50 protein-coding genes, 3 tRNA genes and 2 pseudogenes (1 of these 55 running past the window's edge) are annotated in these 57,671 nt (G+C 63.1%); 35 read left to right on the top strand and 20 right to left on the bottom strand.

All coding sequences use genetic code 11. The annotated features are described in order from the left end of the window. Positions 1–37, bottom strand: partial view of an FAD/NAD(P)-binding protein gene (locus tag BANT918_RS13120; RefSeq protein WP_101620677.1) — the start only. It extends 2,285 nt beyond the left edge of the window; 37 of the gene's 2,322 nt are visible here — the first part of the coding sequence; it begins with the start codon at positions 35–37; its stop codon lies off the left edge, out of view. Next, positions 34–1,881, bottom strand: a complete 1,848-nt coding sequence (locus BANT918_RS13115; protein WP_101620676.1) for an LCP family protein — start codon at positions 1,879–1,881, stop codon at positions 34–36. Before BANT918_RS13115 ends, BANT918_RS13120 begins: the two co-directional genes overlap by 4 nt. A 735-nt stretch (positions 1,882–2,616) precedes the next feature. Here BANT918_RS13115 and BANT918_RS13110 point away from each other — a divergent pair. The 6 genes and pseudogenes from BANT918_RS13110 (at position 2,617) to BANT918_RS13085 (ending at position 7,791) form a co-directional block, all read left to right on the top strand. Beyond that, positions 2,617–2,705: transfer RNA gene (locus BANT918_RS13110), tRNA-Ser, on the top strand. 163 nt (positions 2,706–2,868) lie between these two features. After that, positions 2,869–3,462, top strand: a complete 594-nt coding sequence (locus tag BANT918_RS13105) for a short chain dehydrogenase (protein ID WP_101620675.1) — start codon at positions 2,869–2,871, stop codon at positions 3,460–3,462. Between the two features lie 65 nt (positions 3,463–3,527). Further along, on the top strand, positions 3,528–4,274 hold the full coding sequence (locus BANT918_RS13100; RefSeq protein WP_101620750.1) for a GntR family transcriptional regulator: 747 nt from the start codon (positions 3,528–3,530) through the stop codon (positions 4,272–4,274). 167 nt (positions 4,275–4,441) lie between these two features. Further along, a pseudogene (locus BANT918_RS13095) lies at positions 4,442–5,713 on the top strand (NAD(P)/FAD-dependent oxidoreductase); the annotation flags it as partial. Positions 5,714–5,771: 58 nt separating this feature from the next. After that, positions 5,772–6,671, top strand: a complete 900-nt coding sequence (locus BANT918_RS13090; protein ID WP_101620673.1) for a dihydrodipicolinate synthase family protein — start codon at positions 5,772–5,774, stop codon at positions 6,669–6,671. A 34-nt stretch (positions 6,672–6,705) separates the two neighbouring features. Beyond that, positions 6,706–7,791: a proline racemase family protein gene (locus tag BANT918_RS13085; protein WP_101620672.1), complete on the top strand. Its 1,086-nt coding sequence runs from the start codon at positions 6,706–6,708 to the stop codon at positions 7,789–7,791. A 116-nt stretch (positions 7,792–7,907) separates the two neighbouring features. Here the strand turns inward: BANT918_RS13085 and BANT918_RS17465 are convergent, their stop codons facing one another. Continuing rightward, a complete protein-coding gene (locus BANT918_RS17465) occupies positions 7,908–8,084 on the bottom strand; it encodes a hypothetical protein (RefSeq protein WP_167389472.1) in 177 nt (58 codons plus the stop codon). Positions 8,085–8,110: 26 nt separating this feature from the next. Next, the gene (locus BANT918_RS13080) at positions 8,111–9,718 is read right to left on the bottom strand and encodes a PucR family transcriptional regulator (RefSeq protein ID WP_101620671.1); all 1,608 of its coding nucleotides are present in this window, start codon (positions 9,716–9,718) and stop codon (positions 8,111–8,113) included. Between the two features lie 203 nt (positions 9,719–9,921). On the opposite strand from BANT918_RS13080, the gene BANT918_RS13075 reads away from it, so the two are divergent. The 3 genes from BANT918_RS13075 to BANT918_RS13065 all read left to right on the top strand — a co-directional run bounded on the left by BANT918_RS13075 (position 9,922) and on the right by BANT918_RS13065 (position 13,236). Further along, the gene (locus BANT918_RS13075; RefSeq protein WP_101620670.1) at positions 9,922–11,367 is read left to right on the top strand and encodes an aspartate aminotransferase family protein; all 1,446 of its coding nucleotides are present in this window, start codon (positions 9,922–9,924) and stop codon (positions 11,365–11,367) included. A gap of 226 nt (positions 11,368–11,593) precedes the next feature. Then, complete coding sequence (locus tag BANT918_RS13070) at positions 11,594–13,006, top strand: inorganic phosphate transporter (protein ID WP_101620669.1); 1,413 nt, start codon at positions 11,594–11,596, stop codon at positions 13,004–13,006. Further along, positions 13,003–13,236: a hypothetical protein gene (locus BANT918_RS13065; protein ID WP_101620668.1), complete on the top strand. Its 234-nt coding sequence runs from the start codon at positions 13,003–13,005 to the stop codon at positions 13,234–13,236. The genes BANT918_RS13070 and BANT918_RS13065 overlap by 4 nt, the downstream gene beginning before the upstream one ends. A 465-nt stretch (positions 13,237–13,701) precedes the next feature. Here the strand turns inward: BANT918_RS13065 and BANT918_RS13060 are convergent, their stop codons facing one another. Continuing rightward, on the bottom strand, positions 13,702–15,534 hold the full coding sequence (locus BANT918_RS13060; RefSeq protein ID WP_101620667.1) for a phosphoenolpyruvate carboxykinase (GTP): 1,833 nt from the start codon (positions 15,532–15,534) through the stop codon (positions 13,702–13,704). 393 nt (positions 15,535–15,927) lie between these two features. Between BANT918_RS13060 and BANT918_RS13055 the strand changes: the two genes are divergently transcribed. Both BANT918_RS13055 and BANT918_RS13050 read left to right on the top strand, forming a co-directional pair. Next, positions 15,928–16,000, top strand: a tRNA-Arg gene (locus tag BANT918_RS13055). Positions 16,001–16,132: 132 nt separating this feature from the next. Further along, positions 16,133–16,936: an alpha/beta fold hydrolase gene (locus BANT918_RS13050; RefSeq protein WP_101620666.1), complete on the top strand. Its 804-nt coding sequence runs from the start codon at positions 16,133–16,135 to the stop codon at positions 16,934–16,936. On the opposite strand, the gene BANT918_RS13045 is transcribed toward BANT918_RS13050, so the two are convergent. From BANT918_RS13045 to BANT918_RS17790, 4 genes are all read right to left on the bottom strand, one after another. After that, positions 16,899–17,690: a DNA alkylation repair protein gene (locus BANT918_RS13045; RefSeq protein ID WP_101620665.1), complete on the bottom strand. Its 792-nt coding sequence runs from the start codon at positions 17,688–17,690 to the stop codon at positions 16,899–16,901. The genes BANT918_RS13050 and BANT918_RS13045 overlap by 38 nt on opposite strands. A gap of 172 nt (positions 17,691–17,862) precedes the next feature. Continuing rightward, positions 17,863–19,284, bottom strand: a complete 1,422-nt coding sequence (argG, locus tag BANT918_RS13040; protein ID WP_101620664.1) for an argininosuccinate synthase — start codon at positions 19,282–19,284, stop codon at positions 17,863–17,865. Positions 19,285–19,511: 227 nt separating this feature from the next. Beyond that, positions 19,512–20,687 (bottom strand): APC family permease, encoded by a 1,176-nt coding sequence (locus BANT918_RS13035; protein WP_233429531.1) that lies wholly within the window; start codon positions 20,685–20,687, stop codon positions 19,512–19,514. A 12-nt stretch (positions 20,688–20,699) separates the two neighbouring features. Continuing rightward, positions 20,700–20,927: an amino acid permease gene (locus tag BANT918_RS17790; RefSeq protein ID WP_233429532.1), complete on the bottom strand. Its 228-nt coding sequence runs from the start codon at positions 20,925–20,927 to the stop codon at positions 20,700–20,702. Positions 20,928–21,318: 391 nt separating this feature from the next. On the opposite strand from BANT918_RS17790, the gene BANT918_RS13030 reads away from it, so the two are divergent. The 8 genes from BANT918_RS13030 (at position 21,319) to BANT918_RS12995 (ending at position 30,904) form a co-directional block, all read left to right on the top strand. Beyond that, positions 21,319–22,407 (top strand): CPBP family intramembrane glutamic endopeptidase, encoded by a 1,089-nt coding sequence (locus BANT918_RS13030; RefSeq protein ID WP_101620663.1) that lies wholly within the window; start codon positions 21,319–21,321, stop codon positions 22,405–22,407. A 54-nt stretch (positions 22,408–22,461) separates the two neighbouring features. Beyond that, positions 22,462–22,926, top strand: coding sequence for a DoxX family protein (locus BANT918_RS13025; protein WP_101620662.1), 465 nt, complete (start codon positions 22,462–22,464; stop codon positions 22,924–22,926). A gap of 30 nt (positions 22,927–22,956) precedes the next feature. Continuing rightward, the gene (locus BANT918_RS13020; protein ID WP_101620661.1) at positions 22,957–23,523 is read left to right on the top strand and encodes an isochorismatase family protein; all 567 of its coding nucleotides are present in this window, start codon (positions 22,957–22,959) and stop codon (positions 23,521–23,523) included. A gap of 164 nt (positions 23,524–23,687) precedes the next feature. Continuing rightward, a complete protein-coding gene (locus BANT918_RS13015; RefSeq protein WP_101620660.1) occupies positions 23,688–25,970 on the top strand; it encodes an MMPL family transporter in 2,283 nt (760 codons plus the stop codon). Between the two features lie 131 nt (positions 25,971–26,101). Further along, positions 26,102–27,382, top strand: coding sequence for a sensor histidine kinase (locus BANT918_RS13010; RefSeq protein WP_233430483.1), 1,281 nt, complete (start codon positions 26,102–26,104; stop codon positions 27,380–27,382). Next, a complete protein-coding gene (locus tag BANT918_RS13005) occupies positions 27,379–27,999 on the top strand; it encodes a response regulator (RefSeq protein ID WP_101620659.1) in 621 nt (206 codons plus the stop codon). Before BANT918_RS13010 ends, BANT918_RS13005 begins: the two co-directional genes overlap by 4 nt. Positions 28,000–28,090: 91 nt before the next feature. Next, positions 28,091–29,359 carry a chromate efflux transporter gene (gene chrA / locus BANT918_RS13000; RefSeq protein WP_101620658.1) on the top strand — a complete coding sequence of 423 codons (1,269 nt, stop codon included), beginning with the start codon at positions 28,091–28,093 and terminating at the stop codon, positions 29,357–29,359. Positions 29,360–29,425: 66 nt separating this feature from the next. Further along, the gene (locus BANT918_RS12995) at positions 29,426–30,904 is read left to right on the top strand and encodes a PQQ-binding-like beta-propeller repeat protein (RefSeq protein WP_101620657.1); all 1,479 of its coding nucleotides are present in this window, start codon (positions 29,426–29,428) and stop codon (positions 30,902–30,904) included. On the opposite strand, the gene BANT918_RS12990 is transcribed toward BANT918_RS12995, so the two are convergent. Then, positions 30,887–31,471, bottom strand: a complete 585-nt coding sequence (locus BANT918_RS12990) for a hypothetical protein (RefSeq protein WP_101620656.1) — start codon at positions 31,469–31,471, stop codon at positions 30,887–30,889. The two genes, BANT918_RS12995 and BANT918_RS12990, sit on opposite strands and share 18 nt — an antisense overlap. A gap of 313 nt (positions 31,472–31,784) precedes the next feature. On the opposite strand from BANT918_RS12990, the gene BANT918_RS12985 reads away from it, so the two are divergent. From BANT918_RS12985 to gap, 4 genes are all read left to right on the top strand, one after another. After that, positions 31,785–33,482, top strand: a complete 1,698-nt coding sequence (locus BANT918_RS12985; RefSeq protein ID WP_101620655.1) for a serine hydrolase domain-containing protein — start codon at positions 31,785–31,787, stop codon at positions 33,480–33,482. A 113-nt stretch (positions 33,483–33,595) separates the two neighbouring features. Beyond that, positions 33,596–33,940 (top strand): carboxymuconolactone decarboxylase family protein, encoded by a 345-nt coding sequence (locus BANT918_RS12980; RefSeq protein WP_009882529.1) that lies wholly within the window; start codon positions 33,596–33,598, stop codon positions 33,938–33,940. Between the two features lie 105 nt (positions 33,941–34,045). Then, complete coding sequence (locus BANT918_RS12975) at positions 34,046–35,083, top strand: GlxA family transcriptional regulator (RefSeq protein ID WP_101620654.1); 1,038 nt, start codon at positions 34,046–34,048, stop codon at positions 35,081–35,083. A 194-nt stretch (positions 35,084–35,277) separates the two neighbouring features. Next, positions 35,278–36,273, top strand: a complete 996-nt coding sequence (gene gap / locus BANT918_RS12970; RefSeq protein ID WP_101620653.1) for a type I glyceraldehyde-3-phosphate dehydrogenase — start codon at positions 35,278–35,280, stop codon at positions 36,271–36,273. Between the two features lie 76 nt (positions 36,274–36,349). Here the strand turns inward: gap and BANT918_RS12965 are convergent, their stop codons facing one another. Beyond that, positions 36,350–36,664 (bottom strand): transcriptional regulator, encoded by a 315-nt coding sequence (locus BANT918_RS12965; RefSeq protein WP_101620652.1) that lies wholly within the window; start codon positions 36,662–36,664, stop codon positions 36,350–36,352. A 918-nt stretch (positions 36,665–37,582) separates the two neighbouring features. Here BANT918_RS12965 and BANT918_RS12955 point away from each other — a divergent pair. Further along, positions 37,583–38,635, top strand: a complete 1,053-nt coding sequence (locus BANT918_RS12955) for a zinc-dependent alcohol dehydrogenase family protein (protein ID WP_101620650.1) — start codon at positions 37,583–37,585, stop codon at positions 38,633–38,635. 285 nt (positions 38,636–38,920) lie between these two features. Here the strand turns inward: BANT918_RS12955 and BANT918_RS12950 are convergent, their stop codons facing one another. Then, entirely contained in the window at positions 38,921–39,940 is a 1,020-nt protein-coding gene (locus tag BANT918_RS12950; protein WP_101620649.1) for an alpha/beta fold hydrolase, read from the bottom strand. A 204-nt stretch (positions 39,941–40,144) separates the two neighbouring features. Here BANT918_RS12950 and BANT918_RS18140 point away from each other — a divergent pair. Next, positions 40,145–40,228 (top strand): annotated as a pseudogene (locus tag BANT918_RS18140) (hypothetical protein); the annotation flags it as partial. A gap of 62 nt (positions 40,229–40,290) precedes the next feature. Here the strand turns inward: BANT918_RS18140 and BANT918_RS12940 are convergent. Next, the gene (locus BANT918_RS12940; protein WP_101620648.1) at positions 40,291–41,100 is read right to left on the bottom strand and encodes a DedA family protein; all 810 of its coding nucleotides are present in this window, start codon (positions 41,098–41,100) and stop codon (positions 40,291–40,293) included. 87 nt (positions 41,101–41,187) lie between these two features. Further along, positions 41,188–42,228 (bottom strand): L-glyceraldehyde 3-phosphate reductase, encoded by a 1,041-nt coding sequence (gene mgrA, locus BANT918_RS12935; protein WP_101620647.1) that lies wholly within the window; start codon positions 42,226–42,228, stop codon positions 41,188–41,190. A 158-nt stretch (positions 42,229–42,386) separates the two neighbouring features. Between mgrA and BANT918_RS12930 the strand changes: the two genes are divergently transcribed. The 5 genes from BANT918_RS12930 to BANT918_RS12910 all read left to right on the top strand — a co-directional run bounded on the left by BANT918_RS12930 (position 42,387) and on the right by BANT918_RS12910 (position 47,906). Further along, complete coding sequence (locus tag BANT918_RS12930) at positions 42,387–43,160, top strand: GntR family transcriptional regulator (RefSeq protein ID WP_101620646.1); 774 nt, start codon at positions 42,387–42,389, stop codon at positions 43,158–43,160. After that, a complete protein-coding gene (locus BANT918_RS12925; RefSeq protein WP_101620645.1) occupies positions 43,157–44,374 on the top strand; it encodes an anhydro-N-acetylmuramic acid kinase in 1,218 nt (405 codons plus the stop codon). Before BANT918_RS12930 ends, BANT918_RS12925 begins: the two co-directional genes overlap by 4 nt. Before the next feature lie 66 nt (positions 44,375–44,440). Continuing rightward, on the top strand, positions 44,441–45,946 hold the full coding sequence (locus tag BANT918_RS12920) for a sodium:solute symporter (protein WP_101620644.1): 1,506 nt from the start codon (positions 44,441–44,443) through the stop codon (positions 45,944–45,946). Then, positions 45,946–46,893, top strand: coding sequence for an N-acetylmuramic acid 6-phosphate etherase (murQ, locus tag BANT918_RS12915; protein WP_101620643.1), 948 nt, complete (start codon positions 45,946–45,948; stop codon positions 46,891–46,893). Before BANT918_RS12920 ends, murQ begins: the two co-directional genes overlap by 1 nt. Continuing rightward, positions 46,890–47,906, top strand: coding sequence for an N-acetylglucosamine kinase (locus tag BANT918_RS12910; RefSeq protein WP_101620642.1), 1,017 nt, complete (start codon positions 46,890–46,892; stop codon positions 47,904–47,906). The genes murQ and BANT918_RS12910 overlap by 4 nt, the downstream gene beginning before the upstream one ends. A gap of 32 nt (positions 47,907–47,938) precedes the next feature. Here the strand turns inward: BANT918_RS12910 and BANT918_RS12905 are convergent, their stop codons facing one another. Further along, positions 47,939–48,454, bottom strand: coding sequence for a GNAT family N-acetyltransferase (locus BANT918_RS12905; RefSeq protein WP_101620641.1), 516 nt, complete (start codon positions 48,452–48,454; stop codon positions 47,939–47,941). A gap of 113 nt (positions 48,455–48,567) precedes the next feature. Here BANT918_RS12905 and BANT918_RS12900 point away from each other — a divergent pair, with 113 nt between their 5' ends. Beyond that, entirely contained in the window at positions 48,568–49,821 is a 1,254-nt protein-coding gene (locus tag BANT918_RS12900; protein ID WP_101620640.1) for an FAD-dependent oxidoreductase, read from the top strand. Between the two features lie 330 nt (positions 49,822–50,151). Beyond that, on the top strand, positions 50,152–50,403 hold the full coding sequence (locus BANT918_RS12895; protein ID WP_101620639.1) for a PspC domain-containing protein: 252 nt from the start codon (positions 50,152–50,154) through the stop codon (positions 50,401–50,403). An 82-nt stretch (positions 50,404–50,485) separates the two neighbouring features. Here BANT918_RS12895 and BANT918_RS12890 read toward each other — a convergent pair. Next, positions 50,486–50,558 (bottom strand) — tRNA-Lys (locus tag BANT918_RS12890). A 160-nt stretch (positions 50,559–50,718) separates the two neighbouring features. Continuing rightward, positions 50,719–51,657, bottom strand: coding sequence for a hypothetical protein (locus BANT918_RS12885; RefSeq protein WP_101620638.1), 939 nt, complete (start codon positions 51,655–51,657; stop codon positions 50,719–50,721). A gap of 168 nt (positions 51,658–51,825) precedes the next feature. On the opposite strand from BANT918_RS12885, the gene BANT918_RS12880 reads away from it, so the two are divergent. The 3 genes from BANT918_RS12880 to BANT918_RS12870 all read left to right on the top strand — a co-directional run bounded on the left by BANT918_RS12880 (position 51,826) and on the right by BANT918_RS12870 (position 54,352). Next, on the top strand, positions 51,826–52,413 hold the full coding sequence (locus BANT918_RS12880; RefSeq protein ID WP_233429535.1) for a hypothetical protein: 588 nt from the start codon (positions 51,826–51,828) through the stop codon (positions 52,411–52,413). Positions 52,414–52,672: 259 nt separating this feature from the next. Beyond that, the gene (locus BANT918_RS12875) at positions 52,673–53,338 is read left to right on the top strand and encodes a DUF47 domain-containing protein (RefSeq protein ID WP_233430482.1); all 666 of its coding nucleotides are present in this window, start codon (positions 52,673–52,675) and stop codon (positions 53,336–53,338) included. A gap of 3 nt (positions 53,339–53,341) precedes the next feature. Then, positions 53,342–54,352, top strand: a complete 1,011-nt coding sequence (locus tag BANT918_RS12870) for an inorganic phosphate transporter (RefSeq protein ID WP_101620637.1) — start codon at positions 53,342–53,344, stop codon at positions 54,350–54,352. Positions 54,353–54,371: 19 nt separating this feature from the next. Here BANT918_RS12870 and BANT918_RS12865 read toward each other — a convergent pair whose 3' ends face one another. The 3 genes from BANT918_RS12865 to BANT918_RS12855 form a co-directional block, all read right to left on the bottom strand. Beyond that, a complete protein-coding gene (locus BANT918_RS12865; RefSeq protein WP_101620636.1) occupies positions 54,372–54,833 on the bottom strand; it encodes a DUF4383 domain-containing protein in 462 nt (153 codons plus the stop codon). Positions 54,834–55,116: 283 nt separating this feature from the next. After that, positions 55,117–56,850, bottom strand: a complete 1,734-nt coding sequence (locus tag BANT918_RS12860) for an ABC1 kinase family protein (protein ID WP_101620746.1) — start codon at positions 56,848–56,850, stop codon at positions 55,117–55,119. A gap of 90 nt (positions 56,851–56,940) precedes the next feature. Beyond that, positions 56,941–57,498, bottom strand: coding sequence for a PadR family transcriptional regulator (locus BANT918_RS12855; protein ID WP_101620635.1), 558 nt, complete (start codon positions 57,496–57,498; stop codon positions 56,941–56,943). Positions 57,499–57,671 lie beyond the last annotated feature (173 nt).

Below are 57,671 nucleotides of genomic sequence, written 5' to 3'. Positions count from 1 at the left end.
AGCTGCTGGTTCCCGAATGTGGTGAGGAAGTCGTCACTCTTCATCTCCGGCTCCCGGGCCTGGATAGCCGGGGAAGTCGTCGCCGGGCTTGAACCCCTTCGGGTAGCACTTGCCCTGGGCATTGGGCTCACCCGGCTGGGTTTCCTCGGCGCCGTCCTGGCTGCCTTCGCCGGTAGGCCCCTCCGTGGAAGCTTCGTCCTTGGGCTGGTCCTTGGCGGACTCGTCCTTCTTGTCCGTGCCTGCAGTATTGGTGGGTTTGGGCGTCGCTTCACCCTTCGACGCGCCCTTGACCTCACCGAGGATCCACTTGTGGAGGACGTCGAAGTCGGGGTTGTAGGTGGGGGTGACATCATTGTTGATCTGCACCGTCGTGACGTCGCCCTTCTGCATGGCGATCGCGAGTTCGATGAAGGCCGGGACCTCGTTCTGCGGAATCGAGGTGGCGATGTTCTTGGTCGCCGAGTTCGCGAGCTTGGGGTACGCCGTGGCGAGTTCGCGTGGGTTGATCTGATCGAGGGTGGTCTTGATCATGCGCTGCTGACGGCACATGCGGTCGTAGTTGTCACTGCCTTCACGCGACCGCACGTACCAGAGAGCGTCCTTGCCCTTCAGCGTCTGCGGGCCCGGATCGACCCAGCCGTAGACCTCGTTGGCGACTCCGGACATGGACTTGCCGCCACCCATGGGGATGGGACGTTCGACGTCGATCTTCACGCCGCCGATGGCATCGACGACGTCTTCGAATCCGGCCATATCGACCGCCGCCCAGTAGTCGAGGTTGAGACCGAGTGAGCCCTCAACTGCCTGCATCGTGGTGAACATGCCCGGTTCCAGGCCGTGCGTGTCGCCGATGTTGTCTTTGTTCTCCTCGCCCCACTGCCAGACGGAGTTGATGAGGTCGACCGACGATTGGCCCGTGGGCCGGAATCCGTCGGGCCAGGTCTTCGCCAATTCGCTGCCTTCGGGGAAGATCGGGAACGCGAGGTTGCGCGGCACAGAGATCAGTGCGGTATTGCCCGTCTTCGTGTCGATCGAGGCGACGAGCATGGTGTCGGGACGTGTGCCCTCGCGGTCATCACCGTTGTCGCGACCGATGAGGAAGACGTTGATGTAGGGTTTGTCGGCCCAGAGGTCTTCGGCGCTCTTGGCATCTCCTGTGCTGTCGCCGAACAGGTTCGAGACCGTATCGCCCTGGACCCGGGCGTAGACAGACCCGACGCCGAAGGGAATGCCGATGATGAGGGCGAGAGAGACGACGAGCACGCCGGCCATCTTGTTCTGCCACGGGGCATAGCGGTGCCCCTTGCGCAGCCCGAAATGGGAGACCACGATCACGAGGACCCAGATCACACCGATGATGGCGAGGGCGATTGCGAGGAAGGTCAGCAGCGTCGGACTTGAGACGACGGTGCCGAATGCGCGGATCGGTCCCTTGATGAGGACGTAGAGGAGGGCGATGACGAAGGTGAGGACGAATCCGCCGAGCAGGATGAAGCCCAGAGGCCGGAATCGTGTGCGCAGCAGCCCGATGCCAGGGATCAGGGTACTCAGCGAGGTCCAGCCGACGAGGCTGGGGAAGGCTTCTCCGACCCGCGAGGAATGGCGACGTGCGCGCGAGCTTTCCGCCGCGTCTGCAGTTTCGTCCGCTCGGCGGTCTCTGCGCCTCGGTGCTGCGCCTTCTTCGTCAGCGGTTCCATCCGCTGATTCCCTCGCCGAGGCGGGGCCGCGGTTGCGTGTATCGGTGGGCTGGGCAGCGTTGTCGGGGGTTGATTCTGGTGTGGCGGCGGTCTGTTCCGGTGTGCCGGCGTTGTGTTCCCGGGCCTCGGCGGCCGATGCCACACCTGCGGCGGAGGCTCCGCTGGCTCCTGCGGCTCGAAGCATCCGTGCTTCGCGGCGAGTGCGTGGTGCTACTGGACGAGGTGTCGGTGCCTTCGACTGACTGTTCGAGGAACTCGGCTGCTGTGAGGTGGAGGAGGCGGGACGACTCGCATCGGCGGGGTTGTGCGACCTGGCTGAACTCTGAGACTGCGCGGGTGGGTTCTGAGACGGGGGAGAGGCCTGTTGCGACTTCGACTGCGAGTTCGACGATGGACGAAGTGAAGTCGACTTATCCTCACTGGCTGTGGCATCGCCGCGGAATCGAGGACGAGAAGAAGCGCGGAGACGGTGACCAGCCGGGCGAGAATCGGGGTCGTTCCCATTCGGCCCTTGCTTGTCAGGGGGAATCTCTGGCAAGTTCTTAACTCCTCGTAGGTGACATCTCGTGCAGTGTGCGTTGCTCACGATGCTGACCTTCGGCTCGCATCATGATCGATGCCAGCGCAGGGCGCACCTCCGCAGCATCGTTTCCAAACCAGTCAGAGAGCAGACCGCAGAGCACTTCAGAACGATTTTACGCCTGTAGATTGATGAATGCTGGAACTCGCGTGTATGCGGGCAGGGGATCCTGGTCGCCGTCCCCATTTATCCAGCGATCCGACTCTAACCGGTTTATGATCAAGGCCACACTTTGTGTGCGCGCTTTGCTCTTCGCCGTTGGTTTCGCATAGGCTGTTCCCCGTAGTGCGAACTGCAGATTCGAGACTCTCTTCACTGAGAGGCATCGAATCAATATTTGGAGTCGTGGCTGAGCGGCCGAAAGCGTCACCCTGCTAAGGTGAAGTCCCTTGAACTGGGGACCGAGGGTTCAAATCCCTCCGACTCCGCGTTTGTGAATGACCCCCGTCTGGCCAGTGAAACACTGGGCTGGCGGGGGTTTTTCGTCTGGTGGCACTGAATCCCTGGTGTGATTGCTCGCGATCCTCTATGCTCTGGATTGTCAGTCAATCCTGAGTCGTGGGACTATTGCACCTATGAGGAGCCAGTGTCATGAAGATCTTGCTGGTCGGAGGCGCGGGGCACGTCGGAGGGGTTGCTCGAGTCGAGTTGGAAGCCCGAGGGCACGAGGTCGTTGCCGCTTCACGGTCGACTGAACCCGGAGTCGACACCTCGGATCCCGAATCGATCGCCGCACTGCTGGCGGCGGTCGGGTCAGTTGATGCCATCGTCGTTGCGGTGGGGTCCGCAGCGTTCAAGCCACTGACGGAGCTCACGCGTGAGGACTATGCTGAGGCCTTCACCTCGAAGACTCTGGGGCAGGTTGAATTCGTCACGCAGGGCCTCGACTATCTCAATGACGGTGGTTCGATCACGGCAACCACAGGAGTGCTCAGCCGAGAACCCGTACCGACTGCAGCGGCCGCGGCACTGGCCAATGGTGCTGTCGAATCATTCGTCATCTCCGCCGCGCCCGAACTTCCGCGCGGCATCCGGATCAATGCGGTCAGTCCAAATGTGCTGGCGAATTCTCCTCACTTCCACGACGCATTCGCGGGAATGGTGCCGGTCACCGACGAGCAGGTTGCGGCAGCCTTCGTGCGCTCCGTGGAAGGAAACGTCACCGGCAGGGTCATTGCCGTGTGACCCAGCCCGGGCACCTGACTGAACTCAGCAATCCGTATCGAGAAGGAGGCGCCGGAGTGGACTCAATGGGACCAGAGAACGACGATATCGGACGCACACCGGCACGCACGTCCATGTCTCGTACCTCGCAGAATTCGTCCGCGAGCATGGTGACGACTCCCGCGTCCAACACGGAGCGCCGGCAACGCGTCGTCGATGAGATCAAAAGGCGGATCGTCCTCGGCGAGATCCGGCCGGGTCAGCGCATCATCGAAGCAGAACTCACCTCTTCTCTTGACGTCAGTCGCCCGACTGCTCGGGAGGCACTCAATCAGATGGCGAGAGACGGTTTTCTGATTCAGGAGGCCTACCGTGGCCTTCGCGTAGCCGATATTCAGTCCGATTCTCTGCTGGAGATCGCTCGTGTCAGGGTCGCTCTCGACACCGAGGCGATCAACGAGATCCTTGCTGACACGACTGGTTCGCGGATGGGCGTGCTGGAAGACGCGTGGCGGGTCTTCGAGAGAGCGACCGCAGAATCGGACCCGCTTGCCCTGCATGAGGCGCACGTGCGATTTCACCGCGGGATCTGGGAAGCTGCAGACAATTATCTGCTCATGCGCATCTGGCCGGTGATGGAGGCGCAGATGACTATCGTCCTGGCCTATGACCAATTCACACGCACGAATCCCGCGCGGGCTCATGCCATTCATGCCGCACTGATGCGCGCGATTCGCACGGGTGATTCTGCGCAGATCCGGACAGCGCTGGATGTTCACACTATGGATAGTGCTCAAGAGCTCGCGCTGCTGACTCCTGGATCGGCTGACTGACCGGTTCCGAGGCGTCAAGCGGAGCGTCAGTCGATCCGGCGTGGAGGCCGTTGAAAAACTCTGTGCGAAAGAGCATTGACGCGGTCACATCGAGTGCGTAGCGTGAGTCTAACAGGGATTGTCATACAATCCGTCCGGCGTGACGCTGTGACCAGTGTGGGTCGCGGTCGGCACTGAGGGAGACCTGCATGAAGGTAGTCGTTGTCGGTGGTGGAGTGGTGGGACTGTCGAGCGCCTATGAACTGGCGTCTGCCGGATGTGAGGTTACGCTTCTCGAATCAGGAAAGTGCGGCGCCGGCGCATCCCATGGCAATGCGGCGAAAGTGGCCCTGGCTGAGAGTACTCCGGTTCCCGGGCCGGGTGTCTTGCTGCAAGGCATCAGATGGATGCTCAGACCCGACAGCCCCCTGTCGATCAAACCGTCTTTGGCGCCCGGATACTTGAAGTTTCTGCTCCGCATGGCCCTGCACTGCAACGCCCAGGACTTCGAAGCCGGACTCGACGTGCACCTGCGACTGGGAGAAGACGCGAATGCGCTCTTCGATGATTATCAGCGTCAGGGCATCGATTTCGAGATGCATGCTCGTGGGGTTCTCCTGGCATTCGAGACCACCGCTCGATTCGAAGAGCACAGTCAGACCCTGACCGCGTTCGCTTCGGCCGGTCATGTCGCAGAGGAGCTCCACGGCGATGATCTGCTGGAATCGGAACCAGCACTGAGCGACCGAATTCGCCACGGGATCTACTTTCCCGCTGATCGACAGATCGAACCCGACTCCCTGACCCGCGGACTGCTGGCGAAGTTAGGCGACCTCGGTGTGAGAGTGCGTGAGGGAGTGGCTGTGCGCAGCTTCGTGCGCAGCGGTGACATTGTCACAGCGATCGTCACCACCGACGCAGAGGTCATCGCGACCGATGCCGTCGTCGTCGCCGCAGGTGTACCGACCGGTGCGCTCCTGGCTGAGCTCGGCGCCAGACTGCCCATCTATTCGGGCAAGGGATACAGCATCGACTACGCTCCCGCGCCGATAGAGCTGAGAACCTCACTGACTCTCGAAGACACCAGGGTCGCAGTCACCCCACTCAACGGCATGCTTCGTCTGGCGGGGACGATGGAGTTCGGCAGCCGAGATGACGAGGTCAACGACATTCGCGTCGAAGCTATCCGGAAAGCGGCCCGCCAATCATTCCGCGACTGGGGCGATGAACCGCCCGGCGAGCGGACTCCGTGGGCAGGCTCGCGACCCATGACACCGGACGGGCTGCCTGTGATCGGCAGCCTGGGGACAGCGAAGAACGCCTACGTGAATTCCGGCCACTCGATGTTGGGGCTGACCCTGGCGCCCGCCTCGGCGAAGGTGCTCACCGACATCATGCTTGACCGGAAAACCAACCTCAGTCCTGACCTCCTCGCGCGGATATCACCGAAGCGCTTCTGATCGACTCACACACTTCGTCCAACGCTGAACGACAGACACCAGTTGAAAGGCCACAATCATGTCAATCACCTTCACCGGCATCTATGCCGCTTGTATTACCCCGTTCACTCCTGACGGCGGCGAGATCGATATTGCCGGCATCGGAACTCAGGTCGAGCATATGATCGCAAACGGCGTCCACGGATTGGTTCCAGGCGGCTCGACCGGAGAGTTCACCGCCCTCACAGTCGCGGAACGCAAGGCCTGCAACCGAGCCTACATTCAAGACGCGGACAAACGTGTGCCCGTGGTCGCGGGAACCGGGGCACTCTCAACAGCAGAGACCATTGAGCTGAGCCGCGATGCCGAGGAAGCAGGTGCCGATGCTCTGATGATCGTTCCTCCCTTCTACGACACTCCGTCATTCGAAGAGATCATCGTCCACTACCGGGCAGTCTCAGAAGTCGTTGACATCCCGATCATGTTCTACAACATCCCGGACGCCACCGGCCTTGAGGTCAGTGCCGAACAGTTCGGACGTCTTGGTCGAGAAGCCGGAGTCGGAAGTTACAAAGACACCAGCGGCGATTTCTCCAAGTTCACTTCCGTCTACCTCGACCATTCCGACGATATTCGGGCTATCAATGGCTGTGACACGTTGACCTTCGCAGCGCTCGCACTCGGAACCAATGCCGGAGTGTGGGGAGCGGCCAGCTTCATTCCCCGCCTGTGCGTCGATCTGTACAACGCGCTGGCTGTCGATTCCGACATGCCGCGGGCACGGGATCTGTGGGAGAAGATCCACCCGATATGTGTATTCCTGGAATCACATAGCTATGCCTGCGGCGTGAAGACCGGGGTTGAGCTTGTCGGAATGCCAGCGGGCCCGACTCGCGGGCCGATTCTCCCTCTGGCTGCAGAGCACCGCGAGGAGCTTCAACGCCTCCTCAACGCAGCCGGCCTCGAAACCGTCGCCTGATCGCCTGTCGCCGGTCGAACGAGGTATCGACACAATGACCAACAGGCAGCTTATCCAAACGGTGGACGTTCACGCGGCGGGCGAACCGGGCCGAGTCCTCATGGGCTCTGGTCTGCGAGTCAAGGGGGCGACCATGGTCGAACGTCTCCGCTACTGCCAAGACCACCTCGATGACCTGCGCACCTTGGTCCTGCAGGAACCTCGCGGGTACCCCGGACTCTGCTCACCGCTCATCGTTCCGGCTGCAGATCCCAGCTGTGACTTCGGCATGATCGTCATGGAACAGGGCGGGTTCCGGCCTATGTCGGGTTCGAACCTCATCTGTGCGGTGACTGCACTCATCGAAACCGGTGCGATCGACGTCAGCGAACCCATCACCACTCTGCGCATCGACACAGCGGTCGGGATCGTCGCGGTGCGCGCGAAGGTTGAGGGAGGACGGGCCACGATGGTCACCTTCGACAACGTTCCGGCTTTCGTCCACGGCCTCGATCTGCCTTTAGACGTTCCCGGCTACGGAACGATTCCCGTCGACATCGTCTTCGGGGGACAGTTCTACGTCCAGACCACGGCCGAACACCTCGGCGTCGACCTCGAGCCGGCGAATGCGAAGGAGATCATCCGGGCCGCAGCGGTGATGAGGAAGGCCGCCGACGATGCATTCCACGTCGTCCACCCGCTCATCCCGGAGGTCGACTCGATAGCTCTGCCGATGATCCACGGGCCAGCACGAACCGAGGGCACGCACGGCCGCAATGCCGTGGTCCTGCCCAACGGTGAGGTCGACCTCGATGATCCGAGCACCTGGTCAGGCACTCTCGACCGGTCACCGTGCGGGACCGGGACCAGTGGCCGCGTGGCCGCGATGTTCGCCAGGGGAGAGCTGGCAGTCGGGGACGAGTTCGTCCACGAATCGATGATGGGTACCACCTTCACCGCCGAGGTGAAGGAGGTGGCATCCGTGGGCGACTTTCCGGCCGTCGTCCCAACGATCAGCGGCCGCGGGTGGATCACCGGGTTCCACCAGCTTGTCCTCGAATGCGACGATCCGTTCCCTGTCGGCTATACCGTCGGCGACATCTGGGGACCGGGAATGGGCCGAATGAGGGCCGGGGAGTGATCCCGATTTCAGATCGCCTGACTATGAAGGGACAACGCTTGGAACTCGAAGGCCGGACCATCCTCGTCACCGGAGCCGCCGGCGGCATCGGCTCGGCGGGCTCACTCTGCGCGAAGTCACCCCAACCGAGGACGTTGCGGACCTCGGGTCAACGGCGGGTCGAGCGCGCTCGCGATCTCATCGCAGCGCAGCAACGTCGGGCGCAGCATCAGGCCACGAGAATTCGCTGCCGCTGCCCGCTGCCGTTCACCATCGAAGAGTCCGCTGGGATGGGAACGAATGCGCTCGGACATTCCGACCGCGCTGATCTATCCCACGGTCAGCCATTCGTGCGCAGCCACAGAATGGCGACGTGGAGTGCAGTGCGTGATTCCGCATCCTCCAGCGAGACGCCGAGCCTGCGCTGCAGCTTGTCCAGTCGTGCGTACAGTGCCGGGCGGGACAGGAAGCCGCTGCGGGCAAGTGCTGACTTGTTGCCGCCGTGAGTGATCAACTGCTCGAGAAGGGTGAGCATCTCCTCACCCTCACCATCAGCCTCGAGCAGAGGGGCCAGCTCTGCCTCGGCGAAGGCCCGAACACTCGGATCATCGTGCAGGGACGAAAGCAGCCCGCGCAGCCTCACGTCGGAGAATCGGTAGTACTGCCGTTGTCGCAGCTCGAGTGTCGACGCGATCTCGGCCACCTGGGTGGCGGATTCGAGCCCAATGGCAGCGTCGACGATCGACTTACTCGTCCGCCCGACTCCAACTGTGGTGTCGCGGCTGGGAAGTTCAGCGATGAGCCGCTCGAGGACTGCATCGTCATCGGCACCTGACGGCAGCGCCACCACGACCCCGAATGAGCCCGATTGCAGACCGGCGGACAGCGTGGAGCAGCGGTGAGCGGTTGCTGCAGATACGAAATCACGGTGCAGTGACCGTTCCCGCAGCTGGAGTGTGGTCGGGTCGGTGTTCGGACCGCGATCAACGCGCACGACCACGGGAATCATGCGGCCTCGTGGTGCGAAGCCAAGGTCCGCCGCCCGATCTCGGACCTGCTTCTCGTCGACGTCTGCCGATTCGATGATGTCGCGGACCAAACCGCCCTGAGCCGCAACGAGAAGGTCCTGTTCGTCGCGTTCGGCCATCCGCGCCAGAGTCAGAGTCTGTGCGGCGCGCTCGATGACCTGCACAGCCGCTTCGTCAGATCCCAGACGCCCCGGCGCCAGCAGGCGGCCCCACCGTCGATCTCGCAGCCCCACCGGGGTCTGCAGCCACCGCCGCCCGTGCCCGCTGCCCTCGCCGAGGTGGTCCGTCCCCATGCTTTCGTGTTGCTCAGTGCGTGACGAGGGTGTGTCACCGGCGTAGGCGAGCAGTCGATGTCCGACGTCTTCGAGTATGACGGGTGAGCCCAGCAGATCCGCCGTTCGATCGACGATGTCCTGGGCTCCAGCACTCTCCAGACTCAACTGTGTGAAGGCCTCGTGGACCGTGCGCGCATGCTCAACGCGGGCCAGCTGGCGATTGAGCAGTTCCTGGTGGGCGAGCTCCGTGACGCGGACGAACTTGATGCGGTGGCGCAGAATCACGATCGGGATCTCACGATCACGGGCGGCAGCGCGTACGGTTTCGATGGCTTCGTCATCAGGTCGGCCATCGTCATGGATGAGTTCGATGACAGCGCCTGAGGCGGAAGCTGATTCGAGCTGATCGAAGAAATTCGCGGTCGATTCCGGTGAAGACCGGTAGGACAAGCCGGTGCTGAGCACGAGTTCACCGCCTTCGAGGAACTGTGCGACATTCTCCGAATCGGCGATGTGCACCCATCTCACCGCACGTCCCAGCTGGTCACCACCGGCTACGACTTCGGGATCGCCACGGCGGATCTCGTCGACGTCGAGCAGGCCCGCGATCGTCAGATCGGGTGCTCGCTGTGACCAGACGTCCAATGTGCGTTTCCTTTCGCCGATTCGAGATCGTGTGATTTACACAGTGTAAGTCTGAATCGACATATGTTGACAGGGTGTCCATGGTGATTCGGGTTCGGCTGACTCACCATTGAAGGATCAGGACCACCTCGGCGCTCTGCCCCTGTCTCGGCGGTCTGACCCACCTCGGCGATATGGAATGAAATGCGAAAGGACGTCACGTCATGACTGTGATCAATGCGAACGAAGAACTCGACCATGAGGTCAACGAATCCAACTCCGATGGCTCGAAGCGCGACGCGGACCTGGATCACGGCGAACGGGCGTTCACCGCCGACCAGGTGCGCGTGGGTCAGCGGGCTCATGACCTCGACCGGGCACACGTCTTCCATTCCTGGCAGGCACAGGGGCCCTTCGACCCGATGACCATTCTGGCTGCCGAAGGCCCCTATATCTGGGACGGTGAGGGGCAGAAGCTGCTCGACATGTCTTCGCAGCTGGTGAATACGAACATCGGGCACCAGCACCCGAAGGTCGTCGCAGCGATCCAGGAGCAGGCGGCGAAACTATGCACGATTGCCCCGCAGCACGTCAATGATGCCCGCTCCGAAGCGGCTCGACTCATCACCGATCGGGCGCCAGGCGACCTCGACCACGTGTTCTTCACCAACGGCGGCGCCGACGCGAACGAGCACGCGATCCGCATGGCGCGCCTGCACACCGGGCGGACCAAGGTCCTCTCCGCCTACCGCAGCTACCACGGCGGCACCCAGCTGGCCGTCAACGCCACAGGCGACCCGCGTCGCTTCGCCAGCGACTACTCGGCCGAGGGCATCGTTCACTTCATGCCCGCCTACCAGTACCGTTCGTACTTCGGTGCCACCACCGAGGCGGAGGAGACGCAGCGGGCGCTGCAGCACCTCGAGGACATGATCACCTTGGAGGGGCCGAGCAACATCGCCGCGCTCATCCTCGAGACTGTGCCCGGGACGGCCGGAATCTACGGACCTCCAGCCGGATACCTCGAAGGGGTGCGGGAACTGACGACCCGCTACGGCATCATATACATCGCCGACGAGGTGATGGCCGGCTTCGGCCGCACCGGACGCTGGTTCGCCGTCGACCATTGGGATGTCACCCCGGACCTCATCACCTTCGCCAAGGGCGTGAACTCGGGGTATGTGCCACTGGGCGGAGTCGTGATCTCGGATGCGATCTTCGAGACCTTCCGCGACCGCGTCTACCCCGGCGGTCTGACCTATTCGGGCCACCCACTGGCCTGCGCCGCAGCAGTCGCCACCATCAATGCGATGGACGACGAGGGAATGATCGGCAACGCCGAGCGCCTCGGTCGCGACATCATCGGGCCGGCGCTGCACGAGATGGCGCAGCGTCACCCTTCGATCGGAGACGTTCGCGGAATGGGGTGCTTCTGGGCCGTTGAGCTGGTCAAGGACCGGACCACGCGTGAACCACTGGCGGCGTACGGCGGCAGCTCTCCGGAGATGAATCGGGTGATTGCGGCGATGAAGTCAGGTGGGGTGCTTCCATTCGCGAACTTCAACCGGATCCATGTCGTCCCGCCGCTGAACACCCCCGATGCAGACGTGCGCTTCGGGCTCAAGGTGCTCGATGAAGCGCTGAGCATCGCCGACGAATACGTCATCTGACAAGTGTGTCCTCATCAGGTCGAGTGTGAACGTCGATACATTCTCTCGCCTGATGGGGGCACATTCTCCCAGCTCACAAGTGAACGCCGGGTGTGGCAAGCGCAGCAGCGCTGAACTGTAGGTGAAGATTCGGGGGAATAGGCGGTAGACTTTTTGCTGATTGAGGTCGCTGCCCGCCAGCTAAATCATCCACGGTCCGAATTGTGTCTACGTTCAAGGTCGCTTAGTGGAAATCATCTTCGTCGTTGTGCTGGTCATCGTGCTGGCACTGTTCTTTGACTTCACCAACGGCTTTCACGACACAGCCAATGCCATGGCGACTCCGATCGCCACAGGAGCGATCAAGCCAAAGACGGCGGTCACCCTGGCAGCGCTGCTCAACCTCGTCGGTGCCTTCCTGTCTACCGAGGTGGCTAAGACCATCTCCGGGGGCATCATCAAAGAAGGCGGTGGGGGAGTCCAGATCACTCCGGACTTCATTCTTGCCGGCCTCATCGGTGCGATCATCTGGAACATGGCGACGTGGCGCTTCGGGTTGCCGTCGTCGTCCTCACATGCACTGTTCGGGGGGCTGATCGGTGCCGCGATCATCGGCGCCGGCCTCAACTCCGTCGACTTCGGCGTCTTCTTGTCCAAAGTGGTCCTGCCTGCACTGGCGGCCCCGATCATTGCAGGTGTGGGTGCCTATCTGTGCACGCGCCTGGCCTATGCCATCACACGACGCAATGGCGAAGGCAAGACCGCTCACCGGGCACCGTTCAAATACGGGCAGATCTTCAGCTCCTCCCTCGTGGCTCTGGCACACGGAACCAACGATGCGCAGAAGACCATGGGCGTCATCACCCTGGTGCTCGTGTCCGCGAATCTGCAGGACCACGGAACCGGTCCTCACCTCTGGGTGATCGGAGCTTGCGCGTTGGCGATCGCCATGGGAACTTATATCGGCGGTTGGCGAATCATCGACACCCTCGGCACCAAGCTCACCACCGTCAAGCCTGCTCAGGGACTGGCTGCCGAGACCTCGACGGCCGCGGCCATCCTCGCCTCTTCCCACCTCGGCTTCGCCCTGTCGACGACGCAGGTGGCGTCCGGTTCGGTGGTCGGCTCCGGTCTGGGCCGTAAGGGTGCGGACGTGAAGTGGTCCACCGCCGGGCGCATCGCATCGGGTTGGCTGCTGACCATCCCGGCGGCCGGAATCGTCGGTGGCATCGCAGCAGGCATCGCGCACCTCGGCACCATCGGCGTTATCGTCGACACAGTCATCGCGGTCGTCGCAGTCCTCTGGATCTTCCTCAGCTCACGCAAGGTCGCGGATCCCGAGCTCTCGAACTTCGACACCGTCGGCGAGGCCGTGGGTATCCGCGGTCGTAAGCGCAAGCTGCGCAAGGACCGCAACCGCAAGCGGGCAGCCATGAAGCGTGCCTCTCGCATCGAAGCCCGAGATCAGCGAGTTGCTGACAGGGTGGAAGCGAAGTCCGGTGCCGGCTCCGTTGCCGAAGCAGGCTCCGTTGCCGGAGCCGGCTTTGACGATGGCGCCAGTTCCGCTGTGGGTACCAACTCCGACTCCAGCGCTGTGCGCAATCCTGCGGCGGAGACAGATGCTGACGGGGCACACGCAGACAAGGGAGATTCGAAATGATCGAGTGGAGCTCTTTCCTCATCGTTGCGGTCGCGACCTGGGTGTCAGCGATCGTCGTCATCACGCTCTTCTCCAGTGCAGTGCGGATGCGGGCAGTCCACGTCGACCTGGCTGCCGAAGGCCAGAGCAAACCCCTGCTCAGGCTCGGCTACTGGGCAGTGTTCGGCGTCTGCAGCATCGTTGTGCTCGTCGGCGTCTACCTGATCGTCCCGGCCCTCCACGGCGCCTGAGTGCGTTTCTGACCTTCATTGCATTCCCGCACTCCACGGCGTTGGAGCGCGGCCGGCAGCCCGCGACGATTTCAGAGCCTATGCTCCACGGTGCTGATGCGTCGGCTGTCGGACCGGCCCGCACGCTCTCTGCCTTCCTCCAGGCAGACAGGTCTGAACGCCGCGTGGATGCCTCCCCTGATGTTCACGGGCACGTTTTGCCCATACAGGTCACATTCGCAACCGTCAGTTATGCACGTCTTCCCCGGAGCGTCTCGTCCTACATCTGCAATGGTGTTCATTGGTGCTCCCGGTACGTGATGCGCTGATCCCCGAGGACGCCGCTTCCTCGCACATGAAAATCCCCCAACCACCTCGGCGATGGTTGGGGGATTCTCTGTGCGGCTCAGAACCTCACTCAGTCAGCGACGCAGCAACTCAGCGACGCAGCAACTCAACGAGGCAAAGACTCAGCGACTCGAAGACTCAGGCGAGGCCCAGGCGATTGCGCAGGTTGTCGACCTCAGCGCGGAGTTCGGCAGGTACCGAATCGCCGAGCTGCTCATACCAGTCTTCGATGAGTCCGAGCTCGGTCTGCCATTCCTCGGGCTTGATCTCAAGTGCCTTGCGCAGCTGCTCGTCGGTGAAGTCGAGTCCCTCGGTGTCCAGGCCGCCTTCGACTGGGGTCAGGCCGAGCGGGCTCTCGACGGCGTCGGCGGTGCCGGTGACGCGCTCGAAGACCCACTTGAGAACCCGTGAGTTCTCGGAGAAGCCTGGCCACAGGAACGAGTTGTCCTCGTCGCGGCGGAACCAGTTCACGTAGAAGATCTTCGGCAGCTGGGCGCCCTCGGTGTTTCCGATGTCGAGCCAGTGCTGCAGGTAGTCACCGACGTTGTAGCCGATGAACGGACGCATCGCCATGGGATCGCGACGAACGACGCCGACGGCTCCGGTGGCGGCAGCGGTGGTCTCTGAGGAGAGCACCGAGCCCATGAAGACACCGTGGTTCCAGTCCTTGGTCTCAGTCACGAGCGGCATGGTCGTCTTGCGGCGGCCGCCGAAGAGGATTGCCGAGATCGGCACGCCGTTCGGGTTCGTCCACTCAGGAGCCAGCGTCGGAACGTTGGCGATCGGGGTGCAGAAGCGCGAATTCGGGTGAGCGGCTGGGGTCTCGGAATCAGGCGTCCAGTCGTTGCCGCGCCAGTCGGTGAGGTGAGCTGGCTTCTCGTCCGTCTTGCCCTCCCACCACACATCACCGTCGTCGGTCAGGGCGACGTTGGTGAAGATGTTTCCGCCGGCTTCGATGGCCCGCATCGCGGTCGGGTTGGTGGTGTAGCCGGTGCCCGGGGCGACTCCGAAGAGACCGAACTCAGGGTTGACGGCGTAGAGCTGGCCGTCGTCGCCGAAGCGCATCCAGGCGATGTCGTCGCCCAGGGTCTCGGCCTTCCAGCCGGGAATGGTGGGCTCGATCATGGCGAGGTTGGTCTTGCCGCAGGCCGAAGGGAATGCGGCGGCGATGTACTTGACCTCGCCTTCCGGGCTCGTCAGCTTGAGGATGAGCATGTGCTCGGCCAACCAGCCTTCATCACGGGCGATCGACGAAGCGATGCGCAGCGCGTAGCACTTCTTGCCGAGCAGCGCGTTGCCGCCGTAGCCGGAGCCGAAGGACCAGATGGAGCGCTCTTCGGGGAAGTGAGTGATGTATTTGGTGGGGTTGCAGGGCCAGGCGACGTCCTCCTGCCCGGCTTCGAGCGGAGCGCCGACCGAGTGCACACACTCGACGAAGGTGCCGCCATTGGCCACGATCGCGTCGAGGGCGGTCTTGCCCGAACGCGCCATGACGAGCATGGAGAGGACAACGTAGGGGGAATCGGTGAGCTCGATGCCGAACATCGGCTGGTCGGCCTCAGCATGTCCCATCACGAACGGGATGACGTACATGGTGCGTCCGCGCATCGAACCGTCGAAGAGCGGCTTGAGGGTCTCCCTCATCTCGGCCGGAGCCATCCAGTTGTTGAGCGCCCCGGCATCCTTCTCCTCGACGGAGCAGATGTAGGTGCGGCCCTCCACGCGGGCGACGTCCTCGGGGTCGGAGGCCGCGTAGAATGAGTCCTTGGTGCCGGTCAGGCGAACGATGGTGCCGGCTTCGACGAGCTGGTCGGCGATGGTGGCCTTCTGCTCATCCGAACCATCGACCCAGACGATATCGTCTGGAGTGGTGAGGGTGGCGACCCTGCTGACGAACGAAAGCACCGGCTCGCTATCGGTCGGTGCGTTCTTCAGCTGGTCAGCGACGACGTCATGGTCGAGGACAGTCATGAGTGGTCTCCTGGTCAATCGGGATTACGGGGTTCCGCCTGTCGGCTGGTACATCTCCACCGTAGGGCTCGGACGGACCGGAAAATCCTGGTTTTGAGTTCTCGGAAGATGTGCATTGGGTCACAACACCACCTCTAAAGACGCACATAGATCAAAGCAATGATGTGTTTTTGCATACGCATGATGCTTCTTTGCAAAAGGTGCAGTTTCATGAAGGCAGTGACCTCAGTATTCTCGCCAGTTCGCTTGTATCAAAAGTCCGTTGAGACGGACCTGAGCTCTAGGATCCGCCGAATCTGCGAATGTGGTGAAGCGCACTTTGGCCGAATTTGAGCTTGGGTGATTTCGGTGTGTATAGTTGATCCAGTTGCAGGGCGAGAGTCCAGGCGACATGCGCCACTAGCTCAACGGATAGAGCATCTGACTACGGATCAGAAGGTTGGGGGTTCGAATCCCTCGTGGCGCACAGTAGGGAAGCCCTTCACCAGCAGGAACAGCTGGTGAAGGGCTTCTTTTGTGAGTTCACCCTCGAAGCCCGGAGAACTGCATGGTCATTGCGGACCCTGACTCGCGGGGAACCCAGCGCTAGGAGTGGACCGTGGCCGCAATCAGTGCCGATGACGGCGTCAGTCTCGAGTACACGCAGACCGGAGACCCCGCCGGTCGCCCCGTGATGCTGCTGGCGGGGTTCAAGGCACCGGCGACCAGCTGGCGCTACCAGGTTCAACCGTTGGCACAGGCTGGATGCGAGGTGTTCTCAGTTGACCTGCGCGGCCACGGAGGTGCCGACCACCCCAAGTCTGGTGTGACCATGGAGCGGCGTGGTCAGGACGTGGCACAAGTTCTCGAGGCTTTGGATCTGCGAAATGTTCTGCTCGTGGGCGGATCCATGGGCGGCAACACCGTTTGGTCCTATCTCTCCCAGTTCGGTGCCGATCGCATCACCGGAATCGCTGTCGTCGACCAGACGCCTAAGATGCTCAACACCGCTGACTGGCCGCACGGGTATTACGGCTACGAGGAGTCCAACGTCGACACCTACTTCGCCGAGGGCATTCCTCCCACGGGGCATGGCACCCCCGTCTGGAAGCGAGGCAGGCGCATGGTGCGTCTGCTCAAGGCCATGAAGGGTGTGGATCACAAGCTCAGCCGTGGCGAGCTGGGTCTGCTGGGCGACCATGCGAAGGCCGATTGGCGTTCCGTGATCGAAGGCGCCGACGTGCCTGTGCTCTTCGTCGCCGGAGCCGAGAGCGAGCACTGGCCCTCATCGCACGCAGCCGCATCCGCAGGCCTGGCTCCGCTCGGCTCATCGGCGGTCATCCCCAACGCTGGCCATGCCGCCAACATCGAGGCGCCGGGGGCCTTCAACCAGATCCTGCTCGACTTCGCCGAGTCCCTTTAGCCGCAAGCAGTGCATTCCGCTGCTCAGGCGACAGATGCTTCACCACTTCACGCATCGTCACGCCCGAGGCTCTATGGGCGCGCGGCAACATCCAGTCGAAGACCATCTCCGGTCGTGTGCGGGCGGTGTCGCGCAGCACCCAGCCGATTGCTTTGCGGATGAAGAATTCCGTCTCTTCCAGCATCGCATCGGCGAGACGTGAGAATCGCTCGAAGTCTCCGCGGCCTTCCCGCAGTGGTCGCAGGTGGGCCAGCAGCGCTGAGCGTCGGATCCAGAAATCGTCGTCGCTCGCCCAGCGTTCGAGCACCGGAGCAAACTTCGCATCATGTTCAGACAACGGGCCGACGGCATCACCGGCGAGTGGATCCACGAGCGCCCAGGTGCGGGACTGTCGCAGCAGTCGTTCGAAGAGGTCAGTGTCACCGGCGCCGAGGTGGTCCTTCGTTTGGATGAGCACCATCGTGGCCGCACTGCAACACTCATAAACCGGAGTACCGCGGCTCGCGTCGTCCAGTGCGCCCGTAGAGTTCCACAGGGCCTCGACGAGAGCGACGATTCCGTCATGGTCCAACTCCACCCCGCGCAGAGTCGTGGCCACCACTGCGCGCGTACCCGGTACGCCGACGCCGTAGTGGACGAGGTCGCTCTTGAGGTATGCGCGTTCCTTCGTGGCGCGTACGGAGGTGCCACGATCACGCAGTTCCGACTCGATCACCTCGGCGAGGGACTGCAGGCTGGACGCCGCTGTTGTCATCGCACGATCATCTCACCATCCGCGGGGAACTACCTGCCGGGAAGCTGCCTGTGGAAGGAGACTGCGAAGCACGGTGAATAGACGAAACGGTCGACAAGTCCACCTCGATCTCGCGCGAGATTTTGAGGTGAACTTGCCGACCGTTGTCAGTTACTGGCTGTGGGCTCGGCGATCAGTCCGTGCCGGCGTCGAAGGCGGCGGACAGGCCGGCACGGTCGCTGGCCGCGTCGACGTCGGCGGTGGAGTTCGCGATCTCCTCGGCGCCACCGGCCTCAAGGGAGCCGATGAGTTCAGAGGTCGGACCTGAGACGATGCCCATAGCGGCGTACTGCTCGAGGCGGGCACGCGAATCGGCGATGTCGAGGTTGCGCATGGTCAGTTGGCCGATGCGGTCCTCGGGGCCGAAGGCGGCGTCGCCCACGCGCTCCATTGACAGCTTCTCCGGGTGGTAGCTGAGGTTGGGACCAGTGGTGTTGACGATCGTGTAGTCGTCACCGCGGCGCAGGCGCAACGTCACTTCGCCGGTGATCGCCGAGGCGACCCAGCGCTGCATCGATTCGCGCAGCATGAGTGACTGCGGATCCAACCAACGTCCCTCGTACATGCGCCGACCCAAGCGGCGCCCCTCTTCGTGGTAGAGCGCGATGGTGTCTTCGTTGTGAATGGCGTTGAGCAGGCGCTCATAGGTGATGTGGAACAGTGCCATGCCGGGAGCCTCGTAGATGCCCCGCGATTTCGCCTCGATGATGCGGTTCTCGATCTGGTCGGAGACACCGAGTCCGTGACGGCCGCCGATCTCGTTGGCCTTGAAGACCAGGGCGACAGGATCGTCGAACTTCTCACCATTGATCGACACGGGACGACCAGCCTCGAAGCCGACAGTGACCTCTTCGGTTGTGACCTCGACGTCGTCGCGCCAGGCCGCGACGCCCATGATCGGTTCGACGATGTCGAGTCCGGCATCGAGGAATTCGAGCGTCTTGGCCTCGTGAGTCGCACCCCAGATGTTGGCGTCGGTGGAGTATGCCTTCTCGGCAGAGTCACGGTAGGGGTAGCCGTGTTCGACGAGCCATTCGCTCATCTCCTGGCGTCCGCCCAGTTCCTCGACGAAGTCCGAGTCGAGCCATGGCTTGTAGATGCGAAGCTTCGGGTTGGCCATCAGGCCGTAGCGGTAGAAGCGTTCGATGTCGTTGCCCTTGTAGGTCGAGCCATCGCCCCAGATGTCGACGCCGTCTTCCTTCATGGCGCGCACAAGCATCGTGCCGGTGACCGCACGGCCCAGAGGGGTCGTGTTGAAGTAGGTCTTGCCGCCGGAGCGGACGTTGAAGGCACCGCACTGCAGGGCGACGAAGCCTTCTTCGACCAACAGGCGCTTGGCGTCGACGAACCGGGCGATCTCCGCACCGTATTCCTTCGCACGCTCCGTCACGGAGTCGAGGTCGGGCTCGTCGTACTGGCCGATATCGGCCGTGTAGGTGCAGGGAATGGCGCCCTTGTGACGCATCCATGCGACCGCGCAGGACGTATCCAGTCCGCCGGAGAAGGCGATTCCAACGTGTTCACCGATTGGGAGTGCAGACAATACTTTCGACATGCTGACCAGCTTAACTGCCGGACAAGCTCATGTCGAATTGTTATACATAGACCTGTATTTTTATGTGGATGAGTGGAGGGTCCCGCCCCTCGCCGAGCTGACCTGCACTGCCGGGCAGCTCACTGCGTGGAAACGAGCGGACCACTCGGCTTCGAAGGGACACCCTATAGCGGGTCCGCTCGAAACTAAGTGGTCCGCTCGGCGTTCGGCGACTCGTGGGCTGGATCTCAGCGATTCGAGCGGTGGGAGCGGATCGCCTCGGCGACGGCGATGGCGTCACCTTCGGGGGCGTCGGACTGCCGGTCCGGACGGGCGGTGAAGAGGTAGACGACCCCGACCACGAGCACCACGACGAGGCCGAGAAGCACGATCCAGTCGGCGAAGAACGAACCCGAGTCGCCGGGCAGCGCCAACAGGATCATGGCGAAGATCCCATAGGCCAGCGCCGCGATGTTGACGATGATTCCCCAGCCCCGCAGCGACCACGGGCCCGCGGGCCTCCAACCCTTGAAGCGCTGCCGCAGCGCGCCGAGGACGACCATCTGGAATGCGAGGTAGATGCCGAGGATGGCGAAGGAGGTGACCGCGACGAGGATTCCATCATTGAACCAGATCAGCACGCAGATGAGAGCTGGGGTGATGCAGGCGACGATGAGGGCGTTGCGGGGGACCTTGGTGCCATCGGTGACCTTGGACAGCCACTTGTGACCTGGCATCATCCCGTCTCGGGCGAAGCTGAATATCAGGCGCGAGGCCGCGGCCTGGAGGCTGAGGACGCAGGAGATGAAGGCGGTGATCGCGACGAGGAGGAAGATCTTCGCCCCGACCGTGCCGAGGCTGCCCTCGAGGATCGCGGGAATGGGGTCCGCGACCTGACCGGCCACGATCTCGTCGAGGTTCGGGGCTGCCAACACGTAGCCGCCGAATGAGAACAGGGCCGAGACCGCGCCGACGAGGATCGTCATGAGCATGGCCTTGGGGATGCCGCGGGCCGGATCGGACACCTCTTCGGCGACGTCGCCGCAGGCCTCGAAGCCGTAGAAGAGGAAGAGTCCGGCGACCGCAGCGCCCATGAATGCGGCGGCGTAGCTGCCATCACCGGCGGTTCCCATGGAGTCGAAGAACACGCCGAAGCTGTGCTTGCGTTCGAAGATGAGCAGGAACAGGCCGAGGCCTATGACGCCGATGAGTTCGGCGAACAGGCCGATGCGTGCGATCCGGGCCAACCACTTGGTGCCGCTGAAGTTGATGGCCAGGGCCAGGACCAGCAGGCCCAAGGCCAAGAGAAGGGTGGTATTGCGATTCAGTTCGAAGCCGAACAGACTCGACACGAATCCGGCACCGAACTCCGCCACCGAGGTGATGGTGACGATGAGGGCGCAGATGTAGACCCACGCGGCCATCCAGGCATACCGCTAACCCCACAGTCTGCGTGCCCAAGGGTAGATCCCACCGGCGATGGGGAACTGGGAGACGACTTCACCGAAGACCAGGGCGACCAGCATCTGGCCGCAAGCGACGATGATGATCCACCACATCGATGGCGGTCCGCCGGTGGAGAGGGCCACAGCCATGAGCGAGTAGACGCCGACGAGCGGGGAGAGATAGGTGAAGCCGAGGGCGAAGTTCGCCCAGGGGCTCATCGATCGTTCGAAGGAGTCCTCGTAGCCGAGGACCGAGAGGTGATCGGAGTCGGAGAGATGTTATTTCGGGGAATGTTCGGTCATGAGATTGCGCCTTTGCACGAATCGACGGTGATTCAACGGTGTTCATCGTATCTCAGAATATGGATGGTCGAGGACGGGAGGGGAGTGAGACGGGAGGGGGGTGAGACGGGAGAGGAGCGAGAACAGGAGCACTGCTTCGGCAGAGGCGAATCGACACGGGGGTCTCCCTCGGCCGGATGGGCGAGATCGATTTCAGTCACACGGCGGAGGTGCACGATCGGCCGACAACGTAGGTTGGATGATGAAAGCAGCACAGACAGCAGAGTGGACCCAAAAGGCAGCGTCGGTGCAGGACTGAGGAGGAACCGTGAGCACGGGAACGGACAGAAGCGACAACGCCACCGTGGGCACAGAGCCCGCAGCCACCTCGGTGGGGGAGGACGTGGACCCCAAGGGCCGACCGCTGGCGATCGTGCCGGCTCAGGTGCCGTGGCTCGAGGTCGCAGTCTTCGTTGTAGTGGCAGCGGTTCTCGCCTGGGTTGCGTGCCTGCCCCTGTGGTTGAGCGGTGAAGGGTTGGGCAATCCACTGCTCGTGCAGGTGTCGGGAATGGCCATGATGTTCACCCCGCTGATCGCTGTGATCGTGGCGATGATCATCCAGCGCCGTCGCACCGGTGAGCCTCGGGCCAGCATCGTCAGGTACCTCGGCATCTGGCCGCTGCGTCCCTTCGGCCGGGTTCTCGGGATGACCGCGCTCGCCTTCTTCGGGATATTCGTGCTCGTGGCCGTGGCCTACCTGCTGGGCGCAGCCTTCGGATGGATGCAGGTTGACCTGCTTGGTCTCTCAGGGTTCAAGGCTCAGTTGGCGCAGCTGCCCGGGTTGGACGAGATCCCGCTGGTCGTGGCCGTGATCGGCTATCTGGTGATCATGGCGCTGGGATCACTGCTCAATGTGATCGTCGCCTTCGGCGAGGAGGTCGGCTGGCGAGGATGGCTGCTGACGAGCCTGCGTCCACTCGGCACCTGGCCCGCACTCCTCATCGTCGGAGTGATCTGGGGTCTGTGGCACGCACCGCTGATCCTGCTCGGATACAACTTCGCGCGCCCCGACATCACGGGGCTGGCCTTCATGGTCGGCGGCTGTGTCATGGTGGGGATCCTGTTCGGCTGGCTGCGACTGCGCACTGGTTCGGGCTGGCCGTCTGTCGCCGCGCATGCTGCGCTCAATGGTTCGGCAGGGATGCTGCTCGGGCTGTTCATCGACGGATCCGCCTCAACCCCGGACATGGCCTTGGTCTCGTTCTTGGGAGTCTCCGGTTGGATCGTCTCCGCAATCGTCATCGCCGTTCTCTTCGCCACAGGCCAGTTCCGGAAGCAACCAGAACTGGGCATCAAGCAGCCGAAGGCTCCCGTGGTGCCTGCAGCTCCCGTGACGCCGCACGACGAGGCGCTTTGAGGCTGAGCTCAGGCATCCGTTAGGCTCAAAACCCCAAACCTGAAGGAGAATCCCATGGCACTAGGATCATCGTTGCTGCAGACAGCAGGACGCGTACTCACCTCACCGATCTTCATTACCGGAGGATATTCGGCACTGACCAACCCCGGCGGGCGTGTCGCGGCTGCCTCTCCGACGCTCGATGCGATCCGCGAATACGTGCCGATCCTTCCCGAAGACGATGAACTCCTAGTCCGTGCCAACGGCGGACTCCAACTGCTCGCCGGAACCACCATGGCGCTGGGCATCAAGCCACGACTCTCCGCGCTCGCACTCGCCGGATCTCTGGTGCCGACCACACTGGCCGGCCACGCCTTCTGGGACATGGACGGTGCCGACGCTGCCGCTCACAAGACTCACTTCTCGAAGAACGTCGCAGCATTAGGTGGGCTCCTCCTCGTCGCCGGAGCCGGCGCCACCAAGAAGGCGGCCCGGAAAGCGGCGAAGAAGGCTCAGAAGAAAGCCCTGAAGCAGAGCTGACAATCCCGCGTCAGCGCCTATGCTCGAGGTATGGCGAAGGCACTTCTCATCGTGGACATCCAAAACGACTTCACCGAGGGCGGGGCGCTCGGCGTGGACGGTGGTGACGCCGTTGCCGCCGGGGTGACCCGCTTCCTCGGCGCCTCTGCAGGTGACTATGACGCGATCATCGCCTCCCGCGACTGGCATGATGCCGACAGCGACAACGGTGGCCACTTCAGCCAGAGCCCCGATTTCGTCGATTCCTGGCCCGTCCACTGCGTCGCGGACACCGAGGGCGCCGAATACGATCCTCTGCTGACCACAGATGCCATCACCCATCACGTGCGCAAGGGTCAGGGCACTCCCGACTACTCCGCTTTCCAGGGGACGACGGATGCTGGGGAGCGCCTCGGCGACCTGCTGAAGAGCCTTGACATCGCCGAGGTGGACGTCGTCGGCATCGCCACCGACCACTGCGTCTGCGCTACCGTCCTCGACGCGCTGAAGGGCGGATGGTCCGTCTGGGTTCGCCAGGACCTCATCGCTGGTGTCGGCAAGGACTCATCCATGCTGGCTCTGGCTGAGATGGACGCCGCAGGAGCGACGATCATCTGAGACACCTGCGGTGGCGGGTACGGAGATCGAGCCGGCTGACGAAGTGTTTATGCAGGTCACGGTGGTGATCGCCGTCGGTGATATGCGTTCTCCATCGAAAGTTGCAGGTTTAGTCTGAACTCCTAGGCGATGTTTCCAGCTCTGAGAATTGATGAGCTAGAGACATGAACACAACACTCACGAAAAGCGCGAACACGCTCGTGTCGAAGCGCGGTTCGTGGTTCGTCCTCGGCGGGGTCGTCATCCTCGTCACCCTCCTGTTCGGACTCCTGTCCGGTGCGGGTGAGGATCGGGCCAACGAATCCGCTCCGGCCGATGCCGAATCCACCCAGGTCGACCAGCTGCTGAAGAAGTTCCCGGGCGCCGACAAGCAGTCAGTCATGGTCGTTGCCTCCCACGACGACGGCTCGAAACTGAGCTCGAGCGAACAGGCCGACTTGGGGAAGCTGGGCGGCTCGCTCGGCGACTACATCGACTCCTCAGGATCGTCTGACTCCTCTGCCAGCGGCGACGCATCCAAGGCGACCGGCCCGATTATGAGCGACGACGGCAAGGCCGCACTGCTCATGGTCCCCATCGAGGTCGGACTGACCAACAGCGACACCGCTGAGACCGTCGAGGGACTTCGTGACTTCATCGCCGGCGATTCGCAGGCCGGTCAGCTCGAGGACTCGGGAATGTCCCTCCTGGTCACCGGTGGTCCCGCGATCGGCGCCGACATCGCTTCCGCGTTCGGCGGTGCAGATTTCACACTCCTCATCGTGACCATCGTCATCGTCGCGCTGCTGCTCATCATCACCTACCGCTCACCGATCCTATGGCTGCTGCCGCTCATCGTCATCGGCACTGCAGACGGCCTGGCATCCACTGTGACCGCGGCCGTCGGCGATGCCCTCGATCTGCAGTTCGACGCGGGCATCATCAGCGTCCTGGTCTTCGGCGCCGGAGCCAACTACGCGCTCCTGTTCATCTCCCGCTACAGGGAGGAACTGGGCCGCGAAAACGATCACCGCATCGCGCTGGGCTCCGCGTGGACCCACACGGCGTCGACGATCCTCGCCTCGAACCTGACCGTGGTCCTGTCCCTGCTCAGCCTCGTCTTCGCCGTGATCCCAGGAACCCGGGGACTGGGCATCACCGCCGCAATCGGCCTCATCATCGCCGCAGCCGCCGTGCTCTTCGCACTGCCACCGGTCCTCGCGATCTGCGGCAAAGGCGTCTTCTGGCCCTTCGTCCCCAAGGTTCAGGAGGCCACTGACGAAACTGCCGGAACGAAGCCCGCAGCGAAATCCTCCATCTGGCGCAGAATCGCGACTCGCGTGGTCAAGAAGCCGGGCATCCACCTCGGCGCCGGAATCATCATTCTCGGCATCATGGCCACAGGGCTCATCGGCACTTCGGTGGGGCTGGACCAGTCCGAGAAGTTCCGCGTGCAGTCCGAATCGGCACAGGGACTCGATGTCCTGGCCGACCACTTCCCTCCCGGCGAGTCGCAGCCGATCTGGGTTGTCACCGACTCGGCGCATGCCGATCAGGTCGCGGACTCCGTGGCAGACATCGACGGGGTCGTACGTGCCAACGTCACCGACGAGACGACGACCGGGGGAACCTCGATCGCGAAGGTCATGGTCACCGGCGAATACGAACCGGACAGCCCAGCGGGCCTCGACCTGGTCACGGACATCCGGTCAGACGTCCACGCGATCGACGGTGCCGACGCACAGGTCGGCGGCGCGGCGGCAACCGAACTCGATGCCCGCGACGGCAATGCTCAGGACTTCCTGACCATTGCACCGCTGATCCTGGCCATCAGCTTCATCATCCTGCTCGGCATCCTCCGTGCACCCCTCGTGGCGGGAACCCTGCTCGTGGTCAATGTGGCGTCCTCGGCCGCAGCGATCGGCCTCGGCGCATTCCTCAGCCGAACGATCTTCGGCCAAGCGGCACTAGATGCTCAGGTTCCGATCCTCGCGTTCCTGTTCCTCGTGGCATTGGGCATCGACTACTCGATCTTCCTGTCCCACCGGGCGAAGAAGGAATCGGTTGTCCACGGCGCCCGCCAGGGCATGATCGAAGCCGTCAGCCACACCGGTGGAGTGATCACCAGCGCCGGCATCGTCCTGGCCGGAGTGTTCGCGGCCCTGGGCATGCTGCCGCTGATGGTCCTGGGTCAGCTGGGACTCATCGTCGGAGTCGGCGTCCTCGTCGACACCGTGCTCGTACGCACGGTCATCGTCCCGGCTATCTTCGGTCTGGCCGGCAACCGGATGTGGTGGCCCAACAAGGCGATCACGCACTCGGAGCACAAGTACGCCGATGCAGCTGCTGCCGCGGCCGGTGACGAAGAGACTCGGGGCGGCCAGACAGATCAGTCCGAGGGAACCCACATCCTCGCCGAATCGGACCAGAACGAAGCCATGGCCCCAGCAGGCCACGGCAGGCACTGACACCGGCCCTGGCATTGGCACTGGTTGTCAGCACCATTGTCGGGGCCAGGGTTCGGTTCTGACGGGCCCCAGCCCAGTCGAAAGGCGCACGCGCCCGCCGCAGATGTGATTGAGTTGGCAGGAAGAACGACGTGCAGGAAGGTGAAACCGTGGGCACACGCGGGTGGACAGAGAGAACCATGGAGATCGGCCAGCACGCGATGGCGCTGGTGCTCACCGTGATCTCGTGCATCCGCGCGATCGGCGGGGGAGCGGCACCCCTGGCCGCGATCGCCGTGAGCATCGTCTTCCTCGCCTGGTACGCCCTCGGCGCCGTGCGAGCTGCCCGCAGCGGTGCGATCGTTCTGGCCAAATGGTGGCTGTTGGTGCTGGCCATCGCCTGGCTGTGCACGTTGCTGGTCTCCGCCGAGTTCATCTGGATGGCCTTCGTCCTGTGGCTGCTTGCCGGACACCTGTTCTCGATGCGCATCGCCGTGGTCTTCACCGCTCTGACTTATATCGCAACGGTTGTGGCGCCCCTGGCTCATTACGGCGAGGTCCAGACCGCGAGCATCATCGGATCGCTCATCGGCGCGATCTTCGCCCTGGGACTGTCCCGCGGCTACATCGAACTCCTGCGCGAGGGCCGCAGACGCGAGGAGCTGCTGCAGTCCTTGGAGGTGGCCCACCAGAATCTGCTCGACCTGCAGGACGAGCTCGCCCTGACCCAACGTCACGCCGGGGAGATCCAGGAGCGCACTCGAGTTTCCCGCGACATCCATGACACGATCGCGCAAGAGATCTCCTCGATCCGTCTCATCGCCCACGCCGAGGTGGACAAGACCACCGATGAACATGCCAGCCAGGTTCTGCGCCAAGTCGAGGATCTCGCGGCACAGAGTTCGCGCGACGTGCGCCGGATCATTGCCGCACTCGCCCCGGCCGAACTCGAGGACGGGGCGCTGACTGCCGCCATCCGACGCCTGCTCACCCGCCTGGAGGCCGACACCTCTATCCGCGGCCGCGTCGAGGTCGACGAGACCGTGGCCTCTCTACCCGCCGAGGTGGAGGTGGCGCTGCTGCGGACCGCGCAGTCCGCGCTCGCCAACGTCAGACAGCACTCTCAAGCTTCAAGGGTCATGGTCAGCCTGATGGATCTCGACGGGTCGATCCGCATGGACATCGTCGACGACGGTGTCGGCATGGCCGATCCGGAATCGCGACAGCGCGAATCGGAATCCGGATTCGGCCTCGACTTCATCGGCTCGCGGATGCGTGAGCTGGGAGGCGAGCTTGTCATCGAATCGACGCCTGGTTCGGGCTTCGCTATCTCGGCCACCCTGCCCAGCAATCCGAGACTGACCTCCCGACAGCACAGCCTCGGCGAGGCTGATGACATCAGGGACGAACGCACACAAGGAGACAGCGCATGACGATTCGAGTGATTCTCGTCGATGACCACCCGGTGGTGCGGGCGGGCCTGCGGTCCGTCATCGACGCCCCCGACCATATCGCTGTAGTCGGTGAGGCCAGCAGCGGCGAAGAAGCGCTGGCCGTGGTCGATGAGCTCGAACCCGATGTGGTGATGTGCGATCTGCGACTGGGGGAGGGCATCGACGGCATCGAGGTGACGAAGCGGCTGAATGCGAGACCGACGAAGCCCGCGGTTCTCATCCTCACGACCTTCGACAACGATGCTGAGATCGTTGCCGCCCTCAATGCGGGCGCGGCCGGCTATCTGCTCAAGGACATCAACCCCGAGGACATCTCGACCGCGATTGAGAAGGCCTCACGCGGTGAGACCTACCTGCCGCCCGAGATCTCTTCGAAGGTCATCGCCGCGATGCGCAATCCGGGTCCGAAACTGACCCGAAGGGAACGCGAGGTGGTGAAGCTGCTGGCCACCGGTGCCTCGAATGCACAGATTGCCCAGGAGCTCTTCGTCACCGAAGCGACCGTGAAGAGTCACCTGGTCAACGTGTTCACCAAGCTCGGCGTCGACTCTCGATCGCGTGCCATCCGAGTCGCCGAGGACCAGGGGCTGGTGTAGCTTCTGGCAGGGCGAGAGTTGGCCTGAAATTCATCGATGATGACTCCCGATAAGCCGGTCTGACGAAACCGCTGCCACCAGAATGGTGAGTATGGGCGAAGTGATGGCAGACGTGGGGAATGAGCGCAGGCATCCCGGCACGATCGCGGAAGTGTTCTGGGCGTTCCTGCGTCTTGGCGTGACCTCGTTCGGTGGCCCGGTCGCGCATCTCGGGTTCTTCCGTGAGACCTTCGTCGCCCGTCGGAAGTGGTTCTCCGACGGGGCCTACGCGGACCTCGTGGCACTGTGCCAGTTTCTGCCTGGACCCGCCTCAAGCCAGGTGGGCATGGCGATCGGACTGCAACGGGCAGGCATCGGCGGTCTGCTGGCTGCCTGGTTCGCCTTCACCATGCCTTCGGCCATCGTGATGGTCGCCTTCGCCTTCGGCATCGCCTCTCTCGATGGTGACACAGGCCTGGGTTGGCTGTATGGGCTGAAGGCCGCCGCGGTCGCCGTGGTCGCTCAGGCGGTGCTGGGGATGGCGAAGAACCTCACCCCGGATGCCAAACGCGCCACCATCGCCGGGGCCGCGATGATCATCATCCTGCTGATCCCGAACCCATTCGTGCAGGTTGCGGCGATTGCGTTGGGAGGTGTCATCGGACTGGTCTGGCTGCGTGGAGAAGCCGTTGGAGAGGCTGGCGGTCAGAATTCGGATGCGAGTGGACGGCCCGGTGGGGACAACGTGCGACAGGACTTCGCAGTGCGCATCTCCCGTCGGGTCAGTGTCGCCGCGCTGACCGCCTTCGTGCTGCTGCTGGTGGCGCTGCCGATCCTGACTGCAGCGACCGGAGATACGAGTCTGCGCTTGGTCGACGTCTTCTACCGCGCCGGCGCGCTCGTCTTCGGCGGCGGTCACGTCGTGCTGCCTCTGCTGGAGGCAGAGACGGTCGCGACCGGTCTCGTGGGACACGATTCGTTTCTTGCCGGGTACGGCGCTGCACAGGCGGTGCCGGGACCGCTGTTCACATTCGCAGCGTTCCTCGGGGCCTCGACAACATCAGGCCCGACGGGGCTGGTCGGCGCCGGCATCGCCTTGGTGGCGATCTTCCTGCCGGCAGCTCTCCTGGTCATCGCTGCTCTGCCTTTCTGGGAGCGTCTTCGTCGCGCACCGTTGGTGAGGCGGGCGCTGATGGGGGTCAACGCTGCCGTTGTGGGCATACTCGCAGCCGCCCTCTATGACCCGGTATTCACCCAGGGCATCACGTCACCTGCCACGCTGGCGCTGGCGGTCGCAGTCTTCATCGCCCAGGTGAAGTGGAAGCTGCCGGCATGGGCCGCCGTCATCGCCGCCGGGCTGATCGGGTTCGCGTTCCTCTGATTCCCGACTGGGGCTGAAGCCGCGCGCCGCGACATATGATCAGGACATGACCTGGAGAACCGAACAATGAAGTGGAACTCAGCCTTCGCAGTGGTGACGTTGCTGCTGGTCCTCAGCGGGTGCAACGCCGCACCACCGCAGGAGGAAGAGGCGCCGTCTCCTGAGACAGCTCCCACGCTCGCCGACCCGATCGCACTCGACTACCACGCGACCCTGGTCGTCGACGATGGAGCCGGACATGCGCTTGTCACTGACTGGTCTGCGGAAAAGCTGCGCGCGATCGACTTCGCCGGCGATGAACTGTGGAGTATTGATGCCCAGCTCAATGACGACCTGGGCGGCGGTGCCCAGGCCTACTCCGTAGGAGAGAACGTGGTCATCAACGACCAATCGGGCGAAACCACAGCATACTCCTGGGACGATGGCAGCGAAGCTTGGTCATTCCAGATCCCGGAATCACCGAACGTCTGTCACCCGGCACAGGGATTCGCCTCACAGACGACAGGAACCAGCCCCATCCTCAGCGACGATGACCTGATCATCCTTGCATACCAAGGAGTGCTCGAAGACGATGGTTGCGAGCCGACCTCGGAGAACGGGAACGCATTTGTATTCGCCCTCGATCCTGCAACAGGCGAAGAAGCATGGCCGTCGCTGTCGACTGGACCTGAGGGGAAGACCTTCGGAGGCACCCCGATCCATGTGTCGCCCGATCGGCGGTACGGCATCGTGTCCTGGCAGGACGGAGACGAATCGATGATCACCCGAATTGCGCTGGACACTGGTCGGCACACGAGCGTCCCCATCACCTCGGCACGCTCCAACGACGACACCGGAGTCGACTACTACGACGTATTTCCAACGTCCGACCCGACGTCACTGCTCTACGTCTACGGTTCGGAGGACCCGGATGATCCGTACAGTTCGATGGTAACCAGGGTGGCGAAGCTGACGCTTCCCAGCGAACTTCCCGACTCAGATGCAGCGACGTTCGACGGTATCGACGAACTACAGGGCCTCACAATGGAGGACACCTTCGACTCAGTCTGTGCGACAGATCTGGTCTTCACTCCGGATGGCGAGCCCGCATGCATCCAACCCCAGCTGTTCGCCTCGGCGGTCAAATACCAAGGCTCGGATGGATCACCACAGGGATGGTCCGCGGATGCCCCCGAAATGGCGCTGGAATCGATCGGGACCTACGGGACACCGCAATATTTTCCGGTCGACACCAAAGATGGAACTCTGCTGGTTGTGCCGGGGAACGAATCGGGCATCATGGCGTTGAACGCGGAGACGGGAAAGACCGTCTGGAAGGCAGGCGACACCACAAGCGATATGCCCTGGGGCGGGCAAGGAGTGCTTCCGGAGCTCGACCTCGTCATCGTCACCGATAGCAAGAAGACGAGTTTCTACGAATCTGAAACGGGCAAACTCGTCGACGATCATCCCGCCAGCGAGTATGCTCGGCTGAGCTCTGGACAGCGTGTTGCACTTGTGGCCGACGAGGAGTCGACAACGATGTGGTCAGTGGTCGAGGCCTGACGGCTTGGTGAGGCTGTCTGTCTGCAGTCGAGGTAGGTGGCCGTCATCTGCTGGTGCACGCAGCTGTTCGAACGTCGCGAAGAGAGGCCAGAACTGACTGGGAGGAAGCGGTGCTCCTGACAGTGAGGCTTCGAAGTAGGTGAGGTGGGTCAGCCAGCCGGTCAGGTATGAGTCGATGAGCTCTCCGAGACCAGAGTGTTGGAGGACCAGCGTCGATGCTGTGTTGTTGCCGGTATTTCCGGCGCGATCATTGGTGTCGAAAGTGCGCAGAGACAGGCGGCTTGGGGGATCATCGGGAAACTCCCATGACAGCTCCGCGGTGCTGGTGTGAGAGGGGCCGTCGTCGTGGGTCGCGGACAGAACATTGGAGCGGCAGAGGTACCCATCGTCATGATCGACGATGATCTCGCCGCCGACCCGAGCATCGAACGTTTTGGGCTGCCCCAGCCATTCGTGCACCGTCTCAGCATCCGTAAGATGCCTCCACGCCGAAGACTGGGCATGGGGGAGCGACCACTCGATGGTCAGAACGTCGGCAGGGCGATCCACATGAGCGCTCGTCAGCATTGTCGAATTCTCCTCGCTGAGATGTTCGTTCGTTCCCAGGGTAGAGGTGGGACCGACAGAAGAGCCATAGGCCAAGCTCGAGACTTGCACGTCCGCCACGTAGGGAACGAGCCGCCGTCGCCATGATGTAACTTGAATAACTGATAAGTAACCGATTGCGATGACGGGCCTGGTGGCAGGCTTGTCACCCGACGCGATGTGGTTCGGATTGTGCTCTGGAATGCGAACTCGACTGTGCCGGTTCCTCTCCTGCAGGTAGGCTCTTCCATGCAGATCGGCAGACCATGCAGATCGAGACGGGTGGAGGCGGACTATGGCAGATTGGGACAAGACCCTGCCCGGTTCTGTCGACGAATCAGGCGTACGCCGCGTCGGCGCACTCTCGGGAAACACCAAAGGCATTGCAACGCAGTCCCAGCAGACTGGTGACCAGGCCGACCCGGGCGAACCCCGGGCCGCTGGAGTCGAACTCCAAGACGGTTCCACCCAGCCCCCAGCGGATCCAGCCGAACTGCCCACAGATGGAGCCGAACCTCCAAGTGACGTGCTGCCGCTGCCGCGTGCCGGCGACCTCACCTCGGCGAGTGAAGATGCCATCGTTGATCCCTCCGAGGCGATTCTCGAACGCATCGACCTGGACTCGTGGAAATGGCCGGAGTACTTCGCGTTCTCACTGACTCGGATGGAAGAGCTCTTCCCTGTCGGCGGCATTCCGCGCGGCATCGGCCCGGTTCGTGACCTCGTGACCGAAGAGAATGATTTCCGCCCCGTGCCTATCGACCGTGAGAAGTGGTCCGGTGCTGATAAGAGTTGGTCGACCGTCGGTGACGTTCTGGCCGACACATTCACCGATGCCTGGCTGGTTGCCCGCGACGGCGTCGCGCTGGCAGAGGAATACGCCTGGCCGATGAAGCCGGCCCGCCAGCACATGCTGTTCTCGATCAGCAAGTCCATCGTCTCTGCGGTCATCGGCGCCCTCACCGACGCTGGCCATCTGTCTCCGGACGATCTGGTCACCACGCGCGTTCCCGCACTGTCCAAGAGCGGCTATGCCGGGGCGACGATCCGCGATCTCCTCGACATGCGATCGGGCATCAAATTCTCCGAGGAATACCTCAAGGAGGGATCCGAGATCCGGGCCCTGTTCGAAGCGGTCGATTTCGCGCCACGGACAGCCACCTCGGCGCACGGGATCAAGAACTTCCTCATGGGCCTGAGCAGCGAACGCGAGCACGGTGGTCCCTTCGTCTACCGCAGCTGCGAGACCGACGTCCTGGCCTGGATCTGCGAATCCGTCGTCGGGCAGCCCTTCTCCGTCATCGCCAGCGAATACGTATGGTCGAAGATCGGGGCCGCCCATGCCGCCCAGGTCTGCCAGGACCGCTGGGGCGGGTCGATTGCCGACGGCGCCATCAGCAGCACTCTGCGCGACCTGGCCCGGTTCGGTGAGATGATCGCCCGAGGCGGCACCACAGCCGAGGGGGAGCGTGTCCTGTCGGGTCAGTGGATCGATGACATCTTCACCGGTGCGGCCGATTCCGCCCAGGTCTTCGCCGATTCTCCCTCCGGGCGGTCCTACCCGGGTGGGATGTACCGCAGCCAGTTCTGGGTGCCCTCGGCCAGCCGTGACGTGGTCATCGGCATCGGCATCCACGGCCAGATGCTCTACATCGACCGCGCCACCCAGACCGTAGGCGTCAAGCTCTCCAGCGATCCGCAGCCGGTGAGCCTGGCCCACCAGCACGGCACCCTGGCCATGTTCGAGGCCATCGCCGAGGCGGTTCCCCGGACGGAGGGATCCCAGACTGTGCCGCCGGCAGTCTCAGATGCTGCCGCAGCTTCTAACGCTGCAGCCGCTCCCGCCGCCGCAGCTCCGAACGCCGCAGCTCCGAACGCTGCAGTTCCCAGCGCTGCCGCAGCAGGCACCATCATTCCGAATGTCGCTGCGCCGGCTGCTGCCGCACCAAGCATCGCTCCGCAGCCATTCGCGGCTCAGCCCGGCATCTTCTGACCGGCGTTCATGTCCCGGTGTCCGTCCTCGTATGACGAAAACGGATGCATCCCCTTGCCTCTGGCAGTAGCGTCATGACTTGGAACGATTTCGATCCCAGGAGGTAGCGCACCATGACTGATTTCTTCGATCGCGAAGGCGATGGAAAATACGACAAGGCCTATAAGGAGACCACCCCGGACATCCTCAAGGCCTTCGGCGATTTCAACAATGCCGTCTTCGCCGAGGATGGGCGTGAGATCCCGCTGAAGTACCGTGAGCTCATCGCCTATGCCGTCGGACTGACAACCCAGTGCGCCTACTGCATCGATGCACACTCGAACGCAGCGGTCAAAGCCGGCGCCTCGGAGACCGAGCTGGCAGAGACCGCATGGACCGCCTCGGCGATTCGGGCCGGGGGCGCATTCGCTCACGGACGCCTCGGCTTCAAGCTCACCGGAGTCCACGACCACAGCTGAGTCCACAACCACAGTTGAGTTGGACTCGGGAGTCGGATCTGGTCCTCGAATGCTCGAACTCGCTGATGGCCTTGGCGAGTTGATTGCCTAGACTGAAGAGCAATCATGACTGATGACTCCCGAACCTCACTGCGCAGAACACCCCGCCTGCAGACTCACCGAATTCTCGTGCTGGCTCTGGACGGGGTGTCTGCCATTGATCTCGGAGTCCCGGTCCAGGTCTTCGGCCGCGGCTCCAATGCGGTCAGCCCCACCGCATCGGTGAACCCGAGCGGCATCCTCCCCGGTGGAACCTGGCCGTACTCGGTTGACATCTGCGGGGACGCCCCGGGACTGGTCACCGGAGCCGACGGTCTCTCCTACTGCGTCGATGTCGGACTCGACGCGCTGGAATCGGCAGACACGATCGTCATCCCCGGTGCCACCTCGGTCGTCGACGATGAGCCATCAGCAGCCGTTGTCGGTGCTCTGCTCTCTGCGTTCGAACGCGGCGCCCGGATCGCTGCGATCTCGACCGGTACCTTCGTCCTGGCACGCACCGGTCTGCTCGCGGGACGGCGAGCCACGACCCACTGGTCGACAGCGAAGGAACTGGCCCGACGCTATCCCTCGATCGAGGTCGACGAGAACGTCCTGTTCATTGATGAAGGAGCCCTGCTGACCTCGGCGGGAGCAGCCTCTGCGATCGATCTCTGCCTCCACCTCATCCGCCGCGACCACGGAGTGGGACTGTCCAACCAAGTCGCCCGCCGGTTGGTTGCGGCCGCCTACCGCAGTGCAGGGCAGGCTCAATATGTGCCGCGCAGCGTCCCCGATCCCCTCGGCGAGGTCTTCGCCGACACCCGGGAATGGGCCCTGCAGCACCTCGGCGAATCACTGACACTGACGGACCTCGCAGCAAACGCGGGAGTCTCCGTGCGCACGTTCTCACGTCGCTTCGTCGACGACACCGGATACACGCCGATGCAGTGGGTGCTCAGGGCCCGTGTCGATCTGGCCAGGGAACTTCTCGAGAACAGCGACCTAGGGATCGAGCAGATCGCTGACCAGGTAGGACTGGGCACCGGAGCGAACCTGCGCATGCACTTCCAACGCATCCTCTCGACCTCTCCCAACGAATATCGGCACACGTTCTCCGGCTGAGAATCCAGCCGAGAAGTCGCGCTTCTTCAACTACTTCGGAGCCCTGCGAAACGGCTGGCCAAATACTTTCGACATCTGGCAATACGTCTGGCGAGAACCTTGCGCAGAATGTCTCTATGGCCACTGTCATCTGCCGTCTGAACGCGAGACTATAGGAGTGTACCCACATACAGACCCCCTCCCAAGGAGTGACATTGACTCGCATCGCCATCAACGGTTTCGGTCGTATCGGACGCAGCACGCTGCGCGCTCTGAAAGAACGCGGCAGTGACCTGGAGGTCGTCGCCATCAATGACCTCGGCCCTGTCGAAGACCTGGCCAGGCTGCTCAAGTTCGACACCACGCTGGGCCGCTTCGGATTCCCAGTCGAGGTCTCAGGCGATGAGATCATCATCGACGGAAAGCCGATCAAGGTCCTAGCCGAGAAGAACCCTGCAGATCTGCCCTGGTCTCAGATGAACGTCGACGTGGTCCTGGAATCCACGGGACGCTTCACCAAGTCCGACAAAGCTCGGGCGCACATCACCGCCGGTGCGAAGAAGGTCCTCGTCAGTGCGCCCTCCAAGGGTGCAGACGTCACGCTGGCCTACGGTGTGAACACCGAAGCCTACAAGCCCGAACACACCATCATTTCGAACGCGTCTTGCACCACGAACGCTTTGGCCCCCTTGGCCAAGGTCCTCGATGACCTGGCCGGCATCGAACAGGGCTTCATGACCACCGTCCACGCCTACACCGGTGACCAGAACCTGCAGGACGGGCCACACAAGGATCCCCGTCGTGCCCGCGCCGCCGCGGCGAACATCATCCCGACGTCGACAGGGGCTGCCAAGGCCATCGGCCTCGTGCTTCCGCAGCTCGAGGGCAAGCTCAGCGGCGACGCCATACGGGTCCCCGTGCCGGTGGGCTCCATCGTCGAGATCAACACCACAGTCTCCCGTGAGGTCACCCGCGACGAGGTGCTCGACGCCTACCGCACGGCTGCCGACGGAGAGCTCAAGGGCATCCTCGAGTACGAGACCGAACCGGTCGTCTCAAGCGACATCGTCGGCCAGGCCGCGTCTTCGATCTTCGACTCCGCACTGACTCGCGTCGAGGGCAAGCGGGTCAAGGTCGTCGCTTGGTACGACAACGAGTGGGGCTTCTCTAACCGTGTCGTCGACAACTTGGAGCTCATCGCGAAGGGCTGACTTTCCAGCGAGACAAGAAATTGCCCCGATCGTGCACATCGCGCGGTCGGGGCAATTTCTGTGTTCCCAGGTGGTCTCAGACGTCATCGTCGGCGGAAGTTCCGCCTTCGTCTTCCCAGCGCTCGATGGCGCGGACCTTGGCGCGGTTGAACTTCAGGCGCACTCCGTAGCCGCCGTGGGAGTCATCGCGGACGAACCTGGCGCCGAATTCTTCGAGAGCTTCGAGAACGCGGTGCTCCTGCTGTTCGGTGAGGTCGTCGCGTCCCTTCTCGAAGTCCTTGAGTTCGGACTTCTTCACATCGGCTGTGGACGCAACATCCTTGGCGGATACGCGAACCAGGGCACGGGCTGAGCGAGCCAGCGGCCCGTCGAAGATCTGTTCATTGCTCATGGTCTTACCCTGCCAGAAGAACCCGGAACCTGCCAGAAGCCACCCCGGCTGCGCGAACAGCGGCCCATTCTTCCGATGCTGCGCATTCAGCCTGATGGGAGTCTCGGATGCACCGAATTCCGGATTCGAGGTCCTCGCCGTCCATGGTCACGTGGTCCGGGGAGGCCTCAACAAATGAGCCGATTCCGCGGCCCGCGACGCAACTCGTCGTTGCGAAACTGATCGCGTGGCGCTTCGACCACATGCGGCAGTGCACTGCGCTCCTCAGTGCGAGTGTGCCATGTGTGCGGTGTCGATCTCTTCAAAGGCTCAGCTGCTCAGGGAGGTGAAGGAGCGCGGCGCCCGCGTGCTCGATGGGTTGGGTGTTGCCGTCAACCAGGGGATCGACGCCTGAGCGCTCGTCAGCGCACGCACGACCGATCCGACGCGAATGCGCGAGATCTCCCTGTCCTTCGGTGCCCGAGGTATGAGCTTCACCCGTCAGCGGCGGCGAACGTGGATCACTCTATGTCGGAGTTCGAAATGGTGAGTGGCCCGGATACTGAACGAAGGTGTGTGCCGCCGGTGGAAAAGCGCTGGGATATTCCGGGGTGACGCAAGATTCAACACAGCACGAAAGCACGGGAGCACGAAAGTACAGAAGCATGGATTCTCGGAGCCGACGAGACGTCTTGGACACTAAGATCACGGCACAACCAATATTGTTGAAAAGGCCACCATCGAGTGACCACAGGGCACCACCGGAATGCTCCGCTCCAAAGCCGGAGACCCGGTCGCCGTAGAGCCGCGTGATACTATGTGGCACCGACTCTTCGAGGGCCGTTTCAGTCACTTCAGTCTAAATGGAGCGACACCCTTAACGTTCGGTTAAGCAATGTGGAACATCGATGTTTCACAAATCATGGAGGGATCAGTTCGATGCGAGCAGCTGTAGTCAAAGAAGCCAATCAGCCCCTAGTCGTAGAAGAAGTCAAGGACCCGACTCCGGGCCCCGAAGATGCGGTGCTGAGAGTCCAGGCATCGGGTATCTGTCGCAGTGACTGGCACGGATGGCAAGGCGACTGGAAGTGGATCGGACTCGGACTCGAGCTTCCGGCAGTTCTTGGACACGAGTTCGGCGGGGAAGTCGTCTCTGTGGGCAAGAACGTCAGTTCGTTCCGTGAGGGCGACAAGGTGACAGCACCATTCCACCATGGTTGTGGTCGCTGTGAATTCTGTCGGGCCGGACGTCCGAATCTGTGCCTCAATGTAGCGGTATATGGATTTGGTGGTTGGGACGGTAGTTACGCGGAGTATCTGCTGGTCACCCAAGCGGAAACCAACCTGATCTCGCTACCCGAGAACGTCAGCTCGACCGCGGCTGCCGCGCTTGGCTGCAGGTACATGACCGGGTTCCACGCTATCGATCGGGGCCAGGTGTCACCTGGTGACTGGGTCGCGGTGCAGGGTGCCGGTGGTGTTGGCCTCTCGGCGATCCAAGTCGCCGCCGCTGTTGGTGCACAGGTCATCGCCGTTGACATCAGTGACGACAAGCTGCAGCAAGCCCGCGATGCTGGGGCAAACGCGGTGGTTAATTCACGGACTGAGGACGTACCTGAGGCCATCAAAGAAATTACCGCTGGAGGCGCCCACGTAGGGATCGACGCACTGGGGATCCAGGAGACCATCTCCAACTCGATCAATTCGATCCGCAAGGGCGGACGCCATGTCCAGGTGGGTCTAACCGGCTCTGATGAACAGGGGATGGCACAGGTCCCCATCGACGCGATCACCGCCGCCGAAATCGAGCTCGTCGGAAGTTTCGGTAACCCCCAGCCGAAATTCCCGGGCCTGCTGTCTCTTGTAGCTCAGGGACGTCTTAATCCCCAGGCCCTGGTCGAACGGGAAGTTGGACTCGAGGATGTGAACGAGGTATTCAGCAGGATGTCGGAGTTCAAAACCAAAGGATTCAACATCATCACCGCCTTCTAATGCGCATGCTCGCTGGGAGCTGACGACCGTTCAGTCCCGACATGGGGTCTGATTGCGGTGTTTACAGCCTCTACCAGGGTTTGGATTGCCGGCCCGCCATACGGGTCGGCGACCTAAGCGCTGGTAGACCCCAGATCTGGGTCGCCGTGTTGAGTCGTTTGAAGACACTTCTGGCTACGACCCGATGAGAGCTGTTGCCCTAGTACGGCCTGTCAAGCCACGCGCGCGGGGTCTGCGGGGTCTGAATGCGCGAAGGACTGACCGATGCCCATGTGACGAAACAACCTACTCTGAGCCTCCCAAGATTTCCTTGACCGCGCGATCGATGAATTCGGTGTCGGTGGGATTCGCGCCGATGCCGGCGAAGTGGCCCCAGACTCCAGGTATCTCTCTGAACTCACTGCCCTTGATGAACTCACCCGCACGCTTTTCCTCTTCCGGGGCGAAGTACCGGTCCTCGTGGGCCGGCATCTGGATCAGTGGCACCTTGATGGCGCCGAGTGCCTTGTTGGTGTCGCCGCCGAAGCCGGTCGTGTTGCCGACGTCCCCATGCTTCCACGTCCATAACATTGTCAGCAGATTGTTGGCGTCGCGCTGGAGAAAATGCCCCTCCCAGAAGCCCACCAGAAAGTCGTCGAGGGTCGCATACCCGAGCTGGCGCCACGCCTCGTCCCAGTAGAATTGTGCGGATAGACCCCAGCCCGAGCACACACGGGCGAATGCGCGAAGGCCCACGTCGGGCTGCTGGTCGTACCATCCGTTATGCCAAGCCGCGTCGGCGGTGAGCGCAGCTTCTAGCGAGTTCAGGAATACGATGTTGTTCGGGGACGTCTTGGGCGACCCACAGAATGGGATGAGTCCGTCCATCATGTCCGGGTACTGCACGCCCCACTGATATGTTTGGCCGGCGCCCATGGACCAACCCAACACGAGTCGCAGATGTTCGATGCCGAAGTGTTCAGTCACGAGCTGGTGCTGCGCCCTGACGTTGTCATAGAACGTGCAGTCAGGGAATCGAGAGCCATTGCGTGGCTTCGGTGTGTTGCTGGGGGAAGAAGATTCACCGTTACCGAACAAAGCCGGGATGATGATGAAATACTTCTTCGGGTCCAGGCCCATGCCCTCACCGACCAGCCAGAAGTTGTCAGCAATGAATCCTGAATACCAGGTGGGGTAGACGATCGCGTTGCTCTTCTCAGCGTTGAGCTCTCCGAATGTTTCGTATGCCAACTTCGCAGACTCAACCGTCATCCCAGATTGGAGTTCGAAGTCACCGAGTTCGTAAATCTCGTAGTTGCTTGTCATGATCAGCCATCCTTTTCAATGTGGGGCCGTCAGGTCTGTTAGGTCAGATCATGTGGCCAGGAGTGCTCAGCCTGGCGACGCAGAGAGCTGCATCGAGCGCGTAATCCTGCAGTTCACTCGATTGCGCGAGCTCAATCGCCAGAACCGGACTGCGATACAGTCCGTTAACCGCAAGTTAGCAGGGTTGCGGGTGAAAGCAATGGCAATAATCGCAGTTGTCATTCGGGCGGTGCCATCAGTTGCACGGTGATAGATCCCTGTGCCTTACTGCCCACGCTCACAGCCTGAGGCCATCGGTGCCTGAGTTCGACCACTTCGGAGCCTGAGTTCACCGGCGCTTCAGGCGGGGCTCACTCTGCGCGCTTCTGCTTCCGGTACTCCCTGATATAGGTGAGGACGAAGATGCCGACAATGATCGCCAGCGTCAGCCACAGGGCGTATTTGTCGACGACCTTGAGCACATCGACGGCGGTCTCACCGAGCTGATATCCCAACGTCGTCCAGATGAGGGTGAAGATCAGGCAGCCGAGGAGGTCGGCGATGAGGAAGAGCGAGAGTCGCATCCTCGTCCAACCGGCGACCAGATAGACGAGGGTGCCCGGCACACCCGGGCATCGGGACACGATGGTCATGAGGAACAGGGCCCAATTGGGGATCCGTTTGAGTGACTCGATGCGCTTGAGCTGCCGCTCGTTCTGCGCGAAGAGCCGCAGCACTCCATCACCCCACCGTCGGCCGGCCAACCAGAACGCCCAGTCGAACTTCGCCATTCCGATGAACCCGGCGACCACGACGAGCCACAACGGAATCTCACCCACGCTGGCGTAGGCACCGGCCGCAACGACTGCGGTCTTCGCGCCATTGATGAACTCCTGCAGAACTGGTGCATTCACCAGCATCCAGGGACGCAGCGGCATGAGCGCCAGGTAGACGAGCGGTACTCCGATGATGATGAAGAGCAGCAGCTTGTCAAGACCCGCGGCCTTCCCCTGCCATGGCTTGAGCGCAGCCCAGGGGTTCTCCCTGGGAGCCGCGTCTGCCTCGCTGGTCGATCTGTTGGTCGCCTCGCCGGATGCGCCTGCAGAATGTCCGTGATCGGAGTCGCGGAGTTCGGAGTCCCCGCGCCGGGCCTCGTCATCGGGAAGGCGCTTGTCGCTCATCGAGGGCTCCTGCATGGGGCTGTGTGGTCGGCGCTCACGGTATCACAGTGGCACATGCGAACCCTGGCAGAACAGGGCAAGGCGCTCTCAGTCCTTCGTGCTGCGGCGGGCATCTCCCCAGATGTCGACGCCGGAATCGACCGCGAACTCATCGATGGCGATCAGCTCTTCGGCAGTCAGTGGCTGCGCATCGAGGGCCGCAACATTGTGCTCGAGCTGTTCGACTCGGCTGGACCCGATGACCAGCGAAGACACACGATCATCGCGCAGCGCCCAGCTCAGTGCCAGCTGGGCCAGTGACTGACCGCGCGCTGCCGCAATCTCGTTGAGGCCACGAATGCGCTCGAGGTTGTCGTCGGAGAGGAACCCGTCCTTGAACGACGGAGTGCTCTTGCCTGCCCGCGAATCGTCGGGGACTCCGCCGAGATATTTGTCGGTGAGCAGTCCCTGCGCGAGAGGGGAGAACGCGATGACGCCCAGCCCCTCGGACTCCGTGGTCTCGAGCAGATCATCGGATTCGATCCAGCGGTTGACCATCGAATAGGAGGGCTGGTGGATGAGCAGGGGAGTGCCCAGCTCCTTCGCCAGCGCCGAGGCGCGAGCGGTGTCGGCAGCCGAATAAGAGGAGATGCCGGCGTAGAGGGCGCGGCCCGAACGCACCGCGGTGTCAAGAGCCGCGATGGTCTCTTCCAGAGGAGTGGAGGCATCGGGGCGGTGGGAGTAGAAGATGTCGACATAGTCGAGGCCGAGCCGCGTGAGTGAGGCGTCGAGGCTGGCGAGCAGGTATTTGCGGCTGCCACCCGGACCGCCGTAGGGGCCGGGGTGCATCGCCCAGCCGGCCTTGGTCGAGATGATGAGTTCGTCCCGGTAGGACCCGAGGTCCTCGCGCAGCAGACGCCCGAAGTTCGTCTCGGCCGACCCTGGAGGCGGACCGTAGTTGTTCGCCAGATCGAAGTGGGTGACGCCTGAGTCGAAGGCCCGACGCACGATGTCGCGCTGATTCTGGAAGGCGACGTCGTCCCCGAAGTTATGCCACAGTCCCAAGGACAGTGCAGGGAGCACGAGCCCGGATCGGCCGACTGAACGATAGCGCATCTTCTCGTAGCGGTCTTCGGCTGCTTGGTACACGGTGCCTCCTGCGGCGGGAGATGGCTCGGGTGCTGACCTCAGCTTAATCGCAGGCAACGAGGATGCCGAGTCGCGAACGACGCAACGCACTATCTTTCAAGCTGTGAAATAGACCAGTGGTCTTGATTTTCTGGTGTGTTCTATGACTCAATGGTCACGTGACGAAATTCCACTCGATTCGGGACCAACTCCTCGACCGCCTTGAGTCAATGGGCGCCGGCGAGCAGTTCCCACCCGAACGCCAGCTCGCCGAGGCGCTGGGCATCTCACGGATGACCCTGCGCCGCGCCATCGACGAACTGGTCGCCAAGGGAGCGGTCCGACGCCGCCATGGTGCCGGTGTCTTCGCCCTCGGACCCAAACTCGACCAACCCCTGGCCGCGAGTTCCTTCACCGAAGACATGCTCGCCCGCGGCATGCGCCCCGGATCTCGTGTGGTCGCCTTCGATGTGACGAGAGCCGGAGCCCACATCGGGCGCAGACTGCACGTCAACGAGAACGCTGAGGTCATCGCGATTCTGCGTCTGCGTCTGGCCGACGAAGAACCACTCGCGCTCGAAGAGCTGCATATTCCATCTGCCCTTGTTCCGGGACTGTGCGCCGAAGACCTGGAGAACAGTTCGTTCTATGAGCTTCTGCGTTCGCGCTTCGATATCGTGCTCAACCACAGCGTGCAGACGATCGAACCGACCCTCCTCGATACGGACGAGGCGAAGGTGCTCGGAGTTCCCGAACAGTCACCGGCTCTGCTCTTCGAACGCACCTCGAGCGGGGCACACGGAGTGCCCTTCGAATTCGTTCGTTCCGTCTACCGCGGCGACCGCTACAAGATCCGCACCGAACTCACTTTGCCCGACAGGCCTTGCGCCCCGCCCAGTCAGCCCAAGGCAGGGCAGTCCGAGGCAGGGCAACCCGAAGGAGACCACGCATGATCATCGCCGGCCTCATGACAGGCACCTCCGCCGACGCCCTCGACGTCATCCTCGCCGAATTCACCCTCGACGGCCACGACAGCCAGGGTACGGGCAGCGAACGCCGGACCGCCGCCGCGTCCGAACTGGGCGTGCGCATCCTCGCCAGCCAGGAGGTCGAATTCGATCACCAGCTGCGCCTCGACATCTTGCGTCTCCTCGAGCCCGGCGACGTCCCCCTGTCTCTGGTCTCCAGCGTCGATGCCCGCCTGGGTCGGTTCAGCGCCGAGGCTGTGCAGCACCTGTGCACCGAGATCGGAGTCGACTGCGATCTCGTCGTCTCCCATGGTCAGACGGTGCGCCACGACATCACCGAAGGCCTCGTCACCTCGACCCTGCAGATCGGCCAACCCGCCTGGATCGCCGAGGCGACCGGAGCTCCAGTGCTCTCCGACGTCCGCGCCCGCGACGTTGCGGCCGGTGGCCAGGGTGCCCCACTCGTCGGGATCCTCGACGAGCTCCTGATCGGCAAGGTCGAAACACCGACCGCGGTGCTCAACCTCGGCGGGATCGCGAATATCACGGTCCTCGTGCCCGATCGCGGTCCTATCGCCTTCGACACCGGTCCCGCCAATGCGCTCATCGACGTCCTCGCCCGCAGGATCACTGCGGGAGAAGAGGGCTTCGACCGCGATGGCAAGCTGGCCGCACTGGGCCAGGTCGACGAGGAGCTGCTCAGTGCACTGTTGGCCGATGAGTACTACCAGCAGCCGGCACCGAAGTCGACGGGCAAGGAACTCTTCCACGCAGACTACCTCGACCGTTTTCTCGGGACTCGAAGCCACCTCGGCGAGCATGATGCCATCGCCACGGTCACTCAGCTGAGCGCGCGCACGGTCGCCGATGCCTGCCGGGCCCACGGCGTCACCCGGGTCATCGCCTCCGGTGGTGGAACACGGAATCCGACGCTGATGCATCGTCTGCATACTGAGCTCGGCGACGATGTCACTCTGACCAGCACCGATGAGGAATTCGGCCTGCCAGAGGGCAGCAAGGAAGCACTCCTGATGGCCCTGCTCGGATGGCTGACCTGGAACGGGCTGGCTGGAACGCAACCGGGCCTCACCGGTGCCGCCCATCCGAGCATCGCTGGGCGGCTGAGTCCAGGAGAAGACCCCCTGCAGCTGCCGGAACCGCTGCACCGAAGACCCACGCTTCTGAGCATCCTGGCCTGACGAGAATCCTGCACCGACGCACACCTCTCGAAGCAACTGACATCCCTTTGATGAAGGAGAAACACCATGCAGATCATCGACTTTCTGGTGATCATCGTCTACCTCGTCGCCACGGCGTGGTTGGGGCTCAAACTCAGCGGAAAGCAGAAGAACCTCACGGACTACTTCCTCGGCGGTCGGAGCCTGCCATGGTGGGCGGTGTGCCTGTCCGTGGTCGCCACGGAGACCAGCGCACTGACGGTGATCGGGATCCCGGTCATGAGCTACCTCGGCGATATCTCCTACCTGCAGCTGGGTCTGGGCTACATCCTCGGCCGGGTGGTCGTCGCCTTCTTCATGCTGCCCAGATACTACGACGGTGAGATGCTCACCGCCTATGCCTACCTCGGCAAACGCTTCGGTGCCTCGACCCAGACGACCGCGGGTGTGACCTTCTTGTTCACCCGCCTCCTGGCCGACGGCATCCGGGTCCTCGCCGCAGCCATTCCCGTCAAGGTGATCCTCGACGGGCTGGGCATCCACACGAACTACTTCGTCATCATCGTCGTCCTCTCCCTGGTGACGATCGCCTACACCTTCATCGGCGGCATCAAGGCCGTCGTCTGGGTCGACGTGGCCCAGATGTGCCTCTACGTCGTCGGCGGCCTCCTGACCATCATCGTCATCACCGCGACCTTCGGTGGCGGATGGGTGGCCGATGCGGTCGAGGCGGGCAAGCTCAACATGTTCGTATTCGAGGGCAATCCGATCTCGGCAGATTCCTCGTTCATTCCTTCGCTGCTGGGCGGCGCGGTCTTCGCCATGGCCTCGCACGGTTCGGACCAGCTCATCGTCCAGCGCCTCCTGTCCTGCCGGTCCAAGATCGAGGCCCAGAAGGCACTCATCGTCTCCGGCCTCGTCGTCTTCGTGCAGTTCGCGATCTTCCTCGCGGTGGGATTGGCGCTGTGGGCCTACTACGACCACGCTCTGCCGGCCGACCTGGGACTGAGCCGCGATGACGAGATCTTCCCGCACTTCATCATCGAAGGCCTGCCTCCCGGCATCTCGGGACTGCTCCTGGCCGGAATCCTCGCCGCGGCCATGTCGACCCTGTCCTCGTCGCTGTCCGCACTGTCGTCGTCGACGGTCAACGATGTCTACGCACGGTTGAAGAAGACCCCGATGACCGACGCTGAGGGCTTCAAGGTCGGACGGTGGGCGACCATCGGGTGGGGCATCGCCTTCATCCTCCCGGCCACGATCTTCCAATCCGATGAAGGCAACATCGTCATCCTCGCGTTGGGCGTCGCAGGCATCACCTACGGCGGACTCCTCGGCGCGTTCGTGTTCGGCATCATCAACAAGCGTGCCACCGCGGTCGATGCGAACATCACCTTCGGCCTGGCGGTGGCGGTCAACGCCTTCTTCTTCATCATGGAGAAGTACGTCACCGGTGAGGTCTGGGTCGCCTGGCAGTGGTACCCGCTGCTCGGCGTCATCGTCATGGTCTGCGTCGGCGGGCTCTTGTCCCTGCGCCACCCGAAGACGCAGAATCGGGCCACCGTCGCCGAGGTGGAAGGCAGCAACCGCTGATGACGCAGCCCCAGCAACCGTCGTCCCAGCAGCCGTTGTCCTCGCGGCCGCTGTCGCCGACAGAGCAGCGCAACCCCCGCAGCGCCGGACTCGACGAGCTCGACACCCTCGGTGTCCTGAAGGTGATGAACGGTGAGGACCAAGCCGTCCTCACCGCAGTCGCGAACGTCCTGCCGCAGCTGGCGGAACTCGTCGACATCGCGGCGAAGCGGATGCGCCGAGGCGGCACTGTCCACTACTTCGGAGCCGGTACCTCCGGTCGCTTGGGAGTTCTCGACGCCAGCGAACTCCTGCCGACCTTCAACCTCGAACCGGGGCGTGTGGTCGGGCACATCGCCGGAGGTCAGGCGGCGCTGGTCAACGCAGTCGAGAACGCCGAGGACTCCGCCGACGACGGTCGCAGGGTCGGGGGAGAGCTGGGCCCAGACGATGTGGCGATCGGAATCGCAGCCAGCGGCTCGACGCCCTACGTCCGCGGTGCGCTTGAGGCTGCCGGTGAGGCGGGCGCGCACACCGTGCTCATCTCGAACAACCCGCAGGCCCCCGTCGCCGAGGCGGCAGCCGCTCATATCGTGCTCGACACCGGGCCCGAGGTGGTCACGGGGTCAACCCGTCTCAAGGCCGGCACGGCACAGAAGCTGACCCTCAACGGCTTCTCGACGGCGCTGATGATCGCCTTGGGGCGCACCTGGCGCAACCTCATGGTCTCCGTCGTCGCAACCAATGACAAACTGCGGGAGAGGACCGTGCGCATCCTCTGCGAGGCCGCGGACCTGTCTGATGCCGAAGCGCGAGACCTGTTGGAGCGCTGCGACGGCGAGCTCAAGACAGCGCTGGTCGTCTCCTTCACCTCGGTGACTCCGCTGGCCGCAGCGACTCTTCTTGACGACGCCGACGGTTCCGTCAGAGCTGCGATCGCCGCGTCGACGGGACCCGAAGACGCATGAGCACCTTCGTCCTCGGCATCGACATCGGCGGCACCGGCAGCCGGGTTGCGCTGGCGGAACTCGACGCGAACGGTGATCTCACCGTCGTGGCTACCCGGACCGGCCCAGGAGTCGAGGTCGGCGCGGGCGGAAGCAATGTTCTCTCCATCGCCTCCAGCCTCGTCGAAGCGGCCGAGGAGACGTGGGCCGAACCTTTCGGCCAGCTCACCGGAGTCGGTATCGGCGCCACTGGAATCGCTTCGCTTGCCGAGGACCCTGCGCCCGTGCTCGCCGAGATCTCGGACAGGGCGAAGGCACCCGTGGCCGCGGCGATTGACGCGGTGACCGCCCACCTCGGCGCCCTCGGCGGACGGGGAGGTGTGGTCACGGTTCTCGGCACCGGGGCGATTTCGATCGCGCATTCGGGACCAGATGAGCGTGGAGTCATGTCCCCGCATTGGACCCGAACCGACGGCTGGGGGCATCTGTTCGGGGACCGCGGTGGAGGAGCCTGGTTGGGCAGACGGTCGCTCGAACTCGCGTTGCGCACCCACGACGGGGTCGACCAGGGTGGACGTTCACTGCTCGAGGCGGCCACGCGAATCTTTGGTCCCCCGGCCACGTGGCCGTCTCAGTTCTACACTCGCGACGGTCGAGCCGGACTGCTCGCCGGATTTGCTGTCGAGGTCGCCGCGCTATCTCGTTCCGGCGACGCAGTTGCCACAGGTCTGCTCCGCGAAGCTGGCGCAGAAGCTGCCCGCAGTGCTCTCGCTGCGGCCAGGTGCCGGAGCCGCGAAGCCGGCGGAACCGGCCACACCGATGACTTCGATCAGCCTCTGCGCATTGCCCTCACCGGGGGATTGATTCGGGCTGGTGACACCCTTGTCTCCGGATTCCGGGATGAGGCGATTCGTCTGCGCGGCGACGTCATCATCGAGGAGCCTAACGGTGGTCCTTTGATCGGGGCCGCGACGCTTGGCCGTCTGGCCGCAGAAGGGAAGCTCCGCGCTCAGGACACTGTGCTGTGGGTCTGAGTCTCTGTCTTGATACGGATCAGTGCACTGAGTCAGTGCACTGAGGCGTCGGGTCGCTCCCGGACCATCCGGACCTCACGCACCCCGTCGTACTCATCTGTCTTGACCTCGCCATCGCAGGTGAAGCCGTTTCTGCGATAGAAGGCCCGGGCTCGCGGGTTCGGGTCGGCGACCCAGAGAGACGTTCGCTCCTCGAGGTTGACGACCGCGTCAAGGAGGCGCTGCCCGACTCCCGAACCGTGGATCGCAGAATAGGTGTAGAGGACGAACAGGTGGCGGTCGCTGCCTCGTTCGTCGCCCGGAGAGGGGCCCGACAGAGCGATGCCGACGACGGTACCGTCCTGATCTGCGATCGCGGAGGAGTAGTCTCGCCGATTCTCTGGGGTGAGGAGTGACGTCCACATCCGCCTGCGATTTTCCACCATATCGGGAGAGTCGAGCAGCTCATCGGGCATGAGTCCGCGGTAGGTCTCGCGCCAGGTTTCGACATGGACCTTCGCCACTGCCTCGACATCGTCGATGCCGTGAGGTCGAATCACAACAGACATACGCCAGAGGCTACAGCAGGTGGGGGTAAGCACCTACTGCGCGCCGACTGATGTCTTTCGGTCCGCTCGTGGACTAAAATCGTTTCTGTGCCCCCGATGCTGAGGAGGGTGTCATGACAGACACCGCGCACGATCGGTTCACAGACGAATACGACTGCATCATCTCCGGCGGCGGTCCCGCCGGAATCGTTGCCGGGCTGCTCCTGGCACGCGGAGGCGTCAAGGTTGTGGTGTTGGAGAAGCACACTGATTTCTTCAGAGATTTCCGCGGTGACACCATCCATCCCTCAACACTGCGCCTCCTCGACGAGCTCGGGCTCTACAACGAGTTCGCACGGATCACCCACCGGAGGGTGACCACCATCAGCCTCATCGGCGATGACGGTCGCGACTACATCCTCGGCGACCTGTCCAGACTGCACACGGCGCATCCGTTCATGACGATCGCTCCGCAATGGGACTTCCTCAATCTGCTGGCCAAGGCAGGGGAAGACGAAGCCGGCTTCGATCTGCGCATGGGGGTCGAGATGTCCTCCTTGATCTGGGACGACGACCGGGTCATCGGTGTGCGCGCACAGACTCCCGAGGGTGAGGCCGAGCTGCGTGCGCCACTCGTCGTGGCTGCCGATGGGCGCTGGTCGAAGGCGCGGGACGAGGCGGCGCTGTCGATGCGGGAACTGCGCTCGACGATCGATGTGTGGTGGTTCCGGATCGACACCACGGCGCAGCTGGCTGACACCATCGCTCCTCGCGCCAAGGGCGGCAATGTCTTCGTCGCGATTCCGCGTGACGGGCATGTCCAGATGGCCCGCCTCATCCCGAAGGGTGAGGACGCGCGGTTTCGTGAGCAGGGAATCGAGTCCCTGCGCGGCGCGGTCGCAGAGACATTCCCCGCGCTGGCAGACGACGTTGCAACGCTCCGATTCGATGACGTGAAGCTACTCGACGTTCGGCGCAACGAAGCCAGACGCTGGTTCGTCGACGGGCTTCTGTGCATCGGCGACTCTGCCCATGCCATGAGCCCGCTGGGCGGAGACGGCGTCAACCTGGCGGTCCAGGATGGTGTGGCCACGGCCCGTCTGTTGGCCGAAGCCCTGCGCACGGGGAATGTGTCCACCCGCGAGCTCAGACGGGTGCAGCGCAGACGAATGCTGACGACGAAAGCCGTTGAACTGCTGCAGGGCGGCATCCACGCGATGATCGAACCGGTCGTCCACAACGGCGGAGCCATCCGCCCGCCGGCGCCGATTCTTTGGCTGCTGACGACGTTCCCTGCGCTGACCGTGGTTCCGACGCGCATCCTCGGGATGGGGGTCACTGCCGAACATGCCCCGGGCTTCGCCCGTCGGCAAGCGGAGCGGGTCTGAGGCTCAGCCCTGGATTCGCCGTCGTCCACCGCAGCAAACGTGTTCCGGACTGCATCGGCTGAATCCTCTGGCCGGGTGAACAGGTAGAAAGCCACGAATATGACGACGAGCGTGAGGACGGTCATCTTCAACCACTTCACAAGGAACTCCTCTATGCCGCGCCCAAAACCTGTGATCGTGATTTCGGGCAATGAGAATTCCGTCTCATAAGTCGCCGAGGCGGCCCCGCTCTTCCAGTCCGGTCCCACAGTTGCCATTACGGTTTCCCTCAGCCCGGTTCGACGGTCAGCACCCCTGTGCAGACGGCAGAACCTGCGTACTGTTGAGGGTATGAGAAAACTATTTGATGCGATCCGCAATACCGGTTTCCGTCGTGGCCCCGACAGGGTTCTAGGCGGCATCGCGGGAAGTCTGGCCAAGTCGACGGGGCTGAATGTGTGGCTGGTTCGTCTGCTGGTTCTCGCTTCGTTCCTGCTTCCGGTTCTGGGCCTCGGTGCCTATCTCGTCGCTTGGGTCATCACTCCGTGGCAGGACGGGACCATTCCCGTTGAACAGGCATTCGGCGGCAGTCTCGAGCAGTGACAGCCCCATAACCTGCAACAACAGCGAAGAACCCCTCCGATCCGGTGTCAGCACCGTGATCGGAGGGGTTCTGTCGTTTGGGTGGGCCCCGTGGGGATCGAACCCACGACCCACGGATTAAAAGTCCGTTGCTCTACCAACTGAGCTAGAGGCCCCGCCTCAACGCAACCGCGTGAACATACGTCACATCGGTGTTGTTGGAGACTCAATAATATTAGAGGTAAGGGACCCGAATACTCAAACCAGCCAGCGGCAGATCAGAAGTCGACAGGACCCCGCTGCGCTGTCGTCAGCACCAACGAGCTCATGGTGTGATCATCCCTCCAGTTCGGGACGGTCATCTTCTGAGCGATTGTTCATCGACGATTCCGCTTTCGACGAGTCTTCTTCGGCCGCCTCGTCGATGACGTCTGATTCGATTGCCTTGTGCTTTTTGATTTTGCCGCGAAGCGCAGCGACGTTCTTCAGCCCCGCCAGCATTCTGTGATCCTTCTTCGGGGCGACGAACTCCGGATCAGTCTCAAGCGGGAAGATCGTGGGGGCGGCACCGAAGGCTTCTTCCGCTTCTCTGGTCACCTTCCGAGACATCTGAGCGTTGACCACACTGCCGATGACTGCGCCGATGCCGAAGGGCAGCAAACGGCCGACCAGTGAGCCGCCGGCTCGTGCGGCGAATTTGCGGATGAACGTCTTCCGCAGCTTCCGCACCAGCAGGTCGACGACGGGGGCGGGCAGCTGCTTGGTCACGGTTGCGCCCCAGTTGCTGAACATCGACTCTGTGCCACCGGACTGCCTGTTGAAGCGCTGGACGAGGTTCTTCCCGTCCTTGCCGAGCATGAGCCCCAGCACCAGTGCATTCGCGCGATTGGCGTCCTGAACCGGAAGACCATGGATCTCGGAGACCGCCTGGGCGTACAGGGCGGTGCCTTCGAGGAATCCAGCGGTCTCAGCGGTGGCCACACCCAGTGCGGCGGTCGTGCCGAGGCCGGGAACCGCGGCGGTGGCACCGACCGCCGCACCACCCGAGGTGGTCAGCGTGAGGTAGTGCCGACGAATGATCTTGATCAGCTCTTCCGGAGTCGCATCGGGATTCCTGCGACGCAGGCTGCGCACATAGGCAAGAGCCACTGGGCGCTGGACCGACAGAAGCTTCGACAGCATCGACTGGGCGCGGGGATTGAGGGATCCGTCTTCATTGACAGCGAATTTCGCTGCCTTGTCCAGACCCTTCTTCGCCACTGATGATTTTGCCACGGGAATTCCTCTTCGTTGTCTGCGCTCGTCGCCTGCTGGTCGCTGGCACGGATTTGTCTCCAGTTTAGTAGTGGCCATTGTGAGCGCGACGAATGAATCCTGACCGGGAGACGAATTTCCGTCCGGGCTGGATGCTCACCCAGACTGGGGGACTAGACTGCTCTGACGATGACACAGCCACGCTTCCACCGCCCGATTCCTCTGGCCGATCTCGATTCCGTCAGCGACACGAGTGACCCGGTGACCAGGTCAGAGACCTCTCACGCGACCGCGGCGCTGCTGCTCGGGGACTCGAGTGGACAGCGTGACGAGGCTGCAACAAAGCGGTTCGTCGAGTTGGCAGACGACATCGGTCTCGAGGTCATTGCCGAAATGTGGTCTACGGCGCCTGCCGTGTCCGCGCCGGGAGCGCTCTGGCGTCTCTATGCGCTGCGCGAATGGATCCTCACCGCTCCGCGCGAGCTCGCCGACATGTTCTCCGCCGGGCAGGCCAGGATGACTGACGGCCTCGGGCTCGACGACATCCTGGCCGGAGTCGAGCTTCCCGCAGGTCCCGATGAGGTGGCCCGTGCCATCGATGAGATCTTGGCTGGCGCCTTCCGCGGGGACGTCGTCATCGCCCTCTTGCGAGCTGCAGCGTTCATCGGCATGTGCGCCGAAGGCACCGACCGCTCCGAGACTGCCACTCGGCTGCGCCAGTTCGCGAAGGACCTCAAGGATGCTGCCATCGCCCACCGTCACGGTGGACTGGACTGACCGATCCGCCGCCTGGCTGATCCGAGGACTCGTCCTCCGGGCGGGGAGGCTGACCACATATGTCGACTGTGAGATTTTCAACTCTCGTTCGCCCGCCTCGGCGGTGGACTCATGAGCGTGAGCGAGTATCGTTGTGTGTGGCCCTCGTGGCCACCGGACGCTGGATCTGAAGCCCCGGGCTCCAATTTCAGCCGCTTCGAGCGGCCTACCGCCGAGAGGCGCTCTCGGTTCAGCGTCCGGCACATACAATTGAAGCAACATGCACATTCGTCCGGCTCGACCGGGCCCCGGGCAGGAGGAACGCGTGCGGCTCAAGCGAGTACCGCAGGACACTGTCTTCTACGAACGGCTGTCCGACCTGGTCGGACAGATGAGGCAATGCAATTTGGTGCTTGCCGAACTCTCCGGCATCGAAGTCAGTGAACGTCGGCAGGTTTCGGACCGCCTCCGTGAGATCGGCGATCAAGCCGATGAAGACATGGGAGCCGTGCTTCGTGCGCTGCGCGAGAACTACATCACACCCTTTGACCGCAATGACCTCTACCTGCTCGGTCATCACATGCGCGATATCTGCCACCTTCTCCACGGTGCGGGATTCGTCCTCGCCTCGGAGGCGTTCGATGAGCTGCCCTCCGGCGTCCTTGAAACTCTTGCCGCACTGTCCAACCAGACGGACCACACCTCCCGGATGATCACTCGGCTGCCGGGCAAGCTCGATCAGTGGGACTACGTCGACGCGATCAACCGGCTCACCTATCAGGTGGAGGCCCTGCAGTGGCGGATGTCTGACGCCGTGCCGAACTCGAAGCGCGGTCTGACATACATGACCGCGGTCTCTCAGTTGGGCCAGGCCTTCGTTCGTGCCGCGTATGGGTTCACCGAGCTCGGTAAGGTCGTCGCCGCCATCGCGATCAAGGAGTCGTAGTCCGTGGAGCTGCTCTTGGCGGGAGTCATCGTGACCGCGGTGATCTTCGCCGGTTCGAACGGTTTCCATGATGCTGCGCTGACGATCGGCAACGCTGTCGTCGGACGTTCCATCAACGCGCGGTGGGCGCTGGGCCTGGCCGTGGTCTTCAACTTCATCGGAGCACTTCTGGGCGAGGGGATCGCCTCTGTTGTGGCCAATCAGATCGTCCACTTCGAGGGAGACCCCGAGGTCATCCTCACCTCTCTGATCATCGCCTTCGTCGCCGCAACGGCGTGGAGCCTGTTCACGTACTACCTCGCGTTGCCGGTATCCTCCACGCACTGCCTCATCGGCGGTCTCCTGGGTGCCGGCGTCGTGCTGGGCTTCTCGGTCAACTCCGCCGAGGCACTCGACTCGGTGATCCTGCCGCTCCTGATCTCGCCGATCCTCGGGTTCGTCCTCTCATGGGGGCTGACGGCTCTGCTGTCGAAGACCTTTGCTGCTTCGCCTCCCAAACCGCTCTTCCGCGGTGCGCGCATGGTCGACTCGGTGCTCACCGCCTCGCTGTCACTGGTCCACGGCGTTCAGGACGCACAGAAGATCGCGGCACTGGTCATGGTTGGCCTCCTCGCAGTGGAGGCCAACCCGTACACCCAGCTCTCTGTCGTCGAGATCTCCTGGCCGGTGCGGCTGCTCATCGCCGCAGCGCTGGCGATCGGCACCGGCCTGAGCGGATGGCGGGTTGTCCGCACACTGTCGGTCCGCATGGCCGGCCTGGACCCTCTGAAGTCCGCGACAGCGGATGCCACGGCCACGGTGCTCATGTACACGGCGGCACTCATCATGCGGGTCCCGGTGTCGCTGACCTTCATTCTCGGATCAGCGATCCTGGGTACTCAGTACGCCGGCCGCAAGGGTCGAGCCCGTGCCCGTTTCATCCTTCCCATCGCCGGGGTCTGGGTGCTGACCATCCCCGCGGCGGCGGTATTGGCGATCGTGATCGGCCTGGTGGTCCGACTGTTCGGTGGCTGAGGGGAAGTATGGCTCAGCGTCACCGCTTCGCGGCGGCGTGAGACTTGCGTCCAAAGACGATGCCGGTCGTGACCATGGCCACTGCGAGAACGAAGTGCAGCCAGTTGTCGGCGGTGTTGAGCGGTACGAAGTTGCCCATTGATTCCATCGGAACGACGAGGCCGTAGATCCACAGCACCGCATAGACGATGCCGCCGACGATCAGGAAGGCCCTCGCAAGTCCCCGTGATCGCAGACCCAGGAGCCCGACGATTCCGAAGAGCAGGTGGACGATGTTGTGGAGGACCGAGACCTGGAAGATCCCCAGCAGAACCGCCTCCGAGTGCTGGCCGGCGAACATGATCGTGTCCAGGTCCTGTGTGATGCCCGGGACGAACCCCAGGATGCCCACCAGAAGGAACACGGCGCCGAAAATGCCCGATACGAGCTGAACACTGGTGCGTGCGGTGCGGGTGGATAGAGGTGCGGTATGACTGGTCATGACAAACCTTTCGACGATTCTTGTTGTACATGACGTGGTTCGGAGCCCGACTCGATTCGGATGGGTGGGCGCTCAGATTTTCTCCCCCGTCCCACCTCACCAACACATCTTCCGCTTTACCGGTCCCGCCTCGCCGCCGCTGCAACCTGGTGGCGATGACAACTCGCGTGGCTATGCTGTGGCGGCGATCGCTGGTCTTTCCTGATCGGTGGGGTCATCGCTGGGCGTACTCCACTGTGCGCCGAGGCGATTCCGCCGTGGCACTCGGGCCGGCAAGCGACCATCACGCTCGCGAGAGTCGGTGCCTGCGGCTGAGGCTCCTGTGCCGCAGCAGGGTGGACAGGCTGTGTATGAGCGCCGGGGCCGAGGCGATAAGCAGCAGCGCACCGCCCAGATCCGTCACCGGCAGCAGTACAGCTCCGCCGATGACGAAACCGGTGAACAGCACGGCCGAGATCACCCCGCGGGCCAGCAGCTCGAGGCCAGTGACCCGGCGGTCCAGCGAGGGTGTGGACACCGAGAGTTCGCCGTCCTCGATCCTCTGCACCAAAGAGTCGAGGCGTCCCGGCAGGCCAAGAGTCAGGCGCGCGAAGTGGAGTACTTCCTTCACCGCAGTGCCGGCGGACCCTCCCTTCTCATCCTCGATCAGTTCGCCCGCGTAGGGTTCGACGACCTCCCAGATGTTGAACGTCGGATCCAGCGAACTGCACAGACCCGACACCATTGAGAGTGAGCGGATGATGAGGAAGAGGTTCTCGGGAAGCTGCACGGGCAGATCGCGGACTACCGATTCGAAATCCGTGGAGAAGGCCCGCAGGTCCTTCTCATCGACCTCGCGCAGCTGCGCGAACCCCATTCCGCCGAACCGTGCGAAGAGCTCGGTGAGGGTGCGTTCGAGCTCGGCAGTGTCGGCGCCGTCCAGCAGCACTCCGATGAGTTCGACACTGGCGACGAGGCGGCGGGAATCACGGGTGGCCACGGCGATGATGAGTTCCCGTAGGCCGGCGCGCAGGTCCTTGGGCACCTGCCCCATCATCCCGAAATCGACGAAGGTCAGATGCCAGTCGGCCCCCGCCGAGGTGGCCGCGGCAGTGTCCGATCCCACCCCCGCCGAGGTGGCGACCGGGTGGTCCGGGGTCACGAAGATATTGCCGGGGTGGGGATCGGCGTGGAAGAAGCCGCTGCGGAAAAGCTGATCGAACATGGTGTGGGCGAAGGCGGTAGCGACCTCACGGGGATCGATTCCGGCTCGGCGCAGAGCGGCAACGTCATTGGCCTTGATCGCGGTGACGTCTTCCATGGTCAGCACCTGTGGTGTGGTCTGCTCCCAGACGATGCGCGGAGCCTGCACCGAGGCAGGCGAATCCATGGCGAAGGTCTCAGCATTCGCAGCTTCGTGGAGATAGTCGATCTCCTCGAGGCTGACGTGGGCGAACTCTTCGACCAGAGCCGGCATGTCGACGCGACGGGAGACGAACCGGACCCGTGAGAGCCACCCGGCGATCCGGCGCAGGGCACGCAGATCCACTGCGACGATATCGGCGATGCCCGGACGTTGGACCTTGACGACCACCTCGGCGAATCCCAGCTCTGCAGCCGCAGCCGGAGTCAGTGTGGCCGAATGAGCCTGACCCAAGGATGCTGCGGCCAGCGGTCGGGGGTCGAAGGAGGTGAAGGTATCGGTGAGGCGCATGCCCAGCTGCGCCTCGGCGAGGGTGCGGATCGGTTCGAAAGGGACAGGCGAGACCTCGTCCTGCAGTCCCTCCAGTTCCTTCGTGACCTCAGGCGGGAGAACATCCATGCGGGACGAGAGGAACTGACCGATCTTGATCATCAGTCCGCCTAGCTCCACCGCCAGGACGCGGAATCGCTGGGCAGTCGACCGCCAGCGCTCCACCCGTCGACGTGCCGCGAACCGGCCGAGGCCGATCCGCGGCAGCGTCAGCTCGAACCACCAGGCCACGACCATCTGGGCAGCGGCGAAGCGGAGGATCTTACCGGAGCGGGCCCTCAGCATTCGCCGCTGATCGGGGCGATTCTGAGTAGTAGGACTCGCCGTGGCGAGGTCCTGTGTCGGGGCGCCCCGATCGATTCCCGCCGCCATCGCTCAGTCCTGAGCGAGGATCGAATACAGCTTGCGCTTGGTCTCTTCCAACACGGTGACCGCCTCAGCGACCTGTTCCTTGCTGCCCGAACGACCGACCTGTGAGGCAGCCTGCGCCAGCTCGATGCCGGCCTTGGCCAGGTTCGCCGCCCGGGGAGCTTCCCTTCGGCTGGCCGATTCCCATGGGGCGTTGGACTCGGGATCGGATTCGACCTGCTCGCGTCCAGCCTCGGTGAGTGAATAGGTTTTGCGCCCGCTCGAGGACTCCGCAGCGATGAGCCCCTCATCCGTGAGCAGCTGCAGCGTCGGGTAGACCGACCCCGGACTGGGCTTCCAGCTGCCGCCGCTGCGTTCTTCGATCTCCTGAATGATCTGGTAGCCGTGCATCGGTGCCTCGGCCAACAGTGTGAGGATTCCGGCGCGGACGTCCCCGCGGTTCATGCGGAAGGGCTGTTTCGGGGAGAAAGACGAACGCAGCTGCTCCATCGCCTCCCAGATGTTGGAACCGCCCCAGTCGCCGCCGCGGCGAGGAGAACCTCCGTGAGTGAATGGCTCGTTCATGATGACCTCCAGGTGTGAATGAAACGCTCTGACGATATAAAAAGATAAGGGGTATCCATCTTGATGCCGATGGACGGGGCCGGTCTGCCGGGTAGGGTCGGGTGACGTAAGGGCCCCCGCGCTGCGTCAACAGCCGGGGGCATGGACTACACCGTCAAGGGGTGTATGTCGTG

It is taken from the genome of Brevibacterium antiquum CNRZ 918 (assembly GCF_900169145.1).
In the GTDB taxonomy this organism is placed as follows: domain Bacteria; phylum Actinomycetota; class Actinomycetes; order Actinomycetales; family Brevibacteriaceae; genus Brevibacterium; species Brevibacterium koreense.
Note: the sequence above shows the minus strand (reverse complement) of the source record. Positions and strands in the feature narration are given on the sequence as shown.

Bases quoted from the DNA above. Each gene is read 5' to 3' on its own strand.
- BANT918_RS13115 (WP_101620676.1), bottom strand. From the start codon at position 1,881: ATGCTTCGAGCCGCAGGAGCCAGCGGAGCCTCCGCCGCAGGTGTGGCA.
- BANT918_RS13105 (WP_101620675.1), top strand. From the start codon at position 2,869: ATGAAGATCTTGCTGGTCGGAGGCGCGGGGCACGTCGGAGGGGTTGCT.
- BANT918_RS13100 (WP_101620750.1), top strand. From the start codon at position 3,528: ATGGGACCAGAGAACGACGATATCGGACGCACACCGGCACGCACGTCC.
- BANT918_RS13090 (WP_101620673.1), top strand. From the start codon at position 5,772: ATGTCAATCACCTTCACCGGCATCTATGCCGCTTGTATTACCCCGTTC.
- BANT918_RS13085 (WP_101620672.1), top strand. From the start codon at position 6,706: ATGACCAACAGGCAGCTTATCCAAACGGTGGACGTTCACGCGGCGGGC.
- BANT918_RS17465 (WP_167389472.1), bottom strand. From the start codon at position 8,084: ATGTCCGAGCGCATTCGTTCCCATCCCAGCGGACTCTTCGATGGTGAA.
- BANT918_RS13075 (WP_101620670.1), top strand. From the start codon at position 9,922: ATGACTGTGATCAATGCGAACGAAGAACTCGACCATGAGGTCAACGAA.
- BANT918_RS13065 (WP_101620668.1), top strand. From the start codon at position 13,003: ATGATCGAGTGGAGCTCTTTCCTCATCGTTGCGGTCGCGACCTGGGTG.
- BANT918_RS13060 (WP_101620667.1), bottom strand. From the start codon at position 15,534: ATGACTGTCCTCGACCATGACGTCGTCGCTGACCAGCTGAAGAACGCA.
- BANT918_RS13045 (WP_101620665.1), bottom strand. From the start codon at position 17,690: ATGACAACAGCGGCGTCCAGCCTGCAGTCCCTCGCCGAGGTGATCGAG.
- argG (WP_101620664.1), bottom strand. From the start codon at position 19,284: ATGTCGAAAGTATTGTCTGCACTCCCAATCGGTGAACACGTTGGAATC.
- BANT918_RS13035 (WP_233429531.1), bottom strand. From the start codon at position 20,687: ATGGCCGCGTGGGTCTACATCTGCGCCCTCATCGTCACCATCACCTCG.
- BANT918_RS17790 (WP_233429532.1), bottom strand. From the start codon at position 20,927: ATGAGCCCCTGGGCGAACTTCGCCCTCGGCTTCACCTATCTCTCCCCG.
- BANT918_RS13025 (WP_101620662.1), top strand. From the start codon at position 22,462: ATGGCACTAGGATCATCGTTGCTGCAGACAGCAGGACGCGTACTCACC.
- BANT918_RS13020 (WP_101620661.1), top strand. From the start codon at position 22,957: ATGGCGAAGGCACTTCTCATCGTGGACATCCAAAACGACTTCACCGAG.
- BANT918_RS13015 (WP_101620660.1), top strand. From the start codon at position 23,688: ATGAACACAACACTCACGAAAAGCGCGAACACGCTCGTGTCGAAGCGC.
- BANT918_RS13005 (WP_101620659.1), top strand. From the start codon at position 27,379: ATGACGATTCGAGTGATTCTCGTCGATGACCACCCGGTGGTGCGGGCG.
- chrA (WP_101620658.1), top strand. From the start codon at position 28,091: ATGGGCGAAGTGATGGCAGACGTGGGGAATGAGCGCAGGCATCCCGGC.
- BANT918_RS12995 (WP_101620657.1), top strand. From the start codon at position 29,426: ATGAAGTGGAACTCAGCCTTCGCAGTGGTGACGTTGCTGCTGGTCCTC.
- BANT918_RS12990 (WP_101620656.1), bottom strand. From the start codon at position 31,471: ATGCTGACGAGCGCTCATGTGGATCGCCCTGCCGACGTTCTGACCATC.
- BANT918_RS12985 (WP_101620655.1), top strand. From the start codon at position 31,785: ATGGCAGATTGGGACAAGACCCTGCCCGGTTCTGTCGACGAATCAGGC.
- BANT918_RS12980 (WP_009882529.1), top strand. From the start codon at position 33,596: ATGACTGATTTCTTCGATCGCGAAGGCGATGGAAAATACGACAAGGCC.
- BANT918_RS12975 (WP_101620654.1), top strand. From the start codon at position 34,046: ATGACTGATGACTCCCGAACCTCACTGCGCAGAACACCCCGCCTGCAG.
- BANT918_RS12965 (WP_101620652.1), bottom strand. From the start codon at position 36,664: ATGAGCAATGAACAGATCTTCGACGGGCCGCTGGCTCGCTCAGCCCGT.
- BANT918_RS12955 (WP_101620650.1), top strand. From the start codon at position 37,583: ATGCGAGCAGCTGTAGTCAAAGAAGCCAATCAGCCCCTAGTCGTAGAA.
- BANT918_RS12950 (WP_101620649.1), bottom strand. From the start codon at position 39,940: ATGACAAGCAACTACGAGATTTACGAACTCGGTGACTTCGAACTCCAA.
- BANT918_RS12940 (WP_101620648.1), bottom strand. From the start codon at position 41,100: ATGAGCGACAAGCGCCTTCCCGATGACGAGGCCCGGCGCGGGGACTCC.
- BANT918_RS12925 (WP_101620645.1), top strand. From the start codon at position 43,157: ATGATCATCGCCGGCCTCATGACAGGCACCTCCGCCGACGCCCTCGAC.
- BANT918_RS12920 (WP_101620644.1), top strand. From the start codon at position 44,441: ATGCAGATCATCGACTTTCTGGTGATCATCGTCTACCTCGTCGCCACG.
- murQ (WP_101620643.1), top strand. From the start codon at position 45,946: ATGACGCAGCCCCAGCAACCGTCGTCCCAGCAGCCGTTGTCCTCGCGG.
- BANT918_RS12910 (WP_101620642.1), top strand. From the start codon at position 46,890: ATGAGCACCTTCGTCCTCGGCATCGACATCGGCGGCACCGGCAGCCGG.
- BANT918_RS12905 (WP_101620641.1), bottom strand. From the start codon at position 48,454: ATGTCTGTTGTGATTCGACCTCACGGCATCGACGATGTCGAGGCAGTG.
- BANT918_RS12900 (WP_101620640.1), top strand. From the start codon at position 48,568: ATGACAGACACCGCGCACGATCGGTTCACAGACGAATACGACTGCATC.
- BANT918_RS12895 (WP_101620639.1), top strand. From the start codon at position 50,152: ATGAGAAAACTATTTGATGCGATCCGCAATACCGGTTTCCGTCGTGGC.
- BANT918_RS12880 (WP_233429535.1), top strand. From the start codon at position 51,826: ATGACACAGCCACGCTTCCACCGCCCGATTCCTCTGGCCGATCTCGAT.
- BANT918_RS12875 (WP_233430482.1), top strand. From the start codon at position 52,673: ATGCACATTCGTCCGGCTCGACCGGGCCCCGGGCAGGAGGAACGCGTG.
- BANT918_RS12865 (WP_101620636.1), bottom strand. From the start codon at position 54,833: ATGACCAGTCATACCGCACCTCTATCCACCCGCACCGCACGCACCAGT.
- BANT918_RS12860 (WP_101620746.1), bottom strand. From the start codon at position 56,850: ATGCTGAGGGCCCGCTCCGGTAAGATCCTCCGCTTCGCCGCTGCCCAG.
- BANT918_RS12855 (WP_101620635.1), bottom strand. From the start codon at position 57,498: ATGAACGAGCCATTCACTCACGGAGGTTCTCCTCGCCGCGGCGGCGAC.